This is a genomic window from Rossellomorea aquimaris, from assembly GCF_003315075.1.
GTDB lineage: Bacteria > Bacillota > Bacilli > Bacillales > Bacillaceae_B > Rossellomorea > Rossellomorea aquimaris_C.
Window position 1 is genome coordinate 12,680 of the sequence record NZ_QNRJ01000009.1, and the last position, 57,098, is coordinate 69,777.

At 42.9% G+C, this 57,098-nt stretch carries 61 protein-coding genes and 1 pseudogene (1 of these 62 cut by a window edge); 26 read left to right on the top strand and 36 right to left on the bottom strand.

The window, feature by feature from the left end; genetic code table 11:
- Positions 1–149: 149 nt before the first annotated feature.
- The 8 genes from DET59_RS12740 to fabL form a co-directional block, all read right to left on the bottom strand.
- Positions 150–1,739: an ABC transporter substrate-binding protein gene (locus tag DET59_RS12740; RefSeq protein ID WP_113970148.1), complete on the bottom strand. Its 1,590-nt coding sequence runs from the start codon at positions 1,737–1,739 to the stop codon at positions 150–152.
- Between the two features lie 74 nt (positions 1,740–1,813).
- Positions 1,814–2,779 carry an ABC transporter ATP-binding protein gene (locus tag DET59_RS12745; RefSeq protein WP_113970040.1) on the bottom strand — a complete coding sequence of 322 codons (966 nt, stop codon included), beginning with the start codon at positions 2,777–2,779 and terminating at the stop codon, positions 1,814–1,816.
- Positions 2,754–3,770, bottom strand: a complete 1,017-nt coding sequence (locus DET59_RS12750; protein ID WP_113970041.1) for an ABC transporter ATP-binding protein — start codon at positions 3,768–3,770, stop codon at positions 2,754–2,756. The genes DET59_RS12745 and DET59_RS12750 overlap by 26 nt, the downstream gene beginning before the upstream one ends.
- A 320-nt stretch (positions 3,771–4,090) precedes the next feature.
- Complete coding sequence (locus tag DET59_RS12755; protein ID WP_113970042.1) at positions 4,091–5,839, bottom strand: ABC transporter ATP-binding protein; 1,749 nt, start codon at positions 5,837–5,839, stop codon at positions 4,091–4,093.
- 163 nt (positions 5,840–6,002) lie between these two features.
- Complete coding sequence (gene ntdP, locus DET59_RS12760; protein WP_113970149.1) at positions 6,003–6,533, bottom strand: nucleoside tri-diphosphate phosphatase; 531 nt, start codon at positions 6,531–6,533, stop codon at positions 6,003–6,005.
- Between the two features lie 166 nt (positions 6,534–6,699).
- Complete coding sequence (locus DET59_RS12765) at positions 6,700–6,960, bottom strand: YgaB family protein (protein ID WP_113970043.1); 261 nt, start codon at positions 6,958–6,960, stop codon at positions 6,700–6,702.
- 253 nt (positions 6,961–7,213) lie between these two features.
- Entirely contained in the window at positions 7,214–7,423 is a 210-nt protein-coding gene (locus DET59_RS12770; RefSeq protein ID WP_113970044.1) for a gamma-type small acid-soluble spore protein, read from the bottom strand.
- A 76-nt stretch (positions 7,424–7,499) separates the two neighbouring features.
- Positions 7,500–8,243 carry an enoyl-[acyl-carrier-protein] reductase FabL gene (fabL, locus tag DET59_RS12775; RefSeq protein ID WP_113970045.1) on the bottom strand — a complete coding sequence of 248 codons (744 nt, stop codon included), beginning with the start codon at positions 8,241–8,243 and terminating at the stop codon, positions 7,500–7,502.
- Positions 8,244–8,347: 104 nt separating this feature from the next.
- Between fabL and DET59_RS12780 the strand changes: the two genes are divergently transcribed.
- Positions 8,348–8,572, top strand: coding sequence for a hypothetical protein (locus tag DET59_RS12780; RefSeq protein WP_113970046.1), 225 nt, complete (start codon positions 8,348–8,350; stop codon positions 8,570–8,572).
- Positions 8,573–8,613: 41 nt separating this feature from the next.
- Here DET59_RS12780 and mutY read toward each other — a convergent pair whose 3' ends face one another.
- Entirely contained in the window at positions 8,614–9,720 is a 1,107-nt protein-coding gene (gene mutY / locus DET59_RS12785) for an A/G-specific adenine glycosylase (protein WP_113970047.1), read from the bottom strand.
- Between the two features lie 49 nt (positions 9,721–9,769).
- The gene (locus tag DET59_RS12790; RefSeq protein WP_113970048.1) at positions 9,770–10,078 is read right to left on the bottom strand and encodes a hypothetical protein; all 309 of its coding nucleotides are present in this window, start codon (positions 10,076–10,078) and stop codon (positions 9,770–9,772) included.
- Positions 10,079–10,168: 90 nt separating this feature from the next.
- On the opposite strand from DET59_RS12790, the gene DET59_RS12795 reads away from it, so the two are divergent.
- Positions 10,169–11,155, top strand: coding sequence for a metal-dependent hydrolase (locus DET59_RS12795; protein WP_113970049.1), 987 nt, complete (start codon positions 10,169–10,171; stop codon positions 11,153–11,155).
- A gap of 44 nt (positions 11,156–11,199) precedes the next feature.
- On the opposite strand, the gene DET59_RS12800 is transcribed toward DET59_RS12795, so the two are convergent.
- Positions 11,200–11,475 (bottom strand): YfhJ family protein, encoded by a 276-nt coding sequence (locus DET59_RS12800; RefSeq protein WP_113970050.1) that lies wholly within the window; start codon positions 11,473–11,475, stop codon positions 11,200–11,202.
- 150 nt (positions 11,476–11,625) lie between these two features.
- Here DET59_RS12800 and DET59_RS12805 point away from each other — a divergent pair, with 150 nt between their 5' ends.
- Complete coding sequence (locus tag DET59_RS12805; protein ID WP_044339716.1) at positions 11,626–11,790, top strand: small, acid-soluble spore protein K; 165 nt, start codon at positions 11,626–11,628, stop codon at positions 11,788–11,790.
- Positions 11,791–11,822: 32 nt separating this feature from the next.
- On the top strand, positions 11,823–11,981 hold the full coding sequence (locus tag DET59_RS12810) for a YpzG family protein (protein ID WP_082051311.1): 159 nt from the start codon (positions 11,823–11,825) through the stop codon (positions 11,979–11,981).
- 38 nt (positions 11,982–12,019) lie between these two features.
- On the opposite strand, the gene DET59_RS12815 is transcribed toward DET59_RS12810, so the two are convergent.
- A complete protein-coding gene (locus DET59_RS12815; RefSeq protein WP_113970051.1) occupies positions 12,020–12,346 on the bottom strand; it encodes a YfhH family protein in 327 nt (108 codons plus the stop codon).
- Positions 12,347–12,975: 629 nt separating this feature from the next.
- On the opposite strand from DET59_RS12815, the gene DET59_RS12820 reads away from it, so the two are divergent.
- Positions 12,976–13,650, top strand: coding sequence for an SDR family NAD(P)-dependent oxidoreductase (locus DET59_RS12820; protein WP_113970052.1), 675 nt, complete (start codon positions 12,976–12,978; stop codon positions 13,648–13,650).
- A 43-nt stretch (positions 13,651–13,693) separates the two neighbouring features.
- Here the strand turns inward: DET59_RS12820 and DET59_RS12825 are convergent, their stop codons facing one another.
- Positions 13,694–14,107 (bottom strand): hypothetical protein, encoded by a 414-nt coding sequence (locus DET59_RS12825; RefSeq protein ID WP_113970053.1) that lies wholly within the window; start codon positions 14,105–14,107, stop codon positions 13,694–13,696.
- Positions 14,108–14,161: 54 nt separating this feature from the next.
- The gene (recX, locus tag DET59_RS12830) at positions 14,162–14,968 is read right to left on the bottom strand and encodes a recombination regulator RecX (protein ID WP_113970054.1); all 807 of its coding nucleotides are present in this window, start codon (positions 14,966–14,968) and stop codon (positions 14,162–14,164) included.
- Between the two features lie 90 nt (positions 14,969–15,058).
- Between recX and DET59_RS12835 the strand changes: the two genes are divergently transcribed.
- The 3 genes from DET59_RS12835 (at position 15,059) to DET59_RS12845 (ending at position 16,453) form a co-directional block, all read left to right on the top strand.
- On the top strand, positions 15,059–15,964 hold the full coding sequence (locus DET59_RS12835) for a TIGR01777 family oxidoreductase (protein ID WP_113970055.1): 906 nt from the start codon (positions 15,059–15,061) through the stop codon (positions 15,962–15,964).
- 71 nt (positions 15,965–16,035) lie between these two features.
- A complete protein-coding gene (locus DET59_RS12840; protein ID WP_079531092.1) occupies positions 16,036–16,161 on the top strand; it encodes a YfhE family protein in 126 nt (41 codons plus the stop codon).
- A gap of 106 nt (positions 16,162–16,267) precedes the next feature.
- Complete coding sequence (locus tag DET59_RS12845; RefSeq protein ID WP_044339722.1) at positions 16,268–16,453, top strand: YfhD family protein; 186 nt, start codon at positions 16,268–16,270, stop codon at positions 16,451–16,453.
- A gap of 97 nt (positions 16,454–16,550) precedes the next feature.
- Here the strand turns inward: DET59_RS12845 and DET59_RS12850 are convergent, their stop codons facing one another.
- From DET59_RS12850 to DET59_RS12860, 3 genes are all read right to left on the bottom strand, one after another.
- The gene (locus DET59_RS12850; protein WP_113970056.1) at positions 16,551–17,051 is read right to left on the bottom strand and encodes a DoxX family protein; all 501 of its coding nucleotides are present in this window, start codon (positions 17,049–17,051) and stop codon (positions 16,551–16,553) included.
- Between the two features lie 616 nt (positions 17,052–17,667).
- Positions 17,668–18,501, bottom strand: coding sequence for a nucleotidyltransferase domain-containing protein (locus DET59_RS12855; protein WP_113970057.1), 834 nt, complete (start codon positions 18,499–18,501; stop codon positions 17,668–17,670).
- Between the two features lie 12 nt (positions 18,502–18,513).
- Positions 18,514–18,837 (bottom strand): hypothetical protein, encoded by a 324-nt coding sequence (locus DET59_RS12860; protein WP_113970058.1) that lies wholly within the window; start codon positions 18,835–18,837, stop codon positions 18,514–18,516.
- A gap of 147 nt (positions 18,838–18,984) precedes the next feature.
- Between DET59_RS12860 and DET59_RS12865 the strand changes: the two genes are divergently transcribed.
- Both DET59_RS12865 and DET59_RS12870 read left to right on the top strand, forming a co-directional pair.
- Positions 18,985–20,607: an ABC1 kinase family protein gene (locus DET59_RS12865; RefSeq protein ID WP_113970059.1), complete on the top strand. Its 1,623-nt coding sequence runs from the start codon at positions 18,985–18,987 to the stop codon at positions 20,605–20,607.
- 65 nt (positions 20,608–20,672) lie between these two features.
- Positions 20,673–20,855 carry a hypothetical protein gene (locus DET59_RS12870; protein ID WP_113970060.1) on the top strand — a complete coding sequence of 61 codons (183 nt, stop codon included), beginning with the start codon at positions 20,673–20,675 and terminating at the stop codon, positions 20,853–20,855.
- Between the two features lie 158 nt (positions 20,856–21,013).
- On the opposite strand, the gene DET59_RS12875 is transcribed toward DET59_RS12870, so the two are convergent.
- Both DET59_RS12875 and DET59_RS12880 read right to left on the bottom strand, forming a co-directional pair.
- Positions 21,014–21,343 (bottom strand): MGMT family protein, encoded by a 330-nt coding sequence (locus DET59_RS12875; protein WP_113970061.1) that lies wholly within the window; start codon positions 21,341–21,343, stop codon positions 21,014–21,016.
- The gene (locus DET59_RS12880; protein ID WP_113970062.1) at positions 21,340–23,109 is read right to left on the bottom strand and encodes an ABC transporter ATP-binding protein; all 1,770 of its coding nucleotides are present in this window, start codon (positions 23,107–23,109) and stop codon (positions 21,340–21,342) included. Before DET59_RS12880 ends, DET59_RS12875 begins: the two co-directional genes overlap by 4 nt.
- A 151-nt stretch (positions 23,110–23,260) precedes the next feature.
- On the opposite strand from DET59_RS12880, the gene DET59_RS12885 reads away from it, so the two are divergent.
- Positions 23,261–24,004 carry a Cof-type HAD-IIB family hydrolase gene (locus tag DET59_RS12885; protein WP_113970063.1) on the top strand — a complete coding sequence of 248 codons (744 nt, stop codon included), beginning with the start codon at positions 23,261–23,263 and terminating at the stop codon, positions 24,002–24,004.
- A gap of 115 nt (positions 24,005–24,119) precedes the next feature.
- Positions 24,120–24,632 carry a CBO0543 family protein gene (locus DET59_RS12890; RefSeq protein ID WP_113970064.1) on the top strand — a complete coding sequence of 171 codons (513 nt, stop codon included), beginning with the start codon at positions 24,120–24,122 and terminating at the stop codon, positions 24,630–24,632.
- A 140-nt stretch (positions 24,633–24,772) separates the two neighbouring features.
- Here the strand turns inward: DET59_RS12890 and DET59_RS12895 are convergent, their stop codons facing one another.
- Positions 24,773–26,902 carry an ATP-dependent Clp protease ATP-binding subunit gene (locus tag DET59_RS12895; RefSeq protein WP_113970065.1) on the bottom strand — a complete coding sequence of 710 codons (2,130 nt, stop codon included), beginning with the start codon at positions 26,900–26,902 and terminating at the stop codon, positions 24,773–24,775.
- A gap of 385 nt (positions 26,903–27,287) precedes the next feature.
- Positions 27,288–29,339, bottom strand: a complete 2,052-nt coding sequence (locus DET59_RS12900) for a catalase (protein WP_113970066.1) — start codon at positions 29,337–29,339, stop codon at positions 27,288–27,290.
- A 219-nt stretch (positions 29,340–29,558) separates the two neighbouring features.
- Here DET59_RS12900 and DET59_RS12905 point away from each other — a divergent pair, with 219 nt between their 5' ends.
- The 4 genes from DET59_RS12905 to DET59_RS12920 all read left to right on the top strand — a co-directional run bounded on the left by DET59_RS12905 (position 29,559) and on the right by DET59_RS12920 (position 33,788).
- Positions 29,559–30,194 (top strand): DUF4004 family protein, encoded by a 636-nt coding sequence (locus DET59_RS12905; RefSeq protein ID WP_113970067.1) that lies wholly within the window; start codon positions 29,559–29,561, stop codon positions 30,192–30,194.
- A gap of 25 nt (positions 30,195–30,219) precedes the next feature.
- Positions 30,220–31,011, top strand: a complete 792-nt coding sequence (locus tag DET59_RS12910) for a polymer-forming cytoskeletal protein (RefSeq protein WP_113970068.1) — start codon at positions 30,220–30,222, stop codon at positions 31,009–31,011.
- Positions 31,012–31,184: 173 nt separating this feature from the next.
- Positions 31,185–32,480: an alkaline phosphatase family protein gene (locus DET59_RS12915; protein WP_113970069.1), complete on the top strand. Its 1,296-nt coding sequence runs from the start codon at positions 31,185–31,187 to the stop codon at positions 32,478–32,480.
- A 33-nt stretch (positions 32,481–32,513) separates the two neighbouring features.
- Positions 32,514–33,788, top strand: coding sequence for an MFS transporter (locus DET59_RS12920; RefSeq protein WP_113970070.1), 1,275 nt, complete (start codon positions 32,514–32,516; stop codon positions 33,786–33,788).
- Between the two features lie 42 nt (positions 33,789–33,830).
- Here the strand turns inward: DET59_RS12920 and DET59_RS12925 are convergent, their stop codons facing one another.
- The 4 genes from DET59_RS12925 to DET59_RS12935 all read right to left on the bottom strand — a co-directional run bounded on the left by DET59_RS12925 (position 33,831) and on the right by DET59_RS12935 (position 36,580).
- Complete coding sequence (locus DET59_RS12925; protein WP_113970071.1) at positions 33,831–34,466, bottom strand: FMN-dependent NADH-azoreductase; 636 nt, start codon at positions 34,464–34,466, stop codon at positions 33,831–33,833.
- A 141-nt stretch (positions 34,467–34,607) separates the two neighbouring features.
- Positions 34,608–34,751 carry a hypothetical protein gene (locus DET59_RS21680; protein WP_181778147.1) on the bottom strand — a complete coding sequence of 48 codons (144 nt, stop codon included), beginning with the start codon at positions 34,749–34,751 and terminating at the stop codon, positions 34,608–34,610.
- Positions 34,752–34,861: 110 nt separating this feature from the next.
- Positions 34,862–35,410, bottom strand: a complete 549-nt coding sequence (locus DET59_RS12930) for a DUF3189 family protein (RefSeq protein ID WP_113970072.1) — start codon at positions 35,408–35,410, stop codon at positions 34,862–34,864.
- 126 nt (positions 35,411–35,536) lie between these two features.
- On the bottom strand, positions 35,537–36,580 hold the full coding sequence (locus DET59_RS12935; protein WP_309472476.1) for a DMT family transporter: 1,044 nt from the start codon (positions 36,578–36,580) through the stop codon (positions 35,537–35,539).
- A 54-nt stretch (positions 36,581–36,634) separates the two neighbouring features.
- Here DET59_RS12935 and DET59_RS12940 point away from each other — a divergent pair, with 54 nt between their 5' ends.
- Together DET59_RS12940 and DET59_RS12945 are read left to right on the top strand one after the other, a co-directional pair.
- A complete protein-coding gene (locus DET59_RS12940) occupies positions 36,635–36,973 on the top strand; it encodes an ASCH domain-containing protein (protein WP_113970073.1) in 339 nt (112 codons plus the stop codon).
- A gap of 10 nt (positions 36,974–36,983) precedes the next feature.
- Positions 36,984–37,430 (top strand): hypothetical protein, encoded by a 447-nt coding sequence (locus DET59_RS12945; RefSeq protein WP_113970074.1) that lies wholly within the window; start codon positions 36,984–36,986, stop codon positions 37,428–37,430.
- Positions 37,431–37,533: 103 nt separating this feature from the next.
- Here the strand turns inward: DET59_RS12945 and DET59_RS12950 are convergent, their stop codons facing one another.
- Entirely contained in the window at positions 37,534–37,944 is a 411-nt protein-coding gene (locus DET59_RS12950; RefSeq protein ID WP_181778148.1) for a YbaN family protein, read from the bottom strand.
- A gap of 102 nt (positions 37,945–38,046) precedes the next feature.
- On the bottom strand, positions 38,047–38,460 hold the full coding sequence (locus tag DET59_RS12955; RefSeq protein ID WP_113970075.1) for a potassium channel family protein: 414 nt from the start codon (positions 38,458–38,460) through the stop codon (positions 38,047–38,049).
- 157 nt (positions 38,461–38,617) lie between these two features.
- Here DET59_RS12955 and DET59_RS12960 point away from each other — a divergent pair, with 157 nt between their 5' ends.
- Positions 38,618–40,201 carry an ATP-binding protein gene (locus DET59_RS12960; protein WP_181778150.1) on the top strand — a complete coding sequence of 528 codons (1,584 nt, stop codon included), beginning with the start codon at positions 38,618–38,620 and terminating at the stop codon, positions 40,199–40,201.
- Between the two features lie 12 nt (positions 40,202–40,213).
- Complete coding sequence (locus tag DET59_RS12965; RefSeq protein WP_113970077.1) at positions 40,214–40,906, top strand: response regulator; 693 nt, start codon at positions 40,214–40,216, stop codon at positions 40,904–40,906.
- Between the two features lie 45 nt (positions 40,907–40,951).
- Here DET59_RS12965 and DET59_RS12970 read toward each other — a convergent pair whose 3' ends face one another.
- From DET59_RS12970 to DET59_RS12980, 3 genes are read right to left on the bottom strand one after another with little or no spacing between them, the layout of a single operon-like run.
- The gene (locus tag DET59_RS12970; protein WP_113970078.1) at positions 40,952–42,466 is read right to left on the bottom strand and encodes a tripartite tricarboxylate transporter permease; all 1,515 of its coding nucleotides are present in this window, start codon (positions 42,464–42,466) and stop codon (positions 40,952–40,954) included.
- Between the two features lie 12 nt (positions 42,467–42,478).
- On the bottom strand, positions 42,479–42,937 hold the full coding sequence (locus DET59_RS12975; RefSeq protein WP_113970079.1) for a tripartite tricarboxylate transporter TctB family protein: 459 nt from the start codon (positions 42,935–42,937) through the stop codon (positions 42,479–42,481).
- Positions 42,938–42,993: 56 nt separating this feature from the next.
- Entirely contained in the window at positions 42,994–44,007 is a 1,014-nt protein-coding gene (locus DET59_RS12980; RefSeq protein WP_397540942.1) for a tripartite tricarboxylate transporter substrate binding protein, read from the bottom strand.
- Between the two features lie 226 nt (positions 44,008–44,233).
- Here DET59_RS12980 and DET59_RS12985 point away from each other — a divergent pair, with 226 nt between their 5' ends.
- Both DET59_RS12985 and DET59_RS12990 read left to right on the top strand, forming a co-directional pair.
- Entirely contained in the window at positions 44,234–44,527 is a 294-nt protein-coding gene (locus tag DET59_RS12985; protein WP_113970080.1) for a hypothetical protein, read from the top strand.
- A gap of 596 nt (positions 44,528–45,123) precedes the next feature.
- Positions 45,124–45,849: a TerC family protein gene (locus tag DET59_RS12990; RefSeq protein ID WP_113970081.1), complete on the top strand. Its 726-nt coding sequence runs from the start codon at positions 45,124–45,126 to the stop codon at positions 45,847–45,849.
- 123 nt (positions 45,850–45,972) lie between these two features.
- Here DET59_RS12990 and DET59_RS12995 read toward each other — a convergent pair whose 3' ends face one another.
- Complete coding sequence (locus DET59_RS12995; RefSeq protein ID WP_113970082.1) at positions 45,973–47,022, bottom strand: NAD(P)/FAD-dependent oxidoreductase; 1,050 nt, start codon at positions 47,020–47,022, stop codon at positions 45,973–45,975.
- Positions 47,023–47,206: 184 nt separating this feature from the next.
- On the opposite strand from DET59_RS12995, the gene DET59_RS13000 reads away from it, so the two are divergent.
- The 4 genes from DET59_RS13000 to DET59_RS13015 all read left to right on the top strand — a co-directional run bounded on the left by DET59_RS13000 (position 47,207) and on the right by DET59_RS13015 (position 51,013).
- Positions 47,207–48,052, top strand: coding sequence for an ABC transporter ATP-binding protein (locus DET59_RS13000; protein WP_113970083.1), 846 nt, complete (start codon positions 47,207–47,209; stop codon positions 48,050–48,052).
- Entirely contained in the window at positions 48,003–48,932 is a 930-nt protein-coding gene (locus DET59_RS13005; RefSeq protein ID WP_113970084.1) for an iron-hydroxamate ABC transporter substrate-binding protein, read from the top strand. The genes DET59_RS13000 and DET59_RS13005 overlap by 50 nt, the downstream gene beginning before the upstream one ends.
- 69 nt (positions 48,933–49,001) lie before the next feature.
- Positions 49,002–50,006: a FecCD family ABC transporter permease gene (locus DET59_RS13010; protein ID WP_113970085.1), complete on the top strand. Its 1,005-nt coding sequence runs from the start codon at positions 49,002–49,004 to the stop codon at positions 50,004–50,006.
- Positions 50,006–51,013, top strand: coding sequence for a FecCD family ABC transporter permease (locus tag DET59_RS13015; protein ID WP_113970086.1), 1,008 nt, complete (start codon positions 50,006–50,008; stop codon positions 51,011–51,013). The genes DET59_RS13010 and DET59_RS13015 overlap by 1 nt, the downstream gene beginning before the upstream one ends.
- Positions 51,014–51,063: 50 nt before the next feature.
- Here the strand turns inward: DET59_RS13015 and DET59_RS13020 are convergent.
- From DET59_RS13020 to DET59_RS13040, 5 genes and pseudogenes are all read right to left on the bottom strand, one after another.
- Positions 51,064–52,039, bottom strand: a pseudogene (locus DET59_RS13020) (bile acid:sodium symporter family protein).
- Entirely contained in the window at positions 52,036–53,433 is a 1,398-nt protein-coding gene (locus DET59_RS13025) for an FAD-binding oxidoreductase (RefSeq protein WP_113970087.1), read from the bottom strand. The pseudogene DET59_RS13020 and the gene DET59_RS13025 overlap by 4 nt, the downstream one beginning before the upstream one ends.
- Positions 53,434–53,767: 334 nt before the next feature.
- The gene (locus DET59_RS13030; protein WP_113970088.1) at positions 53,768–54,865 is read right to left on the bottom strand and encodes a threonine aldolase family protein; all 1,098 of its coding nucleotides are present in this window, start codon (positions 54,863–54,865) and stop codon (positions 53,768–53,770) included.
- Positions 54,866–55,022: 157 nt separating this feature from the next.
- A complete protein-coding gene (locus tag DET59_RS13035; protein ID WP_113970089.1) occupies positions 55,023–56,411 on the bottom strand; it encodes a bifunctional metallophosphatase/5'-nucleotidase in 1,389 nt (462 codons plus the stop codon).
- Between the two features lie 121 nt (positions 56,412–56,532).
- Positions 56,533–57,098, bottom strand: the 3' portion of a protein-coding gene (locus DET59_RS13040; RefSeq protein WP_113970090.1) for a class F sortase. The gene runs 46 nt beyond the window's last position; only the last 566 of its 612 coding nucleotides appear in the window; its start codon lies beyond the right edge, outside the window; the stop codon is at positions 56,533–56,535.

The window sequence follows — 57,098 nt, forward strand, 5'->3', positions numbered from 1 at the left end:
TCGAGGTCATAAGGCCAGCCCACCAAAAAGGCAAAGGGCGCCTTTCCGGTGGACTTGCCTTATGCTTGTCGCCTCTGGGCAAAGCCCCTCCGCTTTTCTATGTACAAAGGGGAGAAATCATAGATGTCTCCCCTTTGGTCTATTACGTATTACTCCATATCTACTGCGCCTAACCAGTCGGAACCAGTTGGGTGCGGCTTGAAGTTTTTAAGAGCTGCACTTCCTGCAAGTAGTGGTGTAGAGTGAGCAATCGGTACCCATGGAGCATCTTCATGGATAATTTCTTGCGCTTTTTTGTATAGCTCTTCACGTTTTGCAGGATCTACTTCTGTTTGAGCATCAATTAAGATTTTGTGTACTTCATCGTTACTATAGTAAGAGTAGTTGTTACTTCCGATATTGTCCTTATCAAGAAGAACGTATAAGAAGTTATCTGCATCTCCATTGTCACCAGTCCAGCCAAGTAAGAATGCATCTGCCTCACCGTTTTTAGCTTTTTCCAAGTAAGTAGCCCACTCGTATGATACGATTTTCGCTTTGATGCCTACTTCAGCTAAGTCAGCTTGCATTGCTTCCGCTACTTTTTGACCATCCGGCATATAAGGGCGTGGTACAGGCATTGCCCAAAGTTCCATCTCGAAACCATCTTTTAATCCTACTTCTGCAAGTAGTTCTTTTGCTTTTTCAGGATTGTATTCATAAGCTTCAACGTCATCATTGTATCCGGCAATAACCGGAGGCATCGGGTTTTTCGCCATTTCTGCTTTTCCTTCGAAGAAAGCGTCAATGATTTCTTGCTTATTGATGGCATAGTTCATAGCTTGACGTACTTTAGGGTCATCAAATGGCTCACGAGTTGATGTTAAACCTAAGTATCCAACGTTCATAGATGGACGCTCGAATAATTGCAGGTTGTCGTCCCCTTCAACTTTACTTGCATCACTTGGATTGACTCCATCTGCAAGATCGATTTCACCAGATATCAATGCATTCAGACGAGCAGAGTTTTCTGGAATTGATTTAAATACGACCTGATCTAATTTTGGTAGATCTTTGTTCCAGTAGTCATCGTTCTTTTCAAGAACAATTTTGTCATTACGCTTCCACTCAACAAATTTGAATGGACCAGTACCTGCATCAGTTGGTGTTTCTGCAAGCTTGTCACCTAATTCATCAATTGCTTTAGGACTTACAATCGCGAATGGGCTCATTGCAATATTTTTCAAGAAAGGTGCTTGCGGGCGTTTTAATACGAATTCAACTGTCATGTCGTCAGCTGCTTTTACTTCTTTAATGACATGACCTTCATCGGCTTTGAATCCGCCGAACATTGAACCGTAATAAGGGAATTGATCTGCATTCCCGTTCATCCAGCGCTCGAAGTTTTTCACAACGGCCTCAGCGTTTAAGTCCGTGCCATCTTGGAATTTCACTCCGTCACGAAGCATGAATGTATACGTTAAACCATCATCGGATACCTTCCATTCTTCTGCTAATCCCGGATTTACTTCTGTATCCTGCTCTCCGAATTTCACAAGTGTTTCGAAAATATTCTTCGTTACTTTAAATGATTCTCCATCAGTTACTGTTGCAGGATCAAGCCCTACAGAGTCTCCTCCACGACCAAATATCAATACTTTTGGATCGCCGCTATCTTTACTGTCGCCGCCTTCGCCTGAAGAACTTTCATTTCCTCCACATCCGTAAAGAACAGATGATACGAGTAGGATGAGCAGCATTAAAATTGACCAGCTTTTTTTTCTCAACTAAATCCCCTCCTGAATAATGTTTATATACTTATGAGACTTGTCTTCTAGTAAAGATGACAAGCTACATAATGCCCTGGTTGGTGTTCCTTGAATTCCGGTACCTTCTGTTTGCAGATCTCCGTTGCATGTGGACACCGGGTGTGGAATGTACACCCACTCGGTGGATTGGACGGGCTCGGAATATCCCCCTGCAGGAGAATCGTTTCTCTCTTGAAATCAGGATCCGGAACCGGTACCGCTGATAGTAGTGCCTCAGTATATGGATGAAGCGGATTTTCATAGAGTGTTTCACTATTACTCAGCTCTACCATTTTGCCGAGGTACATCACGCCTACCCGGTCACTTATATGTCTCACTACACCTAAATCATGCGCAATGAAGATATAGGTGAGTCCGAACTCTTTTTGCAAATCCTGCATCAGGTTCAGGACCTGTGACTGAATGGACACGTCAAGAGCTGACACAGGTTCATCGGCAATAATGAGCTTGGGCTTCGTCATTAGAGCTCTCGCGATCCCAATTCGCTGCCTTTGTCCGCCACTGAATTGATGTGGGTAACGTTTCGCATGATAGCTGCTTAACCCGACAATATTGAGTAGTTCATGAACCCTCTTTTTTCTTTCTTTCGCTGAACCCATTCCATGGACCTTCAATGGTTCTTCGAGAATCTTTTCAACAGTATGCCTTGGATTCAAGGAAGCAAAAGGATCCTGAAAGACCATTTGCATTTCCCGGCGGATCTTTCTCATTTCAGAGTTTGATAGACTGGTAAGCTCTCGATCTTCGAATGTCACTTTCCCTTCGGATGGATCGATGAGTCTCATCAGCATCCTGCCCGTCGTCGACTTTCCACATCCGCTTTCTCCTACGATTCCAAGGGTCTCTCCTTTATTCACGGTAAAAGATACCCCGTCCACTGCTTTTACCGAACTGACAGGTCGTCCGAGAATTCCTCCTGTGATCGGAAAGTGCTTCTTAAGATTTTTAACCCTTAGCAACGGTTCCGTCATAAACTCCCTCCTCCACTTCATCGAACAGGAAGCATCGTGTGCAATGTCCTTGTGATGTTTCATATAATTCCGGTGTTTCGACTAAACAGCGATCGAAGGCATACTCACAGCGTGCTGCGAATCGGCATCCGGTCTTAATGGATCCCGGTTTCGGTACATTTCCCTGAATCGAGTGCAGTCGCTGCTGCTTGTTTCTCATATCCGGTACGGATTGAATCAGGCCTTTCGTGTAAGGATGCTGAGGGTTTTTGAAGATTTCTTCTACTTTCCCCTCTTCCACCACTTTTCCTGAGTACATAACGACCACTCGTTCACATGTTTCAGCCACAACTCCTAAATCATGAGTGATCAAAAGGACCGCTGTATTCAGTTCTTTATTTAATCGTTTCATCAATTTTAATATTTGGGCCTGAATCGTCACGTCAAGAGCGGTTGTCGGCTCGTCTGCTATCAATACACGTGGATCACAAACCATGGCCATGGCAATCATGACCCTTTGTCTCATACCTCCTGACAGCTGATGGGGGTATTCCTTGATAAGCTCCTCAGATCGCGGTAAACCGACCATCTTCATAATGTCAATTGCTTTATCTCTCGCTTGTTTCTTTCCAACCTTCGTATGTATGCGTATGGCTTCCGTTAATTGGTCACCTATAGTAAAAACAGGGTTTAAAGATGTCATCGGCTCTTGGAAGATCATCGCTATATCATTGCCCCGGATATCTCTCATTCGCTTTTCAGATGCTTGTGTCAGATCTTCATCTTTATACAGTATCTTTCCACCTACTATTTTCCCCGGTGGTTTCGGTACCAGGCCCATGATGGATAGGGATGTAACACTTTTACCACATCCACTCTCCCCAACGATCCCGAGCACCTCTCCTTCATTCACATGAAAGCTAACTCCATCGACTGCAGGAACTTCTCCGTCATCAGTAAAAAAGGAGGTCCTCAAATCTTCCACTTTTAGTAAAGGACGCGCTTCGCTCATTCAAATCCTCCTCTTGAAACTATCTCTCTTTTCTTAATAGTGCTTATTTTCTAAATTTTATATGTTTCTTATTATACAAGATGTTACAAATGTTGCAATCTATTTTCAGAATTTTTCTACACAAATTCAATATGCTCTTTCATTCCTAATTCAATTCAATTCAATATATGTCCAATTATCTTTTTCATTCCTTCCATATAAAGTTATTTAGTCCTACTTTCTTCATGACACACCTGAAATAAGTTTGATATATTTTTTTGATAAACAAAAAAAGTCATGACTTTTATCACGTGCATCGTGATAAGTCATGACTTTCCATTTTACTGATCGAGCAGCTGTACTTGGAAGAGTTTATGGTAATGTCCCTGTTTTGCCATCAGCTCTTCATGGGTTCCCATTTCGACAACTTCACCGTGCTCCATATGAATGATTCTGTCAGCATGGGTGATCGTTGATAATCGATGAGCGACTATGAAGGTCGTTCGATCTTTTGCCAGGATTTCAAGAGATTCCTGGATGAGGTGTTCGCTTTCCAGATCAAGGGCTGACGTTGCTTCATCCAGTATGAGAATCGGTGGATTCTTAAGGAACACCCTGGCAATCGCGACACGTTGCTTCTGTCCGCCCGATAGCTTCACACCTCTTTCTCCTACTTTCGTGTCATAGCCTTGAGGTAATTTCATAATGAAGTCATGTGCATTTGCCGCCTTGGCAGCTTCTATTACTTCTTCATCCGACGCATCAGGATTACCGAATTTAATATTCATCTTGACCGATTCACTAAAGAGAATATTGTCCTGAAGCACCATTCCGATATTGTCCCGCAATGACCTCACCTGAAATCTTCTGATGTCTGTTCCATCTAAAAGAATTTCACCATCTGTAACATCATAAAAACGGGGAATAAGACTGACGAAGGATGATTTTCCTCCACCGCTCATCCCGACCAGAGCGACGGTTTCACCCGTTTTAATATCAAGGTTGAGATTACGCAGTACGTCTTCCTCTTCAGATTCATAGCGGAAGGAAACATTTTTAAAATGAATATCTCCGCGTACGTTTTCACAAGGAATCGCACCTGGTTCATCATCAATATCATACTTCTCATCCATGAACTCAAATACACGGTCCATGGAGGCGATCGATTGAGTCAAGGTTGTAGAAGAATTCACCAGTCGTCTAAGCGGACCATAGAGACGATCGATATAGGCGATAAAAGCAGCCATTGTACCAATGGTCAGATCTCCATTAATCACTTGCAGCCCCGCATAACCAATGATGATCAACGGAGAAATATCCGTAATGGTATTCACAACCGCGAACGCTTTCGCATTCCAGCTTGTTTGCTTTAAGGCCTTCGTTAAGAAATTGCTATTTTGATCCTGAAACTGTTTTTGTTCATAGTCTTCAACAGCAAAACTCTTGATGACAGCCATTCCCTGGACCCGTTCGTGTAAGTGACTTTGGACCTCTGCCAGTGCCTGAGACCGGTCTCTCGTCAAACCCCTGAGTCTTCCAAAGAAATAACGGACAGAGAACGCATAGAAAGGAAACGCGATAAGAGACACAAGTGTTAACGAAACATCCATCGTAAACATGATGGACAGGGCAATGACTATGGTAGCTGCATCCAGCCATAGATTCATCAGACCGGTGATCACGAAATTCTTCGTCTGCTCAACGTCATTGATGACCCTGGAAATGACTTCCCCCGCTCTTGTATTCGAATAATACTTAAAACTGAGTCGCTGAATATGTGAAAACAAATGATCCCTTAAGTCATACAAGATCTTGTTTCCCGTCCACTGAGCAAAGTACTGTCGATAATATTCCACAGGTGGCCTTACCAGTAAGAAAAGGCCAAGCATGATTCCCATGATCATCAGTAATTGATTGGTCTTTTCTTCCGAGGATAAGCCCGAAGCGCCCACTATATCATCGATTACATATTTAATTAAAATTGGAATTAACAAAGGGATGGTAAATTTAATAATACCTATAATTAATGTACCAATAATTTGCCACCGATAAGGTTTTACAAATTGAAGGTAGCGTTTGATACTATCCAAGTGATTACTCCTTTCTAAGGTGTGAGTATTTATTTTGCCCCAATAAAAAGGGATGACCCTGTATGGAACGCAGCACTGCTCCTCTTCAAGTCCTTTCAGGAAATGAAAAGGGTTGCTCCTTACTGGGTCAGCCCTTTAATGCCTATACAGTTTTCCAGCTGTGTTACCCTCTGTGAGTCAGATAACGCTCGTACCAAATATCAATAAAGTCAGGAGCAAAAGGCCCTTTTCTTTGTCGGATCCAGCGAACAAGCTTGTCTACATTTCGCTTCAGGATGTGATCGATCACATCCGGGTAACCGTACAACTTGCGATGAGCTTCATACTCATCCTCATCCAGCAGTGTATATGTCATATCAGGAAACACTTTAATATCCAAGTCGTAATCGATATACTTGATCGCTTCATGATCATATACAAATGGTGAGCTTAAATTACAATAATAATAAATACCGTCCTCACGAATCATACAAATAATGTTAAACCATAGCTCTGAATGAAAATAGCATATTGCGGGTTCACGGGTCATCCACGTTCTTCCGTCTGATTCCGTCACCATCGTTCGATCATTTCCACCGATTATCTGATTGCTTGTTCCTTTCAGAACCGTCGTCTCATTCCATATCCGGTGAATGTTGCCATCATGCTTAAAGCTATGTATTTGTACTGATTTTCCTTCAGTGGGAACCGCCATCGTATCCCCTTCTTTCATTTCAAAATTACCTTTATATATGCTTATCTATTCTATCATTATAACGTTTCCTCAGAAAATTTAAAACAAAAGGGCTATCCTTAAAGAAAAAATCCTTTAAGAATCGCCCTGTTCCTGTTCAAAAATCAGATTTATCATGCCTATCTTTTTATGTTGTAACGCTGTTTTGTTCCTTTTGATAGGAGCGAATCACTTCATCGGTTTGTTTTTGAAACATTTTTTGAATCTCTTTTAGTTCCTTCTTTTTTGAAGCAATCTCTCTCTTTATAGATTCAACCTTCGTCATCTCTTGAAGCTCGAACAGCTCCTCTTCAAGCTCTTGACAACGTTCGATCTCAGACTGAAGATATAACAACTTATCCATCGTCTCTAACTGCTCTGTTACCAACTCATTAAACCGTTGCTGCATCACTTCCACCACTCCTCTAAACAAGCTCTCCTAAACATTCTCCTTCCCACCCCCAAACCCTTTGACAACTTCTGTCACAATCCCACCTGTTTTGTCGATGTGGAGGATGTGGAGGGACGGACCTCTGTTTTTATAGTGGATATTGAAAGATCAGTCCTTTTCATTGACGGAAGATTTGAAAGATCCGTCCCTCAAAAACAAAACGAAAAAGCACCCAACTGAATGGGTGCTTTTTCCGTCAAGAACAAATTAATTATTGTTGTTGTTGACCGTATTTACCAGAAGCTTTCGCTTTGTTAGCTTCTGCTTGTTGGTTTTGTTGCTTCACGTGTTGTGCTGCTGTTGTTTCTGAAGCGAACTCAGTACCGTATTGTTGTTGTTGAGCTTGACCAGCTTGAGCGTTTTGTTGTTTCACATGTTGAACGCTTGTACCAGCTTGAGTTTTGTTTGGTTGTTTTGCCATTGTAATCACCTCCACGCTTATTAAGATAACCAAGCGTGGATTTCACTATTCGATATTTTTCAGGAAAAAAATTCCACTAAACGAGTAGTGAGCGACCGCCATCGACGATGATGGTTTGACCTCTGATCATGGAAGAATCGTCTGAAACGAGGAACATCACTGATTTCACAAGATCATCAATTTCCACCATTCGTCCTGCTGGTGTTTTACTGCGGGCATCTTCCAGAAGCTCTTCACGATTAGGGAAATGCTTGAGTGCATCTGTATCGATCGCACCACCGGAAACTGCATTTACGATTATGTCACGCGATGCGAGTTCAACTGCAAGATAACGCGTTAAGGCTTCAACTGCAGCTTTTGATACTCCCACAGTTGTGTAATTGTCTAAATAACGGATGGATCCCAATGAGCTTATGCTTACGATGCGTCCGCCCTTATCCATTAACTTTGCTGCTTCCTGGGCACAGAATAGTAATGCCTTGCTGTTGATGTTCATCGTCCAATCCCAATGAGATTCTTCAAGTTCCATGACTGGACGCAGAACCCCGGATGCTGCGTTACTTACCAATACATCCAAACGGCCGAATTCTTCTTTAATTTGTTCGAACATAGATTTGATTTTATCCACGTCTCCTACATTCGCCCGTACGACAAATGCTTTTCGGCCCAACTTTTCGACCTGTTCAGCCGTTTCAAGTGCCCCTTTTTTACTCCGTGCATAATTGACTACGATATCGTATCCTTTTTCTGCTAGTTGAATAGCGATTTCCCGTCCAAGTCCGCGGCTGCTTCCTGTGACTAATGCTACTTTTTGACTCATGTTGATCATCCTTTCAATTTCATTTTTCCATTTGGTGTAAAGCATAATCATGCCTTGAACATGCACACTAATAAGAGCATGTCAGTTAAATGGAGGAATGAGTTATGTATGTAGGTAGAGATATGACAGAGCTTTCAATGATTCCAAAAGATGAATGGCAAAAAAGCGAGCTCGCTTTCTTTCATCATTCACTACAACAAATAGTACCCTATTTGAACGCAGAAGGACAATCGATTCACAGAGAAATTGTCGAAGAAATTGAAAACCGAGGCGGATTGAAGCGTGGCGAAGCCGATTATACTCACGGCACGAAGATTAGTTACGATTGAGATGATCATACACAAAGAGCAACCATCACGGCTGCTCTTTATTATTTCTGTAATATTCCTGCTCCTGTTTCCTTCCAGATTTTCTGATGGGAGACGGGAAAGGCATATTTATCGAATTCTTCGGTCGTAACGGCAATCAGGCAGCTGTCATCAAGAGTGGTGCTGTCGATAGAACCAACATATACTTCAATATCCCAAACGATGTGAGAGAATATATGCTGGATTTTCGTGACAACCCCTGCTTTCAATGAGCAATCCACCTTGTATTCTTCCTCCATTAAATCAAGCAATTGCTTTCGACCTCCGCTTGAATCTCCCACTTCAAAATTAGGGAATTCCCATAAATTAGCGAGCAGTCCTTTACTCGGGCGTTTGTGGATAACCACTCGATCATCCTCCGTAAACAGAACGGCTGCCGCCATATTCATTTTACGTGCAGATTTCTTTTTCGATTTAATTGGAAGTTCTGTTTGCACTCCTTCTTCAAATGCCTGACAGTGTTCCCGGACAGGGCATAGTAAGCAGGATGGTGATGTCGGTGTGCAAATCAGTGCCCCAAGCTCCATCAGCGCTTGATTGAAATACGATGGATTCTCTTCAGAAATCAAATTTCTGACCGCTTGTTCAAATACCTTGCGTGATGCAGGTTTGGCAATATCAAGCCAGATGGATAGAATACGTGAAAATACCCTCATGACATTTCCGTCGACAGCAGGTTCCGGTTTGCTGTAGGCAATACTCAAGATCGCCCCCGCAGTGTAGGGTCCCACACCCTTTAATGACGATATTTCTTTCGGCGTATCCGGAACGATTCCTCCATACTTTTCACTCACTTCTTTTACAGCCGATTGAAGATTCCTGACTCTCGAGTAATAGCCGAGTCCTTCCCATGCTTTCAGGACATCTTCTTCGTCGGCTGTAGCAAGAGCATCTATGGTAGGAAATTTCTCGATGAATCGGTTAAAATAAGGTATGACCGTATCCACCCTTGTTTGTTGAAGCATGATTTCAGATACCCACACCTTGTATGGATCTTGATCCTTCCTCCATGGAAGATCACGCTGTTCTCTTGAAAACCATGATAATAAATTCTTCTGAAATTCCTCACGGTCAATGGAGTCTAAATGTTTCAATGGTTCTTCTTTCAATTTTGTACCTCCAGGATGTTAAATGTTACGTTGAATAGGGAATAAATAATTAAAGCTGTGTTTTTAGGCCAACAAGGTTTATTTCTTTTAACCCTCCACAAATACATTCGTCCAATAAACCAAATAATAAATGACGACGGGATGTCCGTAAACGTTTCAAAACATGGAAATGGGATTCAGTGGGCACTATAAACCGTTCGATGTAACGATTAGGGTCGGATTCAGACTTTTCCCACTGGATATTAAAGGCGTCGTATTGTGGTAATGTCGCTACGATATTGTTCATAATCTGATTGTATTGAGGTTGAGAATTTTGTTTTATTTCATATTCTAAGTAAATGTGTAAAGTGTTTTTCATTGAAATAAACTCCTTTTAACCATATCATGTTCAAAAATGAATACAAGTCATTAAAAATACAGATGAAAATGAGCCAAGGGAGGACTTTTTTTGGATACAGGCACTCATATCGTCATGGGTTTCGCTCTAGGGGGCTTAGCCACCCTGGATCCCGTTGTTGCTGAAAGTGCAGCCACTTCTCAAAGTGTGTTGGTTGCAGCAGTCATCGGCTCTCAAATTCCAGACATCGATACCGTTTTGAAATTACGCAATAATGCCGTTTATATACGTCATCATCGAGGCATCACCCATAGCATTCCGGCCGTTGCTCTTTGGCCGCTAGTAATTGTCGCTTGTCTTTATCCCTTTTTCCCGGGGGCAGATTTGCTTCATTTATGGATTTGGACATTTGTGGCCGTATTCCTCCATGTATTTGTCGACATTTTCAATGCCTATGGGACACAGGCCATCAGGCCGATTTCGTCGAAATGGGTCGCTTTAGGAGTCATTAACACGTTTGATCCGATTATATTTGGTATTCACATCGGCGGATTGATTCTGTGGGGCATGGGATTACCACCTGGAAAAACCTTTTTGGTCATGTACATTGTGATTTTCGCTTATTATGTATTGAGATTCCAGGTTCAAAAAGCAGTGAAAAATGCGGTGAAAAGAAGAATCCCTAAAGCGGAAAAAATCATCGTTTCACCGACAATCCGGTTTTTCCAATGGCGCCTTGCGATTGTGACCAAGGAACATTATTATGTCGCACGGGCATTCAGACGGTCGATTACGATCTTCGATAAATTTGAACGCATACCGATACCTGAGAATCCAGTCATCAATGCCGCTAAAAGAGATAAAAATCTGGCCGCCTTTCTTTCCTTTTCCCCGGTTTTCCGCTGGGAAGTGGACGAATACGATGATCACTTTGAAGTACGCTTCATCGATCTTCGCTACAGAAATAATGGACACTATCCCTTTGTCGCCCTGGTACAGCTCGACAAAGACCTGAACATCGTCAGCTCCTACACAGGATGGGTCTTCAGCGAAGAAAAACTTCGCTCAAAAGTCGACATCGACATTTTAATCGATTAAAGCAGTGAGGGACGGACCTTTAAAAAGGTCCGTCCCTCATCACTTTAATGTACTATATCGTCATCTTCTTTATCGTCGATCAGATGTTTGTATTTAGGGTTTTGTGCAGCAAATTCGTGGATTTGTTCACCGTATGTATTGACCCATTGGCGAACGACTTTTTCCGTTACTGCTTTTCCTTTATAATCGTAACCTGCTTTTGCGTATGTGGCTTCGAAATCCTCCCACACAAGTTCGATCCAGGTTCTCGCTTTTTCATACGAGAGCTTATTATTTTTTTCAATTAACAATTGTGTTAATTCGTGGAATGTTGACTCCATTTTGTCTCCTCCTTTTCCATATATTTAGTTCCCTCTTTTATGATAATGTACACCAATTCACCCATACTATTAGTACGTGGTTAAGCTTAGTTGTGAACCTTTGCTTCTTCACGGTATGAGTCAGAAAATTCACCTTTTAGGAGGCACTTTATGCGAAATAAAACGACAGGGTTCCCTAACATGAATAACAATAAATTCGAAGGTGAACCGAGAGCTAAAGCGGAATTTGCATCTAAAAGGGCTAACGGCACCATCAACACCCATCCTCAAGAACGTATGAAAGCTTCTGGAGAAAGAGATCACGACTCACTTTAATGAAGTGAAAATCTGTTTAGGGGGTAGTTACGATGGCAAACATGAAAAACAACTTCTACCGAAATAAGTACAGCAGTCCATTTAACAAGGCATTCTACAATCCAAAGCATGCCCATTCCCAAGCTAATGGACAAACCACACAAACTCAAGACTTAATCATTCTAGAGAACCAGACACGCAAGCGTTCCTAGGCTATTTCAGAGGTCCGTCCCTATGACGGACCTCTTTATTACTTCTTTTCTCCTGCCAATAGGGAAATCGGCAGTGCTTCTTCTTTTCCGTCTCCACCCAGGCGATATCCCCAGGCAAATACCCCGTTTAGATAGTCGACTTTGAAATATGTACCGGGATCACCTTCTATTGCGTATATCCCGCCAGGCTTGTAGGCGTCAGGATTCATCAAATAAGCCTGTGCCATAAGTGCCTTGCGCTCCAAAACGGCAAACTCATTCACAATCCCCAGCTGTTCAGCTTTCCTTGCTTTCTCCTTCAACGAAGCAATTTCCTGCTTCAACTCATGCTCCGTCATCTCACTATATCTTCTCTCTTGTTCCATTCCTCATCACCTCTACTAATAGTAGTATAGAGAAAATGATACAATAAGAAAAGCGGAGGGGCTTTGCCCAGAGGCGACAAGCATAAGGCAAGTCCACCGGAAAGGCGCACTTTGCCTTTTTGGTGGGCTGGACTTATGACCTCGAGCCTCTAAGCCCCGCAGCTGGACAATAAGAAAAGCGGAAGCGGCTGGTCAGCCCCGACAAGCATAAGACGGGATTGCTGAAAAGGCGTTCTTTGCCTTTTTGGCCATCACGGCTTATGACCTCGAGGGGCTAGCCGCTGGAGCTGGACAATAAGAAAAGCGGAGGGGCTTTGCCCAGAGGCGACAAGCATAAGGCCGGTCCACCGGAAAGGCGCTCTTTGCCTTTTTGGTGGGCTGGACTTATGACCTCGAGCCTCTAAGCCCCGCAGCTGGACAATAAGAAAAGCGGAATCGGCTGGTTAGACCCGACAAGCATAAGACGGGATGGCCGGAAAGGCGTTCTTTGCCTTTTTGGCCATCACGGCTTATGACCTCGAGGGGCTAGCCGCTGGAGCTGGACAATAAGAAAAGCGGAAGCGGCTGGTCAGACCCGACAAGCATAAGGCAGGCCCTTAATCAATTACATCAGAAAGGATGACACCACCATGAAAACAGCCATCATCACAGGCGGAGGCTCCGGCCTTGGAAAAGAATTAGGAAAACTTCTTAGCCTGCAAGGATATCATATCTTCCTTCTTGCCCGGACGGAAGACAGCTTAAAAGAAGCTGCAGCAGAAATTGAAAGCATTGGCGGAAAGGTTTCATTTGCCACTTTGGATATTCGTTCAACTCATGACATTCAACAATTCGCCAAGACTCATCTTAAGGATTGTAATGTCGAATTACTCGTACATAATGCAGGGGTGGGCTATTTCGGTCCCTTCAAGGATACAGACGATGATGAATTAGTAAGCATGTTTGAAACGAATGCACTCGGTCCCATTCGTTTGACTAAGGCACTTCTGAATCGACTTGATCCAGGGAGCAGCACAATCATTAACATCATTTCCACAGCTGGCCTTAGAGGCAAAAAAAATGAATCATTGTATGTAGCGAGCAAGTTTGCCCTCAGAGGATTTGGTGAAAGCTTACAGAAGGAGTACGAGGATTCGAATCTTCGCATCGTGAATGCGTATATGGGTGGAATGAATACTCCATTCTGGGAGAACAGCGATCATATCAGTGATCCATCAAGGCTTCGCTCTCCTAAAGAAGTTGCGGAAATGATTGTGAATGAATACAAAGAAAAAGACGAAATCGTCATTGAATCAAAAAAATAAACCTCAAAAGGCAGTGTTCCCTAAAGGAAGACTGCCTTCTCATTTATGGAGCAAAAGGGAAGAACATAAAGGCCACTACAAATAATAAAACAGGCACTATAAATACAGCGAAGGCATCAATAACCACGACAAAAGCCATCCACACCCAGCGGATACTGTCTTTTCTTTTGAGAAACTGCTGGATCATCCGGATGTTCACAATGATGAGGAAGATCGCCACCCCCAATAGGAAAAATGGCATCACCCATTTCCCCATGGTTTCGGCATACCCTTGGTTATACCACTCTTGCTTCCCAAGTGTATAGAATCCGGTTTGAACTTTAATGATTAGTTCACCAATGATAAATAGTGCGGCTGCCCCCACGACAATTCCACCTGTGTAAAGCTTGAATTTTTTAGTCGTACCGATGAGCAGCAAAAGTGTTAAACCAGCAAACAGAAGCGTGAAAATCTCCACAGGAACTCCCCCTTGTCATACCCCTATAGTTCAATCTATCTTTAAAACAACAAATCATTCTTCATTTTCTTTTAACTCTTCCAAAAGTCTTTCGATGTCCTCCATAGAGAAACCTTTTCGATACAAGGTCTGTTTCATTTTCTGGACATACTCGTACCCCTCATACTTTGAACTCAGCTTTCTATGAGCCTTTAACCCTTGGTGATAGACGGCATCCCATTTTTCATCGTCATCCCGTTCAGATTCTACTGTCTCCCAGACAATTTTCATGACAGAACCCGGATATCCTTTTCGCATCAGGTTTTGTTCAATTTTTTGCCTGGCAATCATCTTGGAATCTTTTCTATATTTATGAAGAAGTTTTTCGGTGAGACCGACGGCTTTATCAACCTGCTTCTCTTCCGTAAATGCAGCAAGAGCCTCTTCGATATAAGGGTCATCCACCCCTTTTCTTCTTAATTCCCCCCGGATCCAAGTCGGCCCCTTATCAGAGGTATTCATGTGAGTCCCGACAAAAGCGTGAGCGAATTCTAAATCATTGATGTATTTAATATCATTTAATTTATGAATCACTTCCTGTATGACTCCATCTTCGGGATCTCCTTCTTGTAAATGGTCCCGAATTTCTTTTTCCGTGCGCATTCGATGGGCTAAATATTGAATCGCTTTATTGAATGCTTTCTTTACATCGTCTTCATATTGAAGTTCTGAAACCTCAAGCTCATCCACTTCCAGACCTTTTCGGAGCTGAAACTTTGCCAGTACTGCTTCATCGACACTGAAGGCATATTTTCCATCTATAAATAAATTGTAACGCTCATCGTTCTTTACTTGCTTCGTTATTTTCGTAATCTTACCCATTTTTTCCACCTCATTGTAATCCTAACACATTCAGCATATGTTTTTTATTCTGTAGATAGGTAAAATAATAAGTATATTGGAGGGATGATGATGAAGATCGCTATAACAGGTGGGACGGGTTTTGTCGGGCAGGCTCTGACGGAGGAACTTCTCGAACACCATCACGAAGTCATGATACTTACTCGAAATCCGGATAAATACGACAATCGTTCAGGAGTTACCTACGTAAAATGGCTATCTGACGGGGCGAAACCGGAAGATGCGCTCGAAGGAATCCAAGCCTTCATTAACCTTGCAGGGGAATCCATCAACAGCGGCCGCTGGACAGATGAGCGTAAGAAACGAATCATCAATAGCCGGATCAACTCAACACAAGAGGTAATGAACATTATAAAGGCACTGAAAGAGAAACCGGCGTGTCTAATTAACGCAAGTGCAATCGGCTACTACCCTTCTTCAAAAACGAATACGTATACAGAAGCGTCAACGGAAACGGCAGACAACTTTTTAGGAGAAACCGTTCAAATATGGGAAAAAGAAGCGAGCAAGGCAAACCAGCTGGATATCAGGGTTGCATATGCTCGTTTCGGGATTATACTGGGGGAGGAGGAAGGCGCCCTCCCTCGTATCGCTCTTCCTTATAAAATGTTTGTGGGAGGAACGGTTGGATCCGGTGACCAGTGGATGTCGTGGGTCCATATTAAAGACATCGCAAGAGCGGTGCATTTCATTATTGAAACAGAATCCATCTCGGGACCGGTGAATGTGACAGCTCCTTCCCCCGTTACCATGAAAGAGTTCGGAAAAACACTCGGGGCCGTGCTTGGCAGGCCACACTGGATCCCTGTCCCTTCCCTTGCTTTAAAAGTAGCAATGGGTGAAATGAGCGCCTTAGTGCTGGAAGGCCAAAAAGTACTTCCGAGTGTCCTTTCAGAAAACGGTTTTAAATTTGAATACCCTGAATTAAAAAGTGCCTTGATTGATATTTATCATTAAATCACAGGTATGTCCCCTTCTTTTCAAGGCAAAAATAGAAGTAATCTTGAAAAGAAGGGATGTACATACGAATGGATAATAAGAAGAAGAAAGACAAAAACAAATCGGTTCTATCCAGTGCACAGGAAGTAACGTATTCAAGAGAATTCAAAGCAGCTGATCGTGCAGGCGGATTCAGTTCCAAAGCCCATAGATAGACAATTATTACCTAACTAAAAACCCTTACTTTGAAGAAGAATAAAGGTACAGACTTCTAAGTCTGTACCTTTATTTTTTTAACCAACTGAAAAGGGGATGTTCATATTGGGCAGATCACGCGGAAATAGTAAACGAGGAAACAAAAACAGCTTGCCACAAACACCCGCTCAGCTCAAATCTGACGGTGTTGACGAAGAGTTCTCACGTGAACTTGCCGACCAGGCTGATATGGAAGCACAAGCTCGCGCCAATGCTGCCAACCAGCGTGCACGAGTGAAGAAAAACCAATAGTGTACTCCCTGTAGGTGAAAAAAAAGATAGGTTCTGAGGAATTCACTAAGAAACCACCCATGCAATGTCTGCATGGGTGGTTTCATTAAATGTTCTATCACACCACGACCGGCTTTTTATGCTGTTTGCCTTTAGGAAGGACCATATGTTTCAGGTATGGCATCATCCAGCGGTCAGCTCCCCAACAGAATGCCCCTCTGCCTGCAAAAAGAAGGATGATGGCAACTGTGTAAAGAACTGGATTCGTGCTCACCGTTCCCGCCAATAAGAAGTTTAAGTTCATGAAAGCTCCTGCGACTAATGCAGGTATTGTCATGAATCCGACAATCAACCCAATTCCCACCAGTACTTCTCCCCAAGGGATCAAAATATTGAATACATCGACATTCGGTATTGCAAACCCTTTTAGGAATTCTGCGTACCATCCTTGAACGGCTGGATGATCTCCCGTCGCCTTAGCCAATGCTCCTTGCAAGAATCCGCTTGCATCAAAACCATCGTTCACCTTATGCCAACCCGCTTCCAGCCATTGAACACCCAACCAAATTCTAATCACTGTCCAAACCATGCTCACCTTTTGATTTTCCCACCATCTCATGATGGATCATCTCCTTTTGGATTTATATTGTGAAATATTTCACAAGAGTGACTAAAAAACAGTTGATCAAAGTTTGTGATGGTTTTGATATGATAGCTGTTTCGTTTGTGAAATTTTTCACATGTTCTTTACACTTATAATATACCTCTTCCCCCTGCTTATTGCAATAGGCTATTGAGCAGTTCACAAAGGTGTCAAAACCGGTAAGAGTACAGCTTATTTATTGAAATTTTTGTAGCGGAAAATGAATTTCCGTCACCTTTCAGCTGCTGATTTTCAGAAGGATTTTCAACTGTTAAATATCCACCGATTATTAAGAGTTGAATTCAAAGCCAAATTCACCTGTCAAAAATCATCGAAATTTTAACAGGTGAACAATCATCGCCCACCAATAATCCACGTCAGCGTTCGCGACTCAAATCAATAATCCTGATGAAATTGTCACTATGATCTTGATATATGGCATATCTGCCTGGAGGAATATCACATGGAGCTTTTATGAAATGAAGTTTTTCTTGATGTTGTTCATAATATCGGTCTAAAGTGATTCCGTTAAATCTTTAACCGGATGACAAAGAAAAGCAAGCTTCATATAATCCACCTCAATTTCATATTTTTATAGAACCATTCCCAAAATCTCGTCCACCCACGCACCATTCTCTTCCACACCAAGCTTCCCGCACAGTGAACGATGTACAAGTTTAAACTTCGGCACAATCGCCTTCATTACAAAATATATCTCATCAGGATTCCGACTGCATCCCCAACTCTCCAGTAATTTTTTTTGCTCCTGTGTAAAAGGCGAGCGCTCCCCCTCATATTTCGACCAGTCGCCCGGCGCATTCGGAGCCCGACCGCTCTCCATGTCCCATCCGGCAGCAACCGACCATCTCATCATGTCAAGGGAATGAAGGGCATAGTACAGTTCTCCCCGGTTGATTCTTCGATACACTTCATGAGTATGGGCGAAGAATTTACTTCTCCAAAGCTCAAATTCTTCTAAAGTTACATGATAATTCAATGCTTGGGAAGCACAGACCGTATCCTGCACGTATCGGTGAGGATCGTAGACAATATCTGCGTCCTTCAAGTACAGTGAGGGCATCAAGTCTTCTCTCTTATAATAAAAGGCGTCTACTTTTACGAAATTCGTATAGTGGGCAACTGTATGTGCCGCCCATGGAAAGTCCTCATAGTACAGGACGTCACCCCAATTACCCGCCCGCGCCTTTTTCCTCTTCCTATATTCTTCAAAAACATGGTCCTTCACTACAATTCGCAGGTCCAAGTCGGAATAGTGGTCATGATTTCCCCTTCCCATAGAGCCACCGTAGAAAAAGGCTAACACATTTTCGTCACCCTCTAAATCCTGCTGGATGCTTTCCTTTAACTTAAGACGCTTACTATCTAAATGCCTATCTCTATTACGATGCTTTGACTCAAATCCCATACATATCTTTATTCACCTTCCTAATGAGTTCTTTTCTTCAATTTGCAAAAAATCCTCTTCTACTAATTCGCTACCCGGTACGAGTACGGATTGAAAATCTGAGAATAGATGCTGAATTTCTTCATGCTCATTAATCAACCTTATACTTTTTTTGTATTCACTTTCGTTTCTGTATCTACTAATCTCCATCCATTTTGTTTCGTTATCTTGTTTTTTTAAATAGATTGTATGGCTTTCTAAATACTTTCTATAAATTTCACCAGCCCTTTCTTGTATTTTAAAGAATTCTTCTATTTTTTCCGGCTGAATATGATACTCATAGACTTTTACGAACATACATTTCTCCTTTCAACAAGATGAATTTTACCATAAAAAACCATTGAGCGGATAGAATTTTCTGATAGTTACAGAAATAGAAACTTTCTTCTTTTCTATCCGTATTACATAATAGAACTAGACAGTCCAGTTCCGGGAGATGAAATGATGAAGTCAGAGAAGAAGCTTTGGAGAATGTGGAAGGTATTATCATTAGCGTTATCGATCGTGGTAAGGGTCTATTGGTACCGTATCCGCGGTAAGTCCCAATGGGAAAAAGAGAAGCTTTGGGAGCGCATTGGAAAAGAGTTTAAAGAAACCTTATTTGAGTTAAATGGTGTTTTGATCAAGGTTGGACAGCTCCTCAGTATACGTGAGGATTTGCTTCCGAGAGGATTTATCAATCAAGTACAGGATTTGGTCGATCACGTTCCTCCTTCACCATGGGAGGAGATTGAAAAGGTTCTGGAACGTGAATGGGACAGCTCGGTGACTACTAAGGTACAGGCCATCGACCAGGAAGCTGTTGCTTCAGCTTCTATAGGAGAAGTTTATAAGGCGACGCTGCTGGATGGTAAGCAAGCGGCTATCAAGGTGCAGCGCCCTGAGATTCCTTCCCTGGTGAAGACGGATTTCCGCTCCCTTTCCATCATTATTTGGTTCGCCCGACGTTTCGCTCCAGTTCCCAAGGGGTTCATTGATTTCAAAATGCTTTATCAGGAATTAAAGCAAGTCATCGAACAAGAGCTCGACTTTTCAAAAGAAATGAACACTGCTGTTTCATTCAAACAACGGTTCAAGGACCATCCTAACGTGAAGATTCCTGCTATGTACCCTGAACTTTGTACAGATAAAGTATTGGTGATGGAGTGGGTGGATGGCGTTCGATTGAATGACAGAAAAGCGTTTGAATCTTATGGGTTGGACGGGCAGAAGTTAGCTCAGGAATTGTTTCGCCTCTTCCTCCCCCAATGGCTCGAGCCGGGCATCTTTCATGCCGACCCACATGCAGGGAATATACTGCTTCAGCCGGATGGTACCTTTGTTCTATTGGATTACGGAATGATCGGGGAAATTTCCAAGAGAGATTCCACTCACTTTCAAGATCTTCTGGAAGGAATTCTTCTAAAAAATTTCCGCAAAGCAGCAGAAGCTCTGTCTCAATTAGGGTTCTTGCTTCCTGATGCAAGTCCGAAAACGATAGAACCCGTGCTGAAGGAATTTGTCACACTCGATATGGAGCAGTTCAAACAGATGGATCTGATATCAGTGAAGAAAGAAATAAATGAGATGGTGAAATCATTGCCTGTACAAGTGCCTACACGTTTCATCTTTTTAGGTCGGTCTTTTGCAACCATAGAAGGGCTTGTTCACACATTGAGTCCCGATGAGGAAACTCTCGATGTCGTCAAACCCGCCTTCATGGATTGGGTAAAGGATAGTAATACAAACAAGTGGGAGCTTCTTTTGAAATGGGTCAGTGCCCAACCTCTCTTTCAGACCGTTCAGAAAATTCGACAGTTGTTGGATCTACCAGAAAAAGCGCTTGAACAAAAGGACCATCACCAGCAAAACGAGTTTCAGTTTGTGGTATTTGAAAACCAAAAGAAGCAGGCTTTCATCCTTTTGCTCTTCGGTGGCGTTGGCGCCTTCACAGGATTAGGATTCGATGTGGATTTCCTTTGGCAAGGTAGTTTGGTGGTGTCTGGATTAAGTTTAGTTGGTTATTTGTTTATCAGCTCCCGACAAAAACGTTGGCTGAAGAGACTAAGGAATGGACAATTGAATTAACAAAAAAAGGTAACCTTGAATATTGCTTACCTTTTTTATGGTAAAATATAGAAAGGAGGGATACCATGACAAATCCTAAAAAACCGTTTAATGATGTGTCTGAACATATGTCAAAAATCGAAGGTGCCCCCATGAGCAAACCCGAAATGGGGAGTCTGCCATTGGGAATCCGGATCATAGGATACGTGATCATTGGATTCACAGCCCTTACGTCTTTATTTGTCATTGTTTTTGGCTTTCTTGATTGAGACCTGTTGAAAAATAAGATTTTCTACAAAGAGATCCCACATTGAAATAATGGCTGGTAGCGTTAGGGTGAACCAATAAAAATTAATAGGTGAGGGGTAATTTACGCGTCGTTTCACTATGGTTAAGCGACAAAAAAAATTATGTGTATTAAACATCCTTACCCTAAAATATCCCACTCAGGTTCGGGCTCATACCGATATTCCTCTAACCTAATCCGATTCTTCCCTATGAAATGAATCCCTTCTGCTTCCAAACATAGCCTTTGGGTCATCGATTGCTCTTCATCCCGGAAGCCAATTTCCCCTTTGCTATTCAAAACACGGTGCCAGGGAAGTTTATACTTTTCACTCATGGAATGAAGAATCCGCACGACCTGCCTGGCAGCTCTAGGACTGCCTGCCAATGAAGCGATTTGACCGTACGTCATCACTTTTCCAGAAGGGATACTCTGTATGATTTTCACCACTCGTTCAGTAAAAGGTTTCATGCATATTCACTTCCCGAATCAGGCTGCTCGCCTATTCTTAACTGCTGTCTTGCAAAGTCGCGGTATAAAGTATGTGATGTATACAATTCCTCATGTGTCCCGATTCCAGTCACCTTTCCTTTTTCTAAAAAGACGATCTGGTCGGCATCCACGATGGTGGATAAGCGATGGGCAATCACCAAAGTAGTCCGTCCTTTCATTAAGTTCTTTAGCGCTTCCTGAACGACAATTTCCGATTGACTATCAAGGCTTGAAGTGGCTTCATCCAGCATTAGGATATCAGGGTCCCTCAATAGTGCTCTTGCAATGGCAAGACGTTGTCGCTGACCACCTGAAAGCTTGATTCCTCTTTCTCCTACTTCTGTTTGATAACCGTTAGGGAGGTCCTTAATAAATTCATGGGCATAAGCCATTTTTGAAGCGGCTATCATCTTTTCCTCTGATATATCTCCATGGAGCCCGTAAGAGATATTGTCCCCGATCGTTCCCGAATAGATCGGACTATCCTGGGAAACGTAGCCAAGAAGTTCCCGCCATGATTTTAGCGAGTATGAGCTGATTGTCTCTTCTCCCAAGAGAATGTCTCCTTGCTGGGGCTTATAGAACTGCTCTATCAATGAAAAAAGTGTCGTTTTCCCACTTCCACTCGGACCAACGATGGCCGTAACTTTCCCTTTTTCAGCCCTCATCGTCACATCCTTTAACACCTTCTTCCCCTCTTCATACCCAAACGTCACGCCATCAAGGACCAGGGCACGATCCGTTTGAGGGACGGACCTTCCTTCCTCAAGGTTTTCTTCGTCTAAATTGAGAATCGATAACACTTTCTCTGTTGCTCCCACTGTTTTCTGGAACTGAGTCACGAACACGATGATCTGGGTGATCGGCATGATTATCTGAAAGAGGTAGATGAAGAAAGCAACAAGTTCCCCTGCCGTCATGGCTCCAGAGGTCACTCGAATACCGCCGAATCCAATAATGAGTACAAGAACGATGATAATTAAAGATGAAACGACCGGAGACATTAACGCTTGAATGAGCCCTTCCTTTAATCCAAGGGCATAGAGCTTCTTGATTCCTGTTTGTCCTTTTTGAAATTCAATCTCTTCCGCATTGGATGACTTCACGAGACGGATTTCCGAAAGGACTCTCGTTAATATAGCCGAAAAGCTTGCAGTCTCTGTTTGCAATCCCCTTGAGATGTCAGCCATCTTTTTGCCAATCGGGATAAGAAACAAGAGTGACAGTGGTATGATTGAAAACATCACCAGGGTAAGGGGCCAATCTAAATAAAACAGTACGATGATGGCACCTATTACAGAAATGATACCTGTAATAAAGCCTGTCAGGTGCTCCGTGATCAGGTTTTTGATCACTCCCGTATCACTGGTCATACGGCTGACAGAGTCACCCGTTTCATGTGAATCATAATAAGGAACGGGCAGAACCAGCAACTTTCTCCAAAGCTTCTCTCTCAAGGAGGCAATCACATGCTGCCCGACCCTCGCCAATATGTAAACAGACACTCCTCCCGCAATCGCTTGAACAAAAAAGGCAGCAATCATCCCTATGATGACCCCTTTGCTTAACGAATCTAAACTGAAGTCATCGATCAACTTACTTGTTAATAATGGTATAGCAAGTCCCGCAATCGTTGTAAGCAGGCTCAAGAATAAAGAAATGCCAAACAGGGTTTTCGGTGGATCGGTTTCCTTTATTAAAGTAATAAGCTGCTTCCACTTACCCTTTTCATATGTAGACTCCATTGTTCTCTTCCTCTCAAATATATACTCTTTTCTATTGTAATATGAAGTTCAGTACTTAGGAAATAATACCTTCATCAAGTCAGGTTCCTAGAAGATTTGCTCGAATTATATTACACTGGATATGAATGAATAGAAGGACGTGATAGGTATAATGGATATTAAATTAATTGCCCTGGATATGGATGGAACACTCGTTAATCACGAGGGAGAAGTATCTCCTGAAAACGCACAAGCCATTCAGCGTGCGAAGGAGAAAGGAATTCATGTGGTGTTAAGTACTGGCCGCTCCCTGTTCACATGCAGGGACATTTCAGATGAGCTTGGTCGTTCATCTTATCTGGTGACTGTGAATGGCGGGGAAATTTACGATCATGAATACAAGTTGGTGGACAGCATCCCACTTGATCTTGATCTTGTGAAACAGCTTTGGAAATTAAAAGAAGAGCATGATGTCTACTTCTGGTCTTCTACTTCTCAAGGACTTTTCAATACGAATAAGCCTTTTGATCAAGATATCGGTACCTATAACTGGTTGAAATTTGGTTTCGATATTCAGGATGAAGACGTCCGCAAAGTCATGATGGACGAGCTGGTAAAAAATGAAGCTTTGGAAATCACCAATTCTTCGCCGACGAATATTGAAATCAATCCTGCAGGGGTCAATAAGGCAGCGGCTTTAGTGAAGGTATGCCAATGGCTGGACCTGTCCATGGAACAAGTCATGTCGGTCGGGGACAGTATGAATGATATAGCCATGATTCGTGAAGCCGGCTTCGGAGTGGCGATGGGGAACGCCCAGGAAGCTGTGAAAGAAGCCGCTGACTGGGTCACTGGTATCAATACAGATCATGGGGTTGCCCAGGCGATTGATAGAGTACTGTCAGAAATGGAATAGATACTCCAATTAAAGTGCCTGATTCAATGTGAATCAGGCACTTTATCTGTTCAGAATGTCTATTCTTTTTCTGTTACGTCCATACTGAATAACAAAAACAAGGATTGTACTTAATATGTATCTAATTCTGGTAGTGGTTGTTTATCTGATTTTCGCCAAGCTCTTTATTGATTGGAAACGCTGGAGAGAGTATTATCCAACGGTTCAGTACTATATTATTTGTAATCTCTCTTATAACGTGATCTTTTATAATCACACACTTTGGGAATATAAAGCTGTGACGGTAGATTGGCTTAATCACACGTTTATTGATCTCGTGTTCACCTTTTTTATCATTCCTGTCGTCATCATGATCTTCCTTCGTTATTTTCCATATAGAAAAAAGAAGTGGTTATATCTTGCCTGCTGGATTTCTTATTTCACGTTATTGGAATACTTATTTCATAAAAAAGGACTGTTCATTTACGAGAATGGCTGGAATTTAGGATGGTCTGCTATTTTTAATGTCATCATGTTTTCAATATTAGGATTGCACCATAAAAGGCCATTACTTGCCATCATAATATCCATTCCAATTATCGCTATCCTATTATTGATATTCCATCCATCGTACCATGATTTAAAGTGAGGGTGTTTTTATGCTTTCTTATTCTACACCTGTTTTTATTGTCTTGGTTTTGGGGGTTTATTTCGCTATGGCAGCATATATCGCTTTTTTAAAGAGGAAAGAATGAAAAAAGAAGCACCCATTAAAGGATGCTTCTTTTCCTATTTAACAATGATCTCGTCGTTTTCGAGTGAAATGACTACGTCGGTTATGCCATCTTCATCAAGAAGGAAATCAGCGATCTTATCTTCCACTCTTTCCTGGATCACACGACGTAATGGTCGTGCACCGAATTCAGGATGATATCCCAGTTCAACGAGTTTACTCTTCGCATCTTCGTCAATGGTGACAGTAATCCCCTGCTCTTTAAGTTCAACCTGCAATTCGTTCAGCATAAGGTCAAGAATTTGAAGAAGCTCTTCTTTTTCAAGAGATTCAAATTCAATGATGCTGTCGAAACGGTTCAGGAACTCCGGTTTAAAGTAGGCGCCGAGTGATTGAAGAATATTCGTTTCTCTAATCGCATCTGTGCCGCCGGTATTAAATCCGACCACTGCTTCCTTCTTGTCTGTCACCCCTGCGTTACTTGTCATGATGATCACAGTCTCTTTAAAGCTGACCGTTCTTCCATGACTATCGGTGAGACGTCCATCTTCAAGAATTTGCAGGAACATGTGCTGAACATCCGGATGGGCTTTCTCGATTTCATCCAGGAGAATGATTGAATAAGGGTTCCTTCTTACCTTTTCAGTCAATTGACCGGATTCCTCATGACCTACATAGCCTGGAGGTGAACCGATCAGTTTAGATACTGAGTGTTTTTCCATGTATTCACTCATGTCTAATCGAAGCATCGAATCTTTAGATCCGAACAATTCTTCTGCCAGTGTTTTCGTTAATTCTGTTTTACCTACACCAGTTGGTCCTACAAAGAGGAATGTACCGATTGGACGGTGCTTCGCCTTCAATCCTGCACGGCTGCGGCGGATCGCTTTCGCTACTTTCTTTACTGCCTCTTCCTGTCCAATTACTTTACCCGCCAGGTTTTCTTCCAGTGCTTTCATTCGCTTACGATCATCGCTTTGCAGCTTTCCGACAGGAATACCCGTTTTCGTTTCAACGATCGTCTGGATCAGTTCTTTTTCTACAAGTGCTTTGGAATCTGAACCATCTTCACCAACTTGTCTTTCTAATTCTGCTTCTTGATCGCGAAGGATGGCAGCTTGTTCATAGTTCTCTTCTTTTGTTGCCAGTTCCTTCTTTTCTCTTACCTCGTTCAATTTTTTTAGGATGGCCGTCTTGTCTTTGCCCTCTGACTGAAGATTGACTTTAGAACCTGCTTCATCCATTAAATCAATGGCTTTATCAGGTAAGAATCGATCCTGAACATATCGATGGGATAGCTTCACACAAGCTTCAATGGCCTCGTCTGTAAACTCGACTCCATGATAGTCCTCATATTTATCTTTTAATCCTCTAAGGATTTCAATGGCTTCTTCAGGTGTCGGCTCATTGACCAGCACCTGCTGAAAACGGCGCTCAAGTGCTGCATCTTTTTCAATTTGGCGGTACTCCTTCAATGTGGTAGCCCCGATCACTTGCAGTTCACCCCGGGCTAAAGCTGGTTTTAGAATGTTCCCTGCGTCCATGGAGCCTTCAGCAGAACCGGCACCAACCAATTGATGGATTTCATCAATAAATAACATCACGTCTGGTCGATTCTGAAGTTCGCTGATGATGGATTTTAAACGTTCTTCAAAAGAACCGCGAACCCCTGTACCGGCAGTTAGTGAAGCAACATCCATTACATACACTTCTTTATTTAATAACTTGGATGGAACATCACCTGCTACAATTTTAAGGGCCAGCCCTTCAGCGATAGCCGTTTTACCCACACCGGGCTCACCGATGAGTACCGGGTTATTCTTATTACGGCGATTTAAAATTTCAATGACGCGATTCACTTCTTTGTCCCTTCCGATAACAGGGTCAATCAATCCAGCTTTGGCCGCTCCTGTCACATTGCGTCCAAACTGATCGAGAACGCCATTTCCTCCATTTCCGCCTTTGGTTTGAGGAGATGATTGCTGATTGTGGAAGCCATCATTTGGATTTCCTCCCATGCTCATCCCTTTAAACAACTCATCAAACGGAAATCCTCCGTGTGTTCCAGAAGGCGTTTGTTGCTTTTGAAAGCAGGCTGAACACATCTTCATACTGGACTTATGACCATTCACTTGCTTATACACTTCAACTGTTGCTTGGTTGTGTTGACATACTTGGCATTTCATTAAATATGACCTCCTGTAGCAGAGTTTTTATATAAATATTTTTGTAGATTGTATTATGGATAAGGTCAGTCTGTTTGGTATTCGTTTACACTTAGTTTGACTTTGACTTTCTTTGACCTTATAACCATAGTATACTTTGACCTTTTTTGACTTTCAAGATTTCTGCTTATGGGAATTTTTTCATTTTCAATGGCTGTTTGACCTGTTGATGGAAGAGTATAGTAGGTGCAGCGATGATATGGAAGATGTTAAAGTGGAATCCGGCTTAAGTTTCCACTGGCTTGGGATTCAATGATTGAAAAAGTGCCAGACCTGATTGATCAGGTCTGGCACTTCTCTTAAAGAAGAGAGAGTATTGTTCCCCTGTCTTCCTATTAAAATATATTTATACTAATTCGCGATCCCAATGACGATGTGCTGCGATAGCTTTTGTAAATTCTTTTGCAAATGACTTCATGTCTTCCCCGGTTACCACTCCAGAGCCACTGACACCTGCTTCTTCCAGCCAGTGGGTCCCTTCATGAGTGGCACCGATTGGTTTGAAGTGAGAATACGCTTCTTTGACAAAGTAGGTTGTATCTTGAGAGAACTTTTTATCTACATTCTCTCCGCCTACTACGTAAAGGCTATCAAATAATACAGATTCCCCTGTTAAGAAGGTATGGTCCACTTCAAGCTCCGTACCGTCATCCCCTTTTCTCATCCCCAGCTTGTCACTGATGATTTCCGGTTGGATGCCATCTTCTTTAAGAGCCGATAGAACCATTTTCACTTCTTCTCCTTTAAAGCCGTTCCCTACGATGACCCCTACTTTACGAGTAGCAGGTTTCTTAATCGTATTTTCCTGGCTTAGGGCTTTCGAAGATTTGGTTACCTTCGATCCTTCACCACTAGGGACTTCCACATCAATTGCTTCGGCAAATCCTTTTGCCAGCTCCATGCTTACATTTGCAAACATATCGACGACCTGCTTCTGAACAGATTTGCTCTTCACTTTTCCAAGCTCGAAACTGAAGGCTTGGATGATATGCTCTTTCTCAGGCTCACTCATGCTATTCCAGAACATGGTGGCTTGTGAGAAGTGATCTTTGAAGCTTTCACTTCTTGAACGGACTTTACGCCCCTCCATTTTCTCCTGATAGTGAGTGTAGCCTCCTTCTTCCTGACTCGCAGGAGCTGGTGTATTTTTAGCGAGTGAGTTGTTATGGTAGCTCACCTGGCCCTTGTTTATTGTATGACGGCCGTATCCATCACGCTGATTATTGTGGAATGGGCACACCGGTCGGTTAATAGGAAGCTCATGGAAGTTGGGTCCTCCAAGGCGGATCAATTGTGTATCAGTATAGGAGAATAAGCGTCCTTGTAATAACGGATCATTTGAGAAATCGATCCCGGGAACAACGGAACCAGGATGGAAAGCCGCTTGCTCCGTTTCTGCAAACACATTGTCCACATTGCGATTAAGGGTCATCTTCCCGACGATTTTCACAGGGATTTCTTCTTCAGGCCATAGCTTGGTAGGATCAAGAACATCAAAGTCAAAGTTAAACTCATCTTCTTCCTTAATGAGCTGAACTCCCAGTTCGTACTCTGGATAATCGCCATTTTCGATGGATTCATACAAATCACGGCGGTGGAAATCCGGGTCTTTCCCGTTGATCTTCTGAGCCTCATCCCAAACAAGAGAGTGAGTCCCCAGTACCGGCTTCCAGTGGAACTTCACAAAATGGGCCTTCCCCTCCGCGTTCACCAGTCGGAATGTATGAACACCGAATCCTTCCATCATACGGAGACTGCGTGGAATGGCCCGATCGGACATTGCCCACATGACCATATGAGCAGACTCCTGGTTATTCGCTACAAAATCCCAGAACGTATCGTGGGCAGAAGCTGCTTGAGGCATTTCATTATGTGGTTCCGGTTTAAGAGCATGAACAAGATCCGGGAATTTAATCGCATCTTGAATGAAGAACACAGGAATATTGTTTCCTACAAGATCATAATTGCCTTCTTCGGTATAAAATTTCGTAGCAAATCCCCGTGCATCACGCACGGCCTCAGCAGAACCCTTGGATCCGGCGACAGTAGAAAAGCGTACAAATACAGGCGTTTTCGTTGATGTGTCCTGAAGAAATTTAGCCCGGGTGTATTCTTTCATGGAATCATAGAGTTCGAACTCTCCATGTGCCGCAAACCCCCGGGCGTGAACGATCCTCTCCGGTATACGCTCATGGTCGAAGTGAGTCATTTTCTCACGGAAGTGGAAATCCTCCATTAAGGTAGGTCCGCGTTCTCCCGCTTTCAAGGAAAATTCATCTTCTGATACCTTCAATCCTTGATTGGTTGTAAGATGCTTCCCTTCGTCCTCTACGCGATACTGTTCAAGCTGTTCATCCTTGCTTTTCTCATTCACTTTCGTACGACGATCGTCTCCCATTCTTTCATCCCTCTCAACGGTTATTAATGTTTACTATGTAAAACATTTCTGTTTCTTTAGTACCCTTGCTCCTCTTATTTAAACATATATTGGATAGTTTCGAGTTAGCCTTTTTTTGAAAATATTACAAATTATTCTTTACGAACGTAACAATGTTCTGTTAAACTAATCATCAAGTAACGTAACAATGTTTTGTTACAGAAAAGAGGTGATCCCTCATTGGAGACGAATCTTATTTCTAAAAAGGAATTGTTGGAACTCACCGGGATCTCGTATGGTCAGCTTTACCGTTGGAAACGAAAGAACATTATTCCGGAGAGTTGGTTTATTAAGAAATCCAGCTTCACGGGTCAGGAAACGTTCTTTCCCAGGGAAAAAATGCTCTCACGCATCGATACAATCAAAGAGATGAAGGATGACTATTCACTGGATGAACTATCCGATTTCTTTTCACCAAATCCAACTAAGATGGAAGTCCGTGCAGATGAATTACCTACGTATAACATCCTGTCGGAACATACCTTGTCCTTCTGCACAGCACTTCTACCGGCAAGAAAGGTATTTGAGTTTCCTGATCTATTAAATATGTTGATCATTGAGAAGGCGAAAAGGATACAAGTCCCGAGAGAAGAACGGCAAACGTTATTTCTTTTTCTTCATGAGAAGTTCACTCCACTGATAGATTCTTCTCTTGAACTTGTTGGTCTTCGTAAAGGAGAGGAATATATATGGATGCTGCTCCCTCTTCACTCCGAATTGCTTGTTGACCGTTTAGCACAGACCGTATTGAGATTCGATCTACAACAGATGATGGAAGAATTGAAAATCACGTTGACGAATACAAAAGGGATCTAACGTCCCTTAATTGGAGGAGAAATGAATGAATACTATGGAAAAGAAAGAACTGCATGACTTGAAGATCAGTGGATCCGGAACGTCCGGCGGAGGAAAATTTGACGCAGTAAAGATCAGTGGAAGTGGAAAAATCGCTGGCGACATCGACTGCCACGAGCTTAAAATTTCAGGTTCCGGGACGATTTCAGGTGACGTAAAAGCTGGATACATTAAAACGAGCGGTTCTTCTACCATTAAAGGTGATACAAAAGCAGAAACGATTACTACAAGTGGAAGCTCCAAGTATGAAGGCTCGGTGATGGCTGCTGAAATGAACACGAGTGGTTCAAGCAAAGTATTGAAAGACCTTATCTTTAAAACTTTCAAGGTGAGCGGTTCATGTAAGGTTGGAGGAAGGATTCAAGGCGGAGCGATTAAAGCAAGCGGCTCTTTAAGAGTTGAAAAGGATTGTGAAGTAGAAACCTTCTCATCTTCCGGCTCGGTCCATATCGAGGGGCTGCTCAACGCTGACCGGATTCAGATTGAAATTAATCATGAATCCTCCATTAAAGAAATCGGAGGCGAAACGATTGCAGTGAAACACCACAACTCGAACGGACTGATCAAACAAATGGTCAATTTCTTTCTACAAAAGGAAGACTACTTATTTTCAGATCTGATCGAGGGTGATGAGGTATATCTTGAGAACACGAAGGCGAAACTGGTCCGTGGTAAAAATGTGGTAATCGGCGAGAATTGTGACATTGATACGGTTGAATATTCAAGCATCCTGGATGTGAAGCAAGATAGTCGAATCGGGGAAAAAGTGAAGATTTAAAATATAGCTCAACCAAAGGCAGGGATGGGATACCATCTCTGTTTTTTTATCTGTCTCTTCCTTCTTTACAGTCCCTTAACGTCAGCATAATCGAAATTTCATATTTTTATTCTGAATGTTCTGCTATATTAATAGGTATATAGTACAATCCTACGCGAAAGCTGGAGGCCATTATGACTCGACTTACAGATTACCTGATTGTCATATCTTTCGACTGTTTATCCGCTTTGGATTACCCCATTCTAAAAGGTCTTCCTCACTTTCAAGAATTGCTTGCCCATGGATCCTTTTGCAAAAATGTTGAAACCATTTATCCTTCTGTGACCTATCCCTGTCACGCCACCATTGTCACCGGTATGCTTCCTAATCGTCACGGTGTTGTGAATAATACACTCATTCAGCCTGGCCGGATTTCTCCGGATTGGTATTGGCATCGACGACATGTCAAGAGTACTACATTGTATGACGAAGCCAAGAATGCAGATATGACCACAGCCGCTCTACTCTGGCCTGTGACTGCTAAAGCGGACATTGATTACAACATGCCCGAGATCTTCGCGAATCGGCCTTGGCATAATCAAATCCTTGTTTCCCTTTTCAATGGAAGTCCTCTCTACCAATTACAAATGAATCGTCTCTTTGGTCACATACGGAAAGGTCTGAATCAACCTGAACTTGATGATTTCGTTCTGGAATCCACCGTTGAAACGATCAAGAAGAAGCCAAACCTATTGCTTGTGCACTTTACGGATCTTGATACACAGCGTCATTACCATGGGTTTTCTTCCGAAGAAGCACATGCGGCCATACGCCGCCATGATGCCCGGTTGGGAAGAATCATTAAAGCCTTGAAGGATAACGGCATCTATGAAGAGTCTACTATTGTCGCTCTTGGGGATCATAGTGCATTGGATGAATCAAAGGCTGTTCAGCTAAACGTTCTTTTAAAGGATAATGGGTTGATCACAGTGAATGACCATGGAAAAGTCATCGACTGGAAAGCATACTGTAAAGGATGTGATGGTTCGGCCTATGTGTACGTGAAGGATTCTGAAACGAAACAAGCAGTTCAATCCCTATTGGAGCAATTGCAGATGGATCCTTCCAATGGAATTGAAGAGATACTCACTGGTGAAGAAGCCGGAAGAAAAGGTGCCGATGAATACTGTACCTTTATGCTCGAAGCAAGAATCGGTTTTTATTTTAAAGATACTCTTAAAGGATCCTTCATTCATACCATCACCCAGGAAGATGTAAAGGAAAAGCGTTATACGTATGGGTCTCACGGATATTCTCCTGAAAAAGAAGACTACTCCACCATCTTCATGGCTTCCGGGAAAGGGATCCGGTCAAATGTTGAAATTCCTTTTATGCATTTAATAGATGAAGGTCCGACCCTAGCACGCCTGCTCGGCCTTAGTCTGGGGGCAACAGATGGAAAAGTGATCGAAGAATTGCTGGATATATAAAGAAGAGATTTTGTATCCTTAGGGGGAAAAACAATGAAGCGTTTTTCAAAAGAAGAAAGCAGCTGGATCTTTTATGACTGGGCAAATTCAGCCTATTCCATTATCATTTCGACCGCAGTCTTTCCACTATTCTATAAGGCTGCCGCTACTAACGCAGGGGTCAGTGCCGCTAATTCCACTGCTTATTTAGGGTACACCATCGCGATTGCCACCTTTATACTGGCTATGATTGGCCCGATTCTCGGAACGATTGCCGATTATGAAGGCTACAAGAAGAAATTCTTTACTTTCTTCTTTGCCCTCGGAGTTACATTCACTGCCCTCCTCGCTTTCGTTCCCAGTGATCAGTGGCTGCTCCTCTTAATTTTTTATACAGTGGCAGCGGTCGGTTCAGCTGGTTCCAACGTTTTCTATGATGCCTTTTTAACCGACGTAACGACAGAAGAACGGATGAACCGGGTGTCATCCCGTGGATTTGGATTCGGGTACATCGGGAGCACGATTCCGTTTATCATAAGCATCGCCATCATCATATTATCTCAAAATGGGGTACTTCCCTTCTCCGTTACCATCGCCAGTAAAATTGCGTTCGTCATTACCGCTTTATGGTGGGGACTCTTCTCCATCCCATTACTAAAAAATGTCCATCAGCGCTACTTTATCGAGCGTGAGAAGAACCCTGTTGCCAATAGCTTTAAGCGCCTTGGTAAAACGGTGAAAGAAATCCGGAAATACCGTGCATTATTTTTGTTTCTTCTTGCTTACTTCTTTTATATCGACGGAGTCGGCACCATCATTACGATGTCTACGGCTTACGGATCGGATCTTGGGATCACCTCCACTAACCTCTTGATCATCCTGTTTGTGACTCAGGTTGTGGCTGGACCGTTCGCTATTCTATACGGAAGATTGGCGGAGAAATTCACGGGGAAAAAGATGCTGTATGTAGGAATTTGCGTTTATATCATCGTTTGCATTTACGCTTATTTCCTGGAGACCACAATGGACTTCTGGATCCTCGCCATGTTGGTTGCTTCTTCCCAAGGGGGCATCCAGGCATTGAGTCGGGCTTACTTTGCAAAATTAATTCCGAAGAAGAACGCCAATGAATTCTTCGGTTTTTACAATATCTTCGGTAAATTCGCCTCGATCCTCGGACCATTGTTAGTCGCCGTCACCGCCCAATTGACAGGTGAATCCAATAGCGGTGTTTTCAGTCTCGTCGTCCTCTTTATCATTGGACTTGTCATTCTTGCCTTCGTCCCTGAGCCGAAAGGAAATGAGATGGAGAAGCCTGCCATTTTATAAAAAGAGAGCCTGAACGCATATGTTCAGGCTCTTCTTAGTGGTTTAAAATGTATGAGCAGCATCCTTCGCTCTTGCAATGGCATTCTCTTTAATCTCCGGGGCTTTATCAGGCATCGCAGCATGCCCTTCCACAAAGACACCCTCGAAGGAAGGGACACCGAAAAATTGCATGATGATGTCCAGGTAACGATGCCCCATTTCCATGCCGGCTGCAGGTCCCTCTGAGTAGATGCCACCTCGTGCCTGGATATGGATAGCTTTCTTGTCCGTCAGTAATCCAACCGGTCCCTGCTCTGTATACTTAAACGACTTACCGGCAACTGCCACAGAGTCAATATACGCTTTCATCACCGGTGGGAAGGAGAAGTTCCATAATGGTGTAACGAACACATACTTATCAGCAGAAATAAACTGTTCTGATAATTCATTGAGTCGATTCACTTTCGATTTTTCTTCCGATGAAAGTTCCTCAAATCCTTTTCCTGTTTGAAGCTTCCCCCATCCACTAAACACATCAGCGTCAATGTGGGGAATATGTTCACGGTACAGATCAATGTGAACCACTTGGTCGTCAGGGTTCACTTCTTTATACGTATCCATAAATGCTTTCGCCACCGCCATGCTGTACGATAGTGTATCATCATGGGGATGAGCTGTGATATATAATACTTGTGCCATTCTTCATCCATCCTTCACTCAAATTTTCCACTCTATTATTTTGTGAAAAAAAGATGGAATTATCCAAGGTTTGGTCATCTCAGAAAAAAAGGATGCTGTCTCATAGACAACATCCGATTGTTCATAGGTGTAGATTGATTCTTACTCTTCCTCCCCGGAAGCTTCAAAAGGGTTTCCCCCGATATTCTTTCTCATTTCGTCTGTTAGTTCAAATGGAGTGTTCTCTTGTGCTTCCCCTGTTGCGAAATGGTGACTGCCATCATAATGAAATGGTTTACCTTCCAATGTCGACACCTCCGTTTTTACTGTAGTATTGCCTTTATGTACAGGTCTATTCAGTTCATCCCGATCTTTCCGGAAACAGACCTTTTACCTAGTAGTATCTACTTATTATACTATTTTTCCTTCCAGAAGATATCCTTTTTTCCAATTTTATATTGATATTTTCCATTTTCCAACACAACTACCTGCTCGTGGGAAGCTTTGGCCACTTGTTTCGTTTCCATAACGAGATGATAGATGAGATTGTGACATTGCTGTGCCCCTTTCACGAGAAGAGGGACGCCTATCGAATCGATTCCCAGCTCCCTGGACAAGAACCCCCCGGCTGTCATGAGGGGAGGAACAGTCGGCGAGGTGTTGGAAATGATGATTTTCTCCCTTTCTCCATATCTACTAAGCAGGATGTTACTCAAATCAGTTAGTGCAGGAACGACATACTTTGAAGATCTCCTTCCTATCGTATAAACCGGGTTATTCTCTTCGTCCATCCCGCGAAAAAGGATTTGTCCTGCCTCTTTTTTCGTTAGCTGGTTAAAGTAAGGAATATTGAGGATGTCGTTCTTAGTTAATGGGCTGTGTGAAGGATTTAGAATATGCAGGTGATATGCTGCTGCAAGAGATGTTGTATGAGTCCCACCAAAGTCATTGTAAATGTAAATCATCGCACCACCCCACCTTAGACTACTTTTCCTTTAAGTATGGGCAGAAAGAAAGAGGACTATCCGCAATGCCATTTGCAGGTCGTTTTATATTCCATTATGTCTACCGTATAAAAAAAACAGAAGCATCTACATCTGATGTCTCTGTTTTTCTTTTAGGAATCTCTTTTGTTTTCTTCTGATGACGATCTCTTCAAGCGTACCGGATCCGCATACTACTCCCAACACGATGAACACCAATCCGATCAGGTGATAGAACGTCACGGTTTCATTAAGAAAAATGGCGGCTCCTACGAGGGAGAAAAAGGTATTGAGATTCAGGAAAATCGATGTTTCGGCGGCTCCAATTTTCCCGATCGAATGATTGTATATCATGTGCCCTACGGCTGTTGCTAAAATGGCAGAAGCAAAGAACAGAAGCCAGATGGAGCTTGAGGCATTTCCCAGTTCTTTTATTGCCCCCGGCTCTGTGAACAGACTAATCGAAAACAAGACAATGGAACCGAACACCAGCATATACCCCGTAAGTAATCGGGGGTCCAACGTTTTGGCTGCCCTACTGATGATAATGAAACTTAAGGCTTGTGAAAAAATGGAGATAAAGATAAACAGATCCCCGGTCTTAAGTCCGCCTAAACCCTCTCCGCCTGACAACACAATGATCGCAACCCCGACACTACCAGACAGAAACCCGATGATTTTAATCACTGTCGGCCGGTTTCGAAGGATGATCGTCGCCATTAAAGCCGTCAACAACGGCCCAGTTCCCAGGATCAGTCCCCCGTTAGTCGACGACGTTCCGGTCAGCCCGACTGATAAAAAATAATGATGACTGACGACATTCAATAAGCCACCCGAGATAATGAACAATAACTCTTTAGCCGTCGGTTTTCTTATTTTCCCCATGATACCAAGAATGATAAATACAGTAATCCCTGCCGTGAAGATGCGGAGGGATGTAATCGTTACCGGCGTAAATTCACTTACCAAAACCTTTAATGCAGGAACATTAAAGCCCCAAATCAACATGATGAACACAAGTATCAGATACGTTTGCCACTTTTTCAATTCTCCCTGAGGCCTTCTTTCTATATATAGTATTCCCCCATCATAGCACCAGGTGACGTTCCCTGCGAGGAAATTAATTCGATTCGTGAAACAATTTGCAATCAATCATCCTCCTCAACCCGGACTATGCTATAGTAAAGGTCGAAAGGGGTTTTTAAAATGACCAATCAACAACTGCCGCCAAAAACGTGTACGATCGACCGTCTGGTAACTAAAGGTGAGGACGTCGAGAAAGTGCTTAATGGTGAGAAAACGGCGACCCGCAGAAACGGACGATACGCTGATATTGGAGAAATCATGGAGCTTCAAGGAAAGAAATACATAGTAGAAAACGTCTACTCCCAATCACTTGGTGAGCTGACTGATGATCATGCCAAGCAGGAAGGCTTTCATACTGTGGAGGAATATAAAGAAGCCATCCTCTCTTATCACCCAGGCATGCCATGGCACCCGAGCATGAAAGTATGGGTGCACGAATTCACATTAGTGAACGAATAGAGTACGACGGATGGAGTATTTATTATACAGAACGCTCATCTATCTACATGTGATCAGCGTCGTGGCCTCCATCGGCCCATTTTTCATACTATTGCCGATGATGAAAAAATTACGGACCGCTTCTGAGTCCGTGCTTCCTTCGTACTTGGACACGTTCCGCTTCACGGTCCGACTCTCCAAGCATTCAGGACACGTGCTCGTCGGAACAGGAATCCTCCTGGTTCTACTCGGACCTTGGACGTGGAGTACACCGTGGATCATCATGACTCTTGTCATTATGTTCTGCTCCCTGTTCTTTCTCGCAAGAGCGTTCTCACCGACACTACGGAAGTTTGCAGAAGATGACGCTGACCGGGAATGGCTCGTCGGGAAATTGAACCGGACCGTTTGGATTTATCTAATCCTTCTGTTAGCAATGCTGTGGTTTATGGTCGTGAAGCCGAATTTGTGGATGTAATGGAGTTGACTGATAGCGTGTACCAGGTACAATGGAAGTCATTTGTACCTGGTACACGCTATTTTTGAGGATAAATGAACTAGTCTCCATGACCCCATCACCATCAATCCCCCCGAACTGCTACAGTCCTTATCTTAAAAATAAAATAGTAATACTTATACACAATGATCAAACCCAGAATCACCTTTACCATCAAGCTATCCGATAAAATCAGCGGTATGAGAATCATGATGTCTGAAAAAATCAGCAGCGTAACCTTCTGGCGCAGTGTCATGGATCGATGACGAATAAAACCCTCTAAATGCTTGTTATATACACTGGTTCCTTTAAACCAGACCTCAAATCGTTCGGATCCCCTTACAAAGAAAAAGGATGCTAACAACAAAAGTGGAGTCGTTGGTATGAGAGGCAGCACGATGCCTACAACCCCGATTCCCATAAATAACAAACCTACTAATATAAAAATTATTTTCTTAATTTTGTTTATTACGGACACTCCTTCTTTACCCTTCATTCCTTCTCTATTCTATTCATGATAAAAGAAGCTGGCAAGGAACAAAAAAAAGAAGCTGACTCTGGTGGAGTATACGCTCACACCATTGTCAGATCCCCTCTTCTATTCATTCTCCCTATTCTCTTTTCCCTTCGACTCCAATACCTTCATAAAATAGGCCGTCGGGAGCAGCAATCCGATGGCTGCCTCAAGCAGTGCAAAGAATCGGATATGGCCTGTCGGGATATAATCTCCGTACCCGACGGACAGGATCGTCACGCCGCTATAATAGAGATAATTGAGAAATGAATGCTCTACCGGCTTGCCACTGGGTGAACTGACACGCAGCATCGGATTCTCAAATGACAGGACATAATAGAGTACAGCAAATGCAATCATGATACTGAAAAGTACGAAAAACAGCTTATAAAAAAGCGTTGTACTAAAATAACTGTATTTGAAATGCTTATCCTTAAAGAAATAGATTAAGTTTACCAGGATGAAAATGATGGCTCCGATTGTAACGATGCTTGCCAAAACGTTATGAATCCTCCTCTTAAATGTACTATGTTTCATATACCACGTGTTGTATGTTTAAAACTCATCTATAGTAGATTCTCATCTCCCCTTGTACAAACCCATCAACTCTTTTATTCTAGTAATAATAGAATTTTCCGAAAAGAAGGAACCCATGATGAAAAAGTTCTCACTTCAATCTAAGATTATCGTTATTGTATTAGCACTTCTTTCGATTTTGATTTTATCCCTGTCGATTATTTTCTTTAGAATGTTATCCGACACGCTGACGGATTTGAAAGGAAAGCAAGCCTTGGCGGTGGCACAGTCTGTATCCAAGATGCCTGCTGTCATCGAAGCCTTTAAGACGAATCAGCCGGAAGAGATCATCCAGCCTCTGGTAGAAGATATTCGAAAAGAAACAGGGGCCACCTTTATTGTTGTAGGCAATAGAGACTCTGTCCGATACTCTCACCCCATGCCTGAACGTCTCGGTAAAAAGATGGTCGGTGGAGACAATGAAAGAGCCTTGATAAGGGGTGAATCTTATGTTTCTCATGCAAGGGGATCATTAGGACCATCTGTAAGAGGAAAGGTTCCTATAAGAAACGCCCAAAACGAAATCATCGGGGTAGTGTCAGTCGGATTTCTTGAAGACAGTATCCACGACATCGTCATTCCCTATCGTACTAAGGTACTGATACTCGTCACCGTCATCCTATTAATTGGAGTCATAGGTTCATTTTTCATCGGGAAAGGAATCAAAAAGGCGATCTTCGGTTTGGAGCCTGCTGAAATTGCCATGCAGTTCAAGGAAAAGCGTGCCATCATCGAATCGGTCCGGGAAGGAATCATTGCAATCGACCAACATGGATCGATTACAGAAATAAATGCTAGAGCTCACAGTATACTGGCTCTTGATCATCAATCCTCCAATAGGGGAAGACACATTCTAGAAGTCATTCCCGATACGAAAATGATGGATGTACTGGAAACGCGAGAAAGCCGGCTGGATGATGAGATTTCATTAAATCATCATGACCTGATCGTCAACAGGCTTCCTATTTTTGAAGAGGAAAAGATCGTCGGAGTGGTTGCCAGCTTCAGGAGGAAGGATGAAATCGATCAGCTTACTAAAGAACTGTCCCAGGTTCAAGAGTATGCAGGTATATTGCGCTCACAGACCCATGAATACAGAAATAAACTGAATACGATTGCTGGTCTCATTCAACTTCATCACCATGAAGAGGCATTAGCCCTCATACAGGAGGAATCCTCTGGATATGAAGACTTAATTCAATTTCTATTGAAAGCGGTTCCTGATCCTGTCCTGGCAGGCCTGATCATTGGAAAATATAATCGGTCCCAAGAGTTGAAAGTCTCGTTCACGATTCATCCTGACAGCTCCATTACAACACCACTTATAGATGTACAGCAGGAAAAACTGATTACCATCATTGGGAACATTCTTGATAATGCCTTTGAAGAAGTCTTATCCCAGCCACTGCACAACAGGCGGGTTCAATTGTTTATGACTGATTTAGGTAATGATTTTATTTTCGAAATAGAAGACAGTGGTGCGGGAATCCTGGATATAGGTTCAATATTTGAAAGAGGCTATTCTACAAAAGCCGGCAAAGACAGGGGCATCGGTCTTCACCTGGTGCAACGAAGTGTGGAGCATCTGAACGGCTACATGACAGTGGAAAATAGTGAACTAGGGGGCGCTTTGTTTACGATTAGTATTCCAAAGCAACATTAGGGGGAGAAAGTATTGCGTAAGTGGAACGTATTCATTATAGAAGATGATATTCAAACAGCTGAGATCAACAGTCAGTACATTGCTCAAATGGAAAGATTTCAGGTAGGCGGGATCGCCACTACCATTGCAGAAGCCAAAAAAGTCTTACCTGTTGTTAATCCTGATTTAATCTTACTTGACGTCTACTTTCCTGATGGAACCGGCAGTGAATTTCTATGGGAGATCAGAAAGCATTACCGCAACACAGATGTCATCCTCGTCACAGCAGCAAAGGAAACCGAACATATTTCCAATGCCATCCGTGGAGGGGCATTCGATTATATCCTGAAACCCATTATCTTTAACCGATTTCAGGATACCCTATTAAAATATCAACAGTATAAAGAGAGAATGAATGATTCTCAAGTAGAAAATCAACATGAGGTGGACACTTTATTTAATAGAAAGAAAAGTACGAGAAATATTCAAACCGTCCAGCAACCCCCGAAAGGGATCGATACGATTACATTGGAATCCATACTCAAAAGGATAGGAACCGATCACAGCCGGGGCTATACGGCTGAGGAAATGGCAGGGGAAGTCGGCGTGACCCGAACAACGGCCAGGCGCTATCTGGAGTATCTTGTTTCCCAAAAGAAAATCAAAGTGGAGCTTACCTATGGAGGTGTCGGGAGACCTCAGAGAAAATATTTCTTTCAAGAATAAGAGAAAAGCAGTGAGGCATTGGGGGCTTCACTGCTTTTCTATTAATCATGCTTCTTTCTTCAAATCTTGACTTTCCGTGGCCTTCCCTCTTCTCGTTAAACCTAAAATCGTAGGGAGCACAAGTGAAAGGAATGAAACGACCAGTAAACCTATGGTGATATTACTTTGAAAAAACACACCGTAAGATCCGTTTGAGATCGTCATCGCCTGTCTGAAGGATTGCTCCATCATCCCTCCCAATATAAACGCGAGAATAAACGGAGGCGCAGGGAATTTATACATTTTCAACAAATAGCCTAACACGCCAAATCCTACAAGCAAGTACAGATGGAACGTGTTAAAGCTGACTGCGTATACCCCTATTAAACAGAACACAATGATCAATGCGATCAACAGCTGCTTCGGAATATATAAGATTTTTGCCAGTACCGGGATGAGCGGTAAGTTAAGTACCAATAGAAATAGATTTCCGATATACATACTTGCAATGACTCCCCAGAATACGTCCGGGTGATCCTGAAGCATCAATGGCCCCGGCTGCACTCCTACAACAAGTAAAGCACCCAATAGTACAGCAGTGGTTCCAGAACCTGGTATCCCTAATGTTAACAAGGGAACGAATGCCCCGCTTGTCGCAGCATTATTGGAGGTTTCAGGAGCGGCCAGCCCCTTGATATTCCCTTTTCCAAAAGAAGATGGATCTTTGGATAAACGTTTCTCTGAAATATAGGAAAGGAATGAAGCGATCGTTGCCCCTGCTCCAGGTAGGACTCCCAAAATAAAGCCAAGGACGGAATGACGGCCAATCGGGCCTGCCATCTCCTTTAATTCCTGCTTCTCAAGCCTTAAACTGCCAACAGCACTCTTCCCTTTCAATGTATTTTCATTCCTTGAGATAATTAACTGACAAACCTCGGAAAGTGCAAATAATCCTAAAGCAATAATCAGAAAGTCGATCCCCTCTAATAAACCAGGGTTCCCGAATGTGAAACGCTGTGTACCTGTTTGCTGATCAATCCCGACAGTTGCGATGATCAATCCAAGCGTCGCCGAGATCAGTGCTTTATTGGTGGACCCTTCAGATAAGCTGGATATTGCTGTCAGTCCCAGAAGCATTAGAGCGAAATACTCAGTAGGCCCAAACGTAATGGCAAGCTTGGCCATATAAGGAGCGACCAGCATAAGTGCCACCACACTTATTGTTCCACCAGCAAAGGACGATATGGCGGCTATGGCGAGTGCTTTGCCTGCCTTCCCCTGCTTTGCCATGGGATATCCGTCAAATGCTGTTGCCACTGTCCCTGAAATTCCAGGGGCATTTAATAGAATAGAAGAAGTCGAGCCGCCAAACACGGCACCATAATAAACCCCTGCCATCAGGATCAAGGCGGAAGCCGGAGACATCCCATAACTAAGAGGAATCATAATCGCAATGGCGCTGATCGGACCCAATCCCGGCAGCATCCCGATAATCGTACCAGCCAATACCCCGATAAATGCGAAAAATAAATTTTCCGGGGTGAAAGCTACTTGAAATCCATATAATATACTTTCAATCATGCCCGTCACCTCCTAAAAGGGTAGAATCCCCTGTGGTAATGTAATATTGAGTAAATAGTTAAATGAATAATACATGATGCCTGAAAATAGAAAGGCTACTAGTACCGTAGTTAGCTTCTTTTTGAATCCTAAAACAAACGGGATGACTAACAAAAATAGAATAGTAGATACTAAAAATCCGAGCGGTTCCAGTAAAAAAATATATACAAGCAATGCTCCTAATACTGATAACAATATGATGACATCTTCTTTTTTTACATAACGTCTTTTCTTATCTTCTTCTGTATCATCCTTCGCCTGGAAGAACAAAACAACCGCCAAAATAATGAGCAGGAATCCAAGCCCCTTCGGAAGGACGTCACTATCGATGATGGCGTATGGAAATTTGGTAAGCTGAAAGCTGAGAGCTAAATAGATTCCAGCAAAAACTAGTAAAAGTAATGAGATGATTCGATCTGGTTTGGTTCTCATGTGATTCACTCCTAATCAAGAAAAGGAAGGAGCAGATGTTTCTGCTCCAGACCCCATTATTTTTTCAAGCCGATTTCCTCCATTAATGCTTCAATTTCTTTGTACTCTTCATCCAGGAAGGTACTGAACTCTTCTGAAGACATGTAATTGTCGGTCCAGCCAAACTTGTCCCGCATTTCCTTCCATTGATCCGTTTCAATCATGTCTTTAAACGCTTTCTCATAGTAAGCAACGGCATCGGGATCCATATCCTTTGGACCTAAGAATCCACGCCACACAACAAATTCATCATCAATTCCTTGTTCTTTTAACGTCGGGAAATCTGAAACCGTTTCTCCTTCCAAACGCTCGGGAGCTGTAATTGCCAGAACCTTCACCTTGCCTGCACGGGCTTGTTCAGAAGCTTCCGCCAGGCCAGTCGAGTATACATCCACTTTTCCTCCGAGTAGCATGCTCATTCCAGATCCGTCTTGAGCGGAAACATATTTCAGCTTTTTAACATCTACCCCTGCTGCTTTAACTGCCTTAACGAACTGCATGTGATCCATGCTCCCCGGTGAAGAAACCCCTACAATGGATACTGATGTCGGATCCTTTTTTAATGCATCGACAAGATCATTCATCGTATCGTAAGGTGAATCCGCGTCTACAACAAAGGCTGCATAGTCAGCGATCACCCCTGCTATAGGTGTGAAGTCTTTGTGAGACAATGTCGACTGTCCATTAAGGGGAACAAAGAAGATCGGTGGAGACGTGACGAACATCGTGTGATTATCCCCTTTTTTACTATCAATATATGACCAGCCGACAGAGCCCCCGCCACCTGGTTTATTGACTACAGCCATACGCTCTTCAATGATTTTCTGTTCTTCCATTACCTTTGAAACGGTCCTGGCCGTCGTATCCCAACCTCCTCCGGCACCTGCTGGAGCCACGACTTCAATTGGTTTAGACGGACTCCATTCCCCATCACTCTCAGAATTACTTGCAGAATTCGACCCTCCGCATGCCGTGGTGACAACTAGTAAACTTGATAAAATAATAGCCATAATACCTGTTTTCATTTTCATCAACATTTCCCCCTTTGAATATTGTTGGTAACGCTTTCATTATAGAAAATTCAGAAACTTAATAAAATAAATCGTAAATAAACGGCAAAAGGAACTTTGTGGGTATATTGTTTATAAAGTTCACGGAATTGACTTCTGTCTTATTTATCAGCTAAAACTAATTAAACCCTTTCGAAAAACCCACATATGATAAAGCAACTTCTTTATATTGAGAAAGGTGAGAGCGATGTTTAATCAACCATTCAGTATGTACAGACCGATACACGGAGGCGGAGGGCATGCAAGCTGGGGCAATGGGCACGGGCACGCCACTTGGGGACACGGAACAAGTTGGAACCAGGGAGGAAATTGGAATCACGGAGGCAACTGGGGTTATCATCCAGGATTCGCTGCAGGAACGGTTACAGGATTGGCTGTAGGGGCTGCTGCTTCACCGGGTCCTTATCCTGTACCGGTTCCAGCTTATCCTTACGCATATCCGTACCCTTACCCCTATCCACCTCCCTACCCGCAACCTTAATAAATGATAAATGACAAAACCGATAGAGGTTGGAACAAAAGTGTTTTAGTATAAGAAAAACCCGAACGATTCTGCTTTCTAACAGACAGATTTGTTCGGGTTTTTTATTTATTTTCGGTACATTTGATTTTAGCCCTTTCCAGCGGTTGATTGGAGTGCAAGACGAAGACTCCTGCGGGAAAAGTAGCTTATGTGAGACTTGTCCAGCTATAGGGCTTAGAGGCAAATGTCATAAGTCTGATCGTCCATGAAGGCAAAGAACGCCTTCAAGGTCGCTCCGCCTTATGCCAACCGCCTCTGGCGAAGCCCCTCCGCTATTCTAACCGCAGGCTTGCCGAGGAGGCTCACGAGCTACCCGCGGAAAGCGTAGTCTTGCACGGAAATCATTAGCGGTATTAAGAACCTACACTTGTTTTTTAGTTTTGTCGCATCCTTTTTCGTTATATGTGTACGATCCTTCATTGATTAAATAGTATCAGCACAAATTGGAAATATTTATCTTAGAAATAATAGCCGTTCAAAATTCCATCAATTGTGATACTATAGATAAGTTAGTGTTTCGTTCATAGTTTAGTAGAATCAAGGAGGAACTGAATATGGATTTCTTATTTCCACTTGGACTTGCCATCTCATCCGGAGCCATCATTGCACTATTGAAAATCATTGCAATTGATATCATACTGTCCGGGGATAACGCGATTGTCATCGCTATGGCAACGAGAGGGTTACCGAAAGAACATCAAAACAGAGCGATTTTCTGGGGAACAGCAGGAGCTGTCATCCTGCGCATTTTCTTTGCTGCCATTATTGTTTACTTATTAAAAATTCCTTATGTTCATCTGATCGGCGGGGTCCTTCTTTTATGGATCGCCTATAAAGTACTGGTTGAAGGTGAAGAAGAAACCAATATTAAATCTCACACCGGCCTTAGACAAGCCATCACGACCATCATTATCGCAGATGCTGTCATGAGCCTTGATAATGTGGTGGCCGTGGCGGGTGCAGCAAATGGACATATGGGTATGATTGCCCTGGGCGTATTCATTTCGATTCCGATTATGATATTCGGATCAAAGGCGATTGTTAGAGTACTTGAAAAATATCGATGGATTGCCTATCTGGGTGCAGGAATTCTAGCATTTACAGCAGGTGAAATGATTGTTAGAGACGAGAAATTCTTAAATTTACTTAATATCCATCATGGTCCTGTTACGTATTTGATCACAATCGGTCTTACGGTTGCGGTTCTACTCATCGGATACTTAGTAAATAAGAAATCTGCTTCACCCCACAATAAAAACGTAGAACAATATAATGCTTAACTCCAAAAGATGCTTACATTTGTAGGCATCTTTTTTGTGAGGGACGGACCTCTTATCCAGCTATTGATTGGAAGAATGTGATAAGGACGGACCTTCATAAAAAATGAAGGTCCGTCCCTCTTTTCATTTCATCATCTGCCTGACCAGTTCTTTATTTCTCTTCTTGAATACTTCGTTATGGGAAGAGACCATGGCGACTTTATTTGCTTCAGGTTGAATGAATTGCTTTGCTTTATTGACTGCGTTGGCAGCGTCCTGGAATGCTCCTGCAATCAAGTTCACCTTTCCATCGTGTTTCAAGATGTCACCCGCTGCGTAAAGACCTTCGATCGATGATTCGCTGGTTGTCGTACCGGCTATGTAATACTGGTCCATCATGTCGATATTCAATGAACTATTTTTAAGCAGGGATGTATCTATTTCATACCCATGATTAATGATTACCTCATCAATGGGTAAATAGGAAACCTCTCCTGACTGATGATTGGTCAGTTGAACCTTTTCAATGGATTCGTGATTGGCGGCTGCAATCAGCTTGGTAATCGATGTGTTGAGCAGGCAGGAGGCCGAACTGTTCATGAGCTGGGCACATTGAGCTTCGTGTCCGTTCAATGCTTCCTTCCGGTAGGCAACATACACTTTCTTCGCTACGGGTTCTAATTCATTTGCCCAATCGATGGCTGAGTTCCCCCCACCTGATATGATGACGGTCTTATCTTTAAACCTTTTTAATGACTTGACAGTGTAATTTAAATTAGAAACTTCAAATCGTTCTGCCCCTTCGATATCAAGCTTCTGAGGATTGATGATTCCGCTTCCCACTGCGATGATGACCGTTTTTGAGTAGTGCTTTTCACCTGATGAACCTTCTAATATAAAGATACCTTCTTCATTACGTGTAATGGATTCAACTTTTTCGTTCAAGACGACGGTGGGATCGAAAGTCAATCCTTGTTGAACAAGCTGCTCAATTAATTTAGCCCCGGGAATCGGAGTGAGCCCCCCTACATCCCAAATCATTTTCTCAGGATACACATGTATCTTTCCACCTAATGATGGTTGAAACTCGATGATCTTTGTTTTCATTTCTCTAAGTCCACTATAGAAAGCTGAGTAAAGTCCCGCTGGACCTCCCCCTATGACTGTCACATCAAATAGTTCATGATTATCCATTTCCGTCCACTCCTTGAGTAACCAAGATATAATTGATTATCATTCTCAATTACATCCTACATCTTTATTAATGCTTTGACAATATAAATTTCTATTGACATTAGTAAAAAAGGATTATAGTATTTAAATTGTTCGAGATTGAGAATCATTATCACTTTACTAATCTATAAACGGAGGTCTTAAAATGGTCCGCCTCTATACAAACGAATTAAACATTGGCTACGGTGAACGCCTCATCGTGAAAAACTTAAGCGTGAACATCCCTGATAAAAAAATCACAACGATCATCGGTTCGAATGGTTGTGGAAAATCGACTTTACTGAAAGCGATTACCCGCATCATCCCCCATCATTCCGGTAACGTCCTGTTAGATGGTGAAAACATTTTTAAAGGCAATACAAAGGAATTAGCGAAGAAGATGGCGATTCTTCCGCAAACCCCCGAAAGTGCCAGTGGACTGACGGTAGGAGAATTGGTTTCATATGGTCGTTTCCCTCATCAAAAAGGAATGGGCCGTCTATCGAAGAAAGATTATGATGTCATCAACTGGGCGCTTGAAGTGACAGGTACCCTGGAGTTTAAGTACAGGGAAGTCGATGCCTTATCAGGCGGTCAAAGACAACGCGTCTGGATTGCCATGGCTCTCGCACAGGAAACAGATATCATCTTCCTTGATGAACCGACTACATATTTAGATATGGCTCACCAGCTGGAAGTACTTGAACTTCTACAGAAGCTGAATAGAGAACAGGAACGCACCATTGTGATGGTCCTCCATGATTTAAATCAAGCTGCACGATTTGCCGACTATATCGTTGCTCTAAAAGAAGGAGAAATCGTGAAAGCCGGAAATTGTGAGGAAGTCATCACCCATGAGGTCCTGAAAAAAGTATTTCAAATCGATGCTGAGATCGGTAGAGACCCTCGAACAAACAAGCCAATGTGTTACACATATAATCTACTAAAAGGAGAAGATCAACATGAAGAAATGGCTCATCCCGTTTACTCTGCTGTTAGTGCTGCTCGTTAGTGCCTGCGGCAACAGCTCTACGAAAGAAGAAGGCTCGGATTCAAAAGAAAAGGAAGGTAAATCTTCTGATACCATCACCTATCAATCAGAAAATGGACCTGTTGAAGTACCGGCAGATCCACAGCGCGTAGTCGTACTATCTTCATTTGCCGGTAACGTCATGGCACTTGATGTGAATGTTGTAGGTGTAGACTCATGGTCAAAAATGAATCCTCGTTGGGATAAGGAATTAAAAGATGTGGAAGAAGTAACCGACGAAAGCTTGGAGAAAATCATTGAGCTTGATCCTGATCTAATCATCGGTCTATCCAATATTAAAAATGTCGATAAGTTAAATGAAATTGCTCCTACTGTTACATACACTTATGGAAAAGTAGACTACTTAACGCAGCACATCGAAATTGGAAAACTACTAAATAAAGAAAAAGAAGCGACAGAATGGGTGGATGACTTTAAGAAGCGTGCCCAGACTGCAGGAGAAGACATCAAAGCGAAAATTGGAGAAGATACAACCGTTTCCGTTATTGAAAGTTTCAATAAGCAATTATACGTATATGGAAACAATTGGGGTCGTGGTACCGAGATCCTTTATCAGGAAATGGACCTGAAGATGCCTGAAAAAGTAAAAGAACAAGCGTTGGAACCTGGATATTTCGCTCTTTCAACAGAGGTTATGCCTGATTATGCCGGAGATTATCTGATTATAAGCAAAGATCCGAAAGCAGATAACTCATTCTTGGAAACAGAGACATACAAAAACATTCCTGCTGTTAAGAACAACCAAGTATATGAAGTGAACATGATGGAATTCTACTTTAATGATCCATTAACCCTGGATTACCAGTTGGATTTCTTCAAAGAGAAATTTCTAGGCAACTAATTCGTAAAGGGGATTCTTATCACAAGAATTCCCTTTCTTTCTACTCCACTAAAGAAAAGATGATCGATTATGAAAACACAAAATCAGCGAATTCCATTTTTCTATAAATTGATTGGGTCCCTTCTCCTATTTGTTGCTGCTTTTCTGGTATCTGTCGTGTTTGGTGCTGCAGAGACAACAGTGAAGGACGTATGGCTCGCATTGACTCCAGCCGGTGACGGAGATAAGGTGACCATCCTGCGGGAGATACGCTTCCCTAGAGAGGTTGCCGCCATTGTGGTAGGAGCTTCTTTAGCCGTCTCAGGAGCCATCATGCAGGGCATGACGCGAAATCCCCTTGCAGACCCGGGGTTACTTGGATTGACCGCGGGAGCAAACGCTGCATTGGCCGTTGCTCTTGCCTTTTTTCCTTCCATCAGCTACTACGGCATTATGATTGCTTGTTTCATCGGCTCTGCTGTAGGGGCATTGTTGGTATTCGGCATCAGCTCAATGAAACGGGGCGGCTTCTCCCCCTTTAGAATTGTATTGGCCGGTGCTGCCGTTTCCGCCTTTTTATTTGCCATTTCTGAAGGAATCGGTCTTTACTTTAAGCTTTCCAAAGATGTGTCAATGTGGACGGCCGGTGGAATGATCGGGACAACGTGGAACCAGCTTCAAGTGATTGTTCCATTTATTTTAATCGGTATCGTGGTTTCAATCTTTTTATCCAGACAACTAACCATACTAAGTTTAAATGAGGATGTTGCCGTCGGATTGGGTCAACGTACTGCTTTTGTGAAAACCATCCTCTTTATCGTGATCGTTCTACTTGCAGGCGCTGCCGTTGCCCTTGTCGGGAATATGGTATTCATCGGCTTGATGATCCCCCATATTGTCCGGGCTGTGGTTGGGACGGATTACCGCTTCATCATCCCCATATCCACCCTGTTTGGAGCAACATTCATGCTGCTCGCGGATACGCTCGGCCGAACAATCAACGCCCCTTACGAAACACCTGTGGCAGCGATTGTCGCGATGATGGGCTTACCTTTCTTCCTATTTATCGTACGTAAAGGAGGGAAAGGCTTCTGATGATACATCCGGATTTGATCAAAAAACAACGATTACTTCTTATTGGACTACTAATCCTTATCGCAGCAACCATATTTATTAGTATTGGACTGGGCTATTCTTCTGTTTCCTATGATCGTCTAGTTCCTACTATTATAGGTGAAGGGTCATTTAAAGAAGAATTCATCCTATTTTCCATTCGTTTACCAAGAATCATCATTACGATTTTAGCCGGGATGGCCCTGGCGCTTTCCGGCTCCATTTTACAAAGTATCACACGAAATGACTTAGCGGATCCAGGTATTATCGGAATCAATTCCGGGGCAGGGGTTTCCATTGCCATCTTCTTTTTATTTTTCCCGATAGACGCCGGTTCATTTGCGTATCTGCTGCCAGTTGTGGCTTTCGCAGGTGCTCTTCTTACAGCCTGCCTCATCTATATGTTTTCGTATAGTAAGCGTAATGGGATTCAGCCTGTCAGATTAGTCTTAGTAGGGGTCGGATTCTCCATGGCACTGTCGGGGCTCATGATTATTCTTATCTCCAGTGCCGAACGGGCAAAAGTGGATTTCATTGCCATGTGGCTGGCGGGGAATATCTGGGGGTCAGACTGGCCGTTCATCTGGGCGCTTCTACCATGGCTCTTGATTCTGATTCCATTTGCACTCTATAAATCTCAGATGCTGAATCTTCTGGGATTAAGTGAACCTGTCTCTGTCGGCGTAGGAGTTTCCATCAATCGTGAACGTTTCATCATGCTGATGGTAGCTGTTGCCTTAGCCGCATCAGCTGTTTCCGTTACAGGTGGAATCGCCTTTATCGGATTAATGGCCCCCCACATCGCCAAAGCATTGGTCGGACCACGCAATCAAATGTTCATCCCGATTGCCATACTGCTGGGAGGCTGGCTATTATTACTCGCTGACACAGTCGGTCGTAATATCCTGGAACCCAATGGCATCCCAGCCGGGATCATGATTGCTTTGATCGGGGCTCCTTATTTCATGTATTTGTTATTGAAAAAATAAGAACGAAATAAAGAAAGGTACCGGACTCTCCGGTACCTTTCTCCTTTTCATTACCTTGCCGTGGGATTAACGGCATCTGTTACAAATTCCTCCTCTATCTCTTCCTTCACAGGTTTCTTACTCCAGAACGTCGCAAGAATCGGGCCTGAGATATTATGCCACACGGCTGCGATGACACTCGGTAAAGCAGCCAGTGGTCCAAAATGGGCAGTGGCAAGCGCCACTCCAAGTCCAGAGTTTTGCATCCCGACTTCAATCGAAATCGCCCTCCGCTTACTTTCATCTAATTTCATCAGGACTCCCGTTCCATACCCCAGTCCAAGTCCAAATAGATTATGCAGAATCACAGCCGTGAAAATGATCACTCCCGAGGTTGCAATATTTTCAACATTTGCTGAAACAACCGCCGATACAATGATGATGATGGCCAATACTGATATTAACGGAATGACATTTAGACTCTTTTCCACTGTGCCCGGGAATAGTTTTCGAATGACTAACCCAAGAGTGATGGGTACGATGATCACTTGAACGATGGAAAGAAACATGGCGATTGGATCGACAGGAAGCCATTGGCCCGCTAATGCTAGCAAAATCAGTTGCGATTGGGGCCAATAATGTTGAAAGTGATGTCATGGCCACGGATAGTGCCAGATTTCCTTTTGCCAGATACACCATGACATTGGATGATGTCCCACCGGGAACCGACCCCAGTAATACTAATCCAGCAGCTAATTCATTCGGTAGATTCAGTATGTACGCGATTAACAGGGCACCTAACGGCATGATGATGAATTGCGCCAGGACTCCAGTGATGACAGGCAAGGGTTTCTTTAGAACCAGCTGAAAGTCCACGGGCTTTAACGTAAGTCCCATACCGAACATCACGACACCTAATAGTATCGTTATATAGCCGCCTAATGGCAGGAATGGAGCAGGAACAAAATAGGCTACCGCCGCTACGAAGATGACCCAAATAGCGAAATATTTACCTGCCAGATTGCTGATGGTTTCGAGTAGTTTCATTTCTGTTCCTCCTTCTTTTTATGTACTAGTTTGTGAGGGTTAAAGAGTTCATTTGGATCAAGTGCCAGCTTAATTTTCTCCATTACTTGAAGGGCACCGCCGTGTTCCCGCAGTTGATATTTCATCTTTCCGACTCCTACACCATGTTCACCCGTACATGTGCCATTTCGTTCAAGGGCATACTCCACAATTTGTTCGTTATATATTTCCGCTCTCTTCACCTCTTCAGGGTCGTTTAAATCAATCATGAGTGATGTATGATAATTCCCATCTCCGACATGTCCGAGGATCCCCCCTATCAACTCTAATTCTTCCAGCCTTTTTCGTGCATACTGCACGGCACCGGACAGTTCTGAAATGGGTACGCACACGTCTGTCACCATGAGTTTCCTTCCTGGGTTTCCGTGTACATAAGCATAGGCAAGATTATGTCTCGCTTCCCACAATCTATTTCTAGCTGCCGTGTCTTCTTCAAACACAATCTCTTCACAGTCATGATCGGCCACAATCTCTTTGGTGAATTCTACATCTTGTTGGAGACCTGCTTCATTACCATGAAACTCAAGAAAAAGAGTAGGTTTTTCTTTATAATCCGTCTCACTGAATCGATTCACTTGTATCATCGATGGTTCATCCACCAGCTCCACTCTCGCAATCGGAATGCCGGCTTGTAAAATGGACACGACCGCTTCCACTGCATCATTTATTTGATTGAACGATGCACGTGCTGCCACGATATGCTCAGGAATGCCATATACGCGAAGAGTCAGCTCCGTAATACATCCCAACGTGCCCTCTGAACCTACGAATAAACTGTTTAAGTGATAGCCTGACGACGATTTCTGAGCCATGCTTCCTGTGTGAATCACTTCTCCATCCGGAAGCACCACTTCTAAATCCCTTACTTGATCCCGCATGACTCCATATTTTACAGAAGTTGTCCCGCTTGCGTTTGTGGCAGCCATGCCTCCAAGGGTCGCATCAGCACCGGGATCAACTGAAAAAAAGAGACCATATTTCTTCAATTCTTTATTTAACTGTGAACGTGTAACACCAGGTTGGACCTTTACAAGAAAATCCTTCTCCCTCACCTCGAGTACCTTATTCATCCGGGAAAAATCAATGGTGATTCCTTTATCGTATGGAATCACATGACCTTCAAGGCTTGTACCAAGACCAAACGGGATAATCGGTGTGTGATGGGCAGCTGCCAACTTCACAATTGCGCTCACTTCCCCGGCACTCTCAGGGAAAACCACTATATCCGGAGAGCTTGGCCTATGATAGGATTCATCCTTCCCATGCTGCTCTAAAATCGTCTCATTCACCGTCACTTGGTGACTATTTAAGATTTCACTTAATTCATCCAACAAACCACTACTCTTCACACTCATACGCCCTCTCCCCTTCTAAAAAAATGTATAATGTATCGAATTATACCTAATAATCAGAATATTTCAATAGCAAAAAAGATATTTCCTTCCCCGGAGAGGGACGGACCTCTGTTAATGTTAGAAGAATGTGATAGGAACGGGATTCAATACTGAATAAAGTGACGGATGAGAAGTCCTCCCCTCCCAAAGAAGCGGCACGGTGAACTGAGGGACGGACCTCCAAAATAGTGATTTATGAAAAGAATGCTGTAATGGCAAGGATTCTGTATTGGTGGAAGTCCGTCCCTCAAGAAAAAAGTGGCACCGGAATCATCCGGTACCACAGTTCAATGGTTTATTTCTCTATCAATCTTTTCAATTTCTGATTCAACACCATAAATAGCTTGCTCAATTCTTGTTTCGAGACGTTCTCGTATTGGTCCCCTACACTTACTTCATACGCACACTCATCTTCGCTCACTTTTTTCACATACCCCGTTAGACCAATGCCTGTCTCGTCATACACTTCCATTAAAATCGTTTCCACTTCTTTCTGTGGATAGTGAAAGAAGACATGAAACATATTGGAAACAGGCTCTTCAGGAAGGGTCGATACACCCTGGCAGCCGTTAAAAAGACCGGCAAGTTCTTTTGCTCCTTCGTAATACTGATCCATTTTGTTGATTCGTTGGTCAAAATAGTAATCTGCACTCAGGATGTATGGATAGAGGCTGATAAGATCACCTCCATGACGTCTTTTCCATACTATTGATTCTCTCGTAAACTCCTCACTTCCTGCAAGGATCGCACCTGCAATCCCACCAATTCCCTTATAAAATGAAAGATAGACACTATCGAAAAGAGCACAGACTTCCTCCGCGGTTTTCCCATAATGGGGCAGAATTTCATAAAGCCTGGCACCGTCTAAATGGATCCTGATACCTTTATCCCGGCAATATTCAGAAATGGCTTCTAGAGTCTCGTAGTCTGGCAGTTGACCGCCGATTTCCCTTTGGGGCAGTTCTAACAGTAAGCATGCAATGTCCTCTTCAAGACCAGTCACGTCTTCCAGTCCAATTACACGCTCCTTCTCAGCTAATAGAATCGGTTCAATTCCATGTAACTTCTTCAGCCCATCTTCTTCATGAATCTCTAAATGACATAAAGGATGGTACGCCACTCTGTGCAAATCTTTTTGATCACACCAAATACGAAGGGCGATCTGCTGAGCCATCGTTCCACTTGGGAAGAAAACGGCACTTTCTTTTCCCAGATAGGCTGCCATTTTGTTTTGGAAGTCTTCTATTATTTTTCCTGATCCGTAAATATCGCTTTCAACGTCACCATCTACATCCACTAAAGCACCTTTAAGGACATCCAGATTTCGTTTGCCATGTCCCTGAAGTTGATAATCAGTCTGTTTATACGCTTCAAATAAAGTCTTTTCTCCCATCGATTTTCTCCCTTTTTATGAGTTCATCACTTTTTCAATGAATCTCTTTACTCGCTTCTTATATTGCTCTTCTTCTAGTGACCGGCAATCGTGTATGATATAACAAATGCTCCGAAAGAATTCCCAATTGTCTCTTTGACACATCATGCATAGAATTCTAAACCATGATGTCACTACTCTCCTTCCACCTGATCACATAAGCTTTCTCCATAAAATCCTTCCGATCGCCGTACATCCGGATCACATCACGGATTTCCTCAGCCAGGTATTTTTCATTCCGGTTATGGGCGAGGGATTCATAGCCGGATCCTCTTTGCAAATAATCAGAGGACGCAACGGAATACCACTTCTCATCTTCGAGAGGATCATTCCCAATGAGGATTTCCGATACCCGTTTACCATCATGGGTAATCTCTGCCCCTGAAACATGGAGCCTTCCAACGAATTTCCCCCGGAATCCCGGACCTCTTCCATCAGCTAAACAAACTCCAGCATCCAGAGACAGCTGGATGGCCGTACGAATATGCTTTCCTTGAATGTCAAAAGACGTTGGGTTCAGGGGGGATGGACAGATTTCGATCAATTTTTTATTGCTGATAAAATCAAATGCACCGGCGTTCACTATCCCACTATTGATCAAGCCAAGATCGCATTTCAACATGTCCTGCAGCCCGTCGGCGATTAAATTCGTGATTGGATTCTCCGCAATCACATCATGCCAGAGGGACTGGTCGAGTTTATATAAAGGCCTGCTTAATACGTCAATCGCCTTCTCTTTATTTTCTTTTAAAATGGCAACTACCTCTTGATCAATAGGAGAAGACCCGGTTGCAATCGTTTCCCCCCGGAGTAATTTGACACCATCCTTTGTCACATCCACTTCCACAATTCCAATGTATTCCCCATAACAACCGGCACTATTCATCACGGTCCCGTTCACTACTTTTGCCTGTGGATAAAGCTTGTGGTCATGAGCAGACAGGATGATATCGACTCCATCCAATTCATTCGCCAGCTCTTCATCTGCCAGTGTCCCTACATGATTGAGAAGAATGCAAACATCATAGTTTCCACGATTACGCTCTATTTCCTCCACGATTGCAATTTTAAAATCGGTAATATGCACACCCAGCCCGTCATTGAAACCTCCTAAGTCCGGAGACGATCCTGTAATCAGGATACGCAAACCGTTTTTTTCCAGAATGATGCTTGGCTTTACCCCATTGACCATCGTTTTGTCTTTCCTATAAAGGTTATTACTAATAAACGGTACGGGACTATTGCTGGCCATATGCTCAAGTGTATCGAATCCATTGAACATTTCATTGTTTCCAATTGTTAACGCATCATAGCCGACAAATTCCAACAGTTCGATAGCTGCCATTCCTCTCGTTCCTTGAAGCTCCACGCTTCTGAAATCAGCAAAGTCTCCCCCATCAAGAATAAGTGTGTTCTCGTCTTTATGCGCTTTAATCAAGGATGCCGCCCTCGAGAACGCTTCAAAATGGCTGTGCAGATCATTGGTATGAATAATTTTTAATTTCATCTTAACCTCCAAAGTGTTTTTCAGAAAACTCTCTCTATTAATAGTAAAGGAAATCAGAATGGTGTAAAGGATTTTTATGGAATAAAAGAGCTTACCTTCCACGTAATGGGAGATAAGCTCTTCAACTTCCTTTATTCTCTTCGACCAGTTCTGTAAAGACAACCAATCGTTCGACGTAATTATCGATTTCCCGGTCAAAATAACCCGTGCATGTAATCAGATTAAGCATGCGTTTTTCACTGGGACCGAAAATGGTTCTTAGAGGTGCATCATCTTTTTGATAAGCGACTTTTTCCCTTACTACAAATGTCAGGGTTGCTCCATTTTCATCTTGTAAATGGATCTCATCCCCAGGCTCAAGCTTCTTCAGTTCAAAAAAGACAGCAGCCTTTTTCTCATCATCTACATGTCCAGCCAGAACGGCATTCCCTTTTTCTCCTGGTTGAAAGCCCGGTTCAAACCATGCAACATCCTTTCCGTTATCCGGAAGCTCCATGTTACCTTCCTTATCGAGTCCAAATTTCTTGATAGGTGCTTCGAGGTCAAGCTTCGGTATGGAAAGAGTAGCTGGTGTCATACTATATTCTTCTTTTTGCGGTTCAGGAATAACGGGTTGAACAGGTTGTTCAATGGTGGATGATCCAACTTCACTTTCCGTAACCGATTGAGGCTCTTCGGCAGCACATG

Coding starts and splice junctions, on each gene's coding strand:
- DET59_RS12740 (WP_113970148.1), bottom strand. CDS start 1,739: ATGCTGCTCATCCTACTCGTATCATCTGTTCTTTACGGATGTGGAGGA.
- DET59_RS12745 (WP_113970040.1), bottom strand. CDS start 2,779: ATGACGGAACCGTTGCTAAGGGTTAAAAATCTTAAGAAGCACTTTCCG.
- DET59_RS12750 (WP_113970041.1), bottom strand. CDS start 3,770: ATGAGCGAAGCGCGTCCTTTACTAAAAGTGGAAGATTTGAGGACCTCC.
- ntdP (WP_113970149.1), bottom strand. CDS start 6,533: ATGGCGGTTCCCACTGAAGGAAAATCAGTACAAATACATAGCTTTAAG.
- DET59_RS12765 (WP_113970043.1), bottom strand. CDS start 6,960: ATGCAGCAACGGTTTAATGAGTTGGTAACAGAGCAGTTAGAGACGATG.
- DET59_RS12770 (WP_113970044.1), bottom strand. CDS start 7,423: ATGGCAAAACAACCAAACAAAACTCAAGCTGGTACAAGCGTTCAACAT.
- fabL (WP_113970045.1), bottom strand. CDS start 8,243: ATGAGTCAAAAAGTAGCATTAGTCACAGGAAGCAGCCGCGGACTTGGA.
- DET59_RS12780 (WP_113970046.1), top strand. CDS start 8,348: ATGTATGTAGGTAGAGATATGACAGAGCTTTCAATGATTCCAAAAGAT.
- DET59_RS12790 (WP_113970048.1), bottom strand. CDS start 10,078: ATGAAAAACACTTTACACATTTACTTAGAATATGAAATAAAACAAAAT.
- DET59_RS12800 (WP_113970050.1), bottom strand. CDS start 11,475: ATGGAGTCAACATTCCACGAATTAACACAATTGTTAATTGAAAAAAAT.
- DET59_RS12805 (WP_044339716.1), top strand. CDS start 11,626: ATGCGAAATAAAACGACAGGGTTCCCTAACATGAATAACAATAAATTC.
- DET59_RS12810 (WP_082051311.1), top strand. CDS start 11,823: ATGGCAAACATGAAAAACAACTTCTACCGAAATAAGTACAGCAGTCCA.
- DET59_RS12815 (WP_113970051.1), bottom strand. CDS start 12,346: ATGGAACAAGAGAGAAGATATAGTGAGATGACGGAGCATGAGTTGAAG.
- DET59_RS12820 (WP_113970052.1), top strand. CDS start 12,976: ATGAAAACAGCCATCATCACAGGCGGAGGCTCCGGCCTTGGAAAAGAA.
- recX (WP_113970054.1), bottom strand. CDS start 14,968: ATGGGTAAGATTACGAAAATAACGAAGCAAGTAAAGAACGATGAGCGT.
- DET59_RS12835 (WP_113970055.1), top strand. CDS start 15,059: ATGAAGATCGCTATAACAGGTGGGACGGGTTTTGTCGGGCAGGCTCTG.
- DET59_RS12840 (WP_079531092.1), top strand. CDS start 16,036: ATGGATAATAAGAAGAAGAAAGACAAAAACAAATCGGTTCTATCCAGT.
- DET59_RS12850 (WP_113970056.1), bottom strand. CDS start 17,051: ATGAGATGGTGGGAAAATCAAAAGGTGAGCATGGTTTGGACAGTGATT.
- DET59_RS12855 (WP_113970057.1), bottom strand. CDS start 18,501: ATGGGATTTGAGTCAAAGCATCGTAATAGAGATAGGCATTTAGATAGT.
- DET59_RS12860 (WP_113970058.1), bottom strand. CDS start 18,837: ATGTTCGTAAAAGTCTATGAGTATCATATTCAGCCGGAAAAAATAGAA.
- DET59_RS12865 (WP_113970059.1), top strand. CDS start 18,985: ATGAAGTCAGAGAAGAAGCTTTGGAGAATGTGGAAGGTATTATCATTA.
- DET59_RS12870 (WP_113970060.1), top strand. CDS start 20,673: ATGACAAATCCTAAAAAACCGTTTAATGATGTGTCTGAACATATGTCA.
- DET59_RS12875 (WP_113970061.1), bottom strand. CDS start 21,343: ATGAAACCTTTTACTGAACGAGTGGTGAAAATCATACAGAGTATCCCT.
- DET59_RS12880 (WP_113970062.1), bottom strand. CDS start 23,109: ATGGAGTCTACATATGAAAAGGGTAAGTGGAAGCAGCTTATTACTTTA.
- DET59_RS12885 (WP_113970063.1), top strand. CDS start 23,261: ATGGATATTAAATTAATTGCCCTGGATATGGATGGAACACTCGTTAAT.
- DET59_RS12890 (WP_113970064.1), top strand. CDS start 24,120: ATGTATCTAATTCTGGTAGTGGTTGTTTATCTGATTTTCGCCAAGCTC.
- DET59_RS12895 (WP_113970065.1), bottom strand. CDS start 26,902: ATGAAATGCCAAGTATGTCAACACAACCAAGCAACAGTTGAAGTGTAT.
- DET59_RS12900 (WP_113970066.1), bottom strand. CDS start 29,339: ATGGGAGACGATCGTCGTACGAAAGTGAATGAGAAAAGCAAGGATGAA.
- DET59_RS12910 (WP_113970068.1), top strand. CDS start 30,220: ATGAATACTATGGAAAAGAAAGAACTGCATGACTTGAAGATCAGTGGA.
- DET59_RS12915 (WP_113970069.1), top strand. CDS start 31,185: ATGACTCGACTTACAGATTACCTGATTGTCATATCTTTCGACTGTTTA.
- DET59_RS12920 (WP_113970070.1), top strand. CDS start 32,514: ATGAAGCGTTTTTCAAAAGAAGAAAGCAGCTGGATCTTTTATGACTGG.
- DET59_RS12925 (WP_113970071.1), bottom strand. CDS start 34,466: ATGGCACAAGTATTATATATCACAGCTCATCCCCATGATGATACACTA.
- DET59_RS12930 (WP_113970072.1), bottom strand. CDS start 35,410: ATGATTTACATTTACAATGACTTTGGTGGGACTCATACAACATCTCTT.
- DET59_RS12940 (WP_113970073.1), top strand. CDS start 36,635: ATGACCAATCAACAACTGCCGCCAAAAACGTGTACGATCGACCGTCTG.
- DET59_RS12945 (WP_113970074.1), top strand. CDS start 36,984: ATGGAGTATTTATTATACAGAACGCTCATCTATCTACATGTGATCAGC.
- DET59_RS12950 (WP_181778148.1), bottom strand. CDS start 37,944: ATGAAGGGTAAAGAAGGAGTGTCCGTAATAAACAAAATTAAGAAAATA.
- DET59_RS12960 (WP_181778150.1), top strand. CDS start 38,618: ATGAAAAAGTTCTCACTTCAATCTAAGATTATCGTTATTGTATTAGCA.
- DET59_RS12970 (WP_113970078.1), bottom strand. CDS start 42,466: ATGATTGAAAGTATATTATATGGATTTCAAGTAGCTTTCACCCCGGAA.
- DET59_RS12975 (WP_113970079.1), bottom strand. CDS start 42,937: ATGAGAACCAAACCAGATCGAATCATCTCATTACTTTTACTAGTTTTT.
- DET59_RS12980 (WP_397540942.1), bottom strand. CDS start 44,007: ATGAAAATGAAAACAGGTATTATGGCTATTATTTTATCAAGTTTACTA.
- DET59_RS12985 (WP_113970080.1), top strand. CDS start 44,234: ATGTTTAATCAACCATTCAGTATGTACAGACCGATACACGGAGGCGGA.
- DET59_RS12990 (WP_113970081.1), top strand. CDS start 45,124: ATGGATTTCTTATTTCCACTTGGACTTGCCATCTCATCCGGAGCCATC.
- DET59_RS12995 (WP_113970082.1), bottom strand. CDS start 47,022: ATGGATAATCATGAACTATTTGATGTGACAGTCATAGGGGGAGGTCCA.
- DET59_RS13000 (WP_113970083.1), top strand. CDS start 47,207: ATGGTCCGCCTCTATACAAACGAATTAAACATTGGCTACGGTGAACGC.
- DET59_RS13005 (WP_113970084.1), top strand. CDS start 48,003: ATGAAGAAATGGCTCATCCCGTTTACTCTGCTGTTAGTGCTGCTCGTT.
- DET59_RS13010 (WP_113970085.1), top strand. CDS start 49,002: ATGAAAACACAAAATCAGCGAATTCCATTTTTCTATAAATTGATTGGG.
- DET59_RS13015 (WP_113970086.1), top strand. CDS start 50,006: ATGATACATCCGGATTTGATCAAAAAACAACGATTACTTCTTATTGGA.
- DET59_RS13025 (WP_113970087.1), bottom strand. CDS start 53,433: ATGAGTGTGAAGAGTAGTGGTTTGTTGGATGAATTAAGTGAAATCTTA.
- DET59_RS13030 (WP_113970088.1), bottom strand. CDS start 54,865: ATGGGAGAAAAGACTTTATTTGAAGCGTATAAACAGACTGATTATCAA.
- DET59_RS13035 (WP_113970089.1), bottom strand. CDS start 56,411: ATGAAATTAAAAATTATTCATACCAATGATCTGCACAGCCATTTTGAA.